This is a genomic window from Actinomycetospora termitidis (assembly GCF_030286555.1).
Taxonomy (GTDB): domain Bacteria; phylum Actinomycetota; class Actinomycetes; order Mycobacteriales; family Pseudonocardiaceae; genus Actinomycetospora; species Actinomycetospora termitidis.
On record NZ_JASVWF010000001.1, the window covers coordinates 1,186,082 to 1,242,637 of the forward strand.

The window sequence follows — 56,556 nt, forward strand, 5'->3', positions numbered from 1 at the left end:
GACGCCATCCGCTCGGTGCGGGAGGCGGTGTGAGCGCGCCCGCCCGCGCGGAGGTGCGGATCGACCTGGGCGCGATCCGGCACAACGTGCGCCACCTGGTCCTGCTCGGCGACGACGCCGCGGTGATGGTGGTGGTCAAGGCCGACGGCTACGGCCACGGCGCCGTCGACGTCGCCCGCACCGCCCTGGACGCCGGCGCGCGGTGGCTCGGGGTGTGCACGCTCGAGGAGGCGGCGCAGCTGCGCGCCGCCGGGATCACCGCTCCCGTCCTGTCCTGGCTGCACGTGCCCGACGAGGACTTCACCGGCGCGGTCGCCACGGGCGTCAACCTCGGTGTCGCGTCCCGGCGCGACCTGGCCGCCGTCGCGGGCGGGGCGCGCGCGGCCGGGCGCCCCGCCCGGATCCACCTCAAGATCGACACCGGGCTCTCGCGCAACGGCTGCCCGCCGCACGCCTGGGGCGACCTCCTCGACGCCGTCGCCGCGCACACGGAGTCCGGGGAGGTGGAGCCGGTCGCGGTGTGGACCCACTTCGCGCACGCCGACGCCCCGGCCCACCCCACGATCGACTCCCAGACCGACCGGTTCGACGAGGCCCACGCTGCGGCGACCACCCGGCTGGGTCGTCCGCTGATGGCCCACCTCGCGAACTCGGCCGCCACGCTCACCCGGCCCGACCTGCACCGCGACCTCGTCCGGCCCGGCATCGCGGTGTACGGGCTCGACCCCGTGGGCGGCGGCGACCACCTGCGCCCGGCGATGTCGCTGCGGAGCCGGGTCGCCCTGGTCAAGACGGTGGCCGCGGGCGAGGGCGTCTCCTACGGACACATCTGGAGCACCCCGACCGACCGGGACCTCGCGCTCGTCCCGGTCGGCTACGCCGACGGCGTGCCGCGGGTGCTCGGGGCGACCGGGCGGTTCGAGGTCGCGGTCGGCGGCCGCTGCCGACCCGTCGTCGGGCGGGTGTGCATGGACCAGGTCGTCGTCGACCTCGGCCCGGCCGGCACCGACCACGGCGTCGTCGAGGGCGACGAGGTGCTCCTGTTCGGCGACGGCCGCGACGGCGGACCGACCGCGACGGAGTGGGCCGACCTGATCGGCACCATCCACTACGAGATCGTCACCGGTGTCGGCGGCCGTCCGCGACTGCACCGGACCGTGGTGGCCTGAGCGACTCCGGGGGTGAACCGGACGCCGACGTGGTAGAAGGCCTGCATGGACACCGCGCGCGTGGCCCGGGACGAGCGACCGTGACCGACGACCGACGGCACACCAGCGGGATCATCGGGGCGATCGCCGGGACGGTGCTGGGCGGGGCGGCCGCGGCGGGTGCGGTCGGCGCCGGCCGGGCCCGCTCGCGGGTGGTGCGCACGCGCGCCGAGCTCGAGTCCTCCGAGCACGAGCACCCGTCGGAGATCGGCCTGCTGCCTCGGGGGCGCGAGTCCTCGGTGGCGGCCGACGACGGGACGCGGCTCGCCGTCGAGGAGGTCGAGCCGGTCACGCCGGGGGCACGGCCGGAGCTCACCGTCGTGCTCGTGCACGGCTTCGCGCTGGACCGGCGCTGCTGGCACTTCCAGCGCCGGATGCTCGCCGAGCTGACCGACCCGGCCGTGCGCGTGGTGCTCTACGACCAACGGCGGCACGGCCGGTCCGGGCAGTGCTCCGCCCGCGCGTGCACGATCGCCCAGCTCGGGGCCGACCTGGACTCCGTCATCCGGACCGTCGCCCCCGAGGGCGACCTCGTGCTCGTCGGCCACTCCATGGGCGGCATGTCGATCATGGCGCTGGCCGAGCGGCACCCAGCGCTGTTCCGGGACCGGGTGCTCGGCGTCGCGCTGGTCTCGACCTCGGCCGGCGACGTCGGCACCGTCGGGCTGCAGCGCGCCGTGCTCTCGCACCGCAACCCCACCGTGAACGTCCTCGGACGGCTCGCGCACTGGCGCCCGGAGACCGTGGACCGGATCCGGCGTCTCGGCGGCAACGCGATGTGGGCCGCGGTGCGGCGCATGTCGTTCGGCGACCCGGACGTCGAGCCGGCGCTGGTCGACCTCGTCGACCGCACGATCGCCGGCACCGCGCTCGACGTCCTGACCTCGTTCGCGAACACCCTCTCCACGCACGACCGCAAGGCGGCCCTGCGCGGGCTGTCGCAGTGCGAGGTGCTGGTGGCGGCCGGGACCGAGGACCGCATGATCCCGTACGCGCACTCCGAGGTGATCGCCGCCGAGCTGCCGCGGGCGGAGCTGCTGCCGCTGGAGGGCGCCGGGCACATGGCGATGCTGGAGCAGCCCGGCGAGCTGGACGCCGCGCTGCTGGAGCTCCTGCGCCGGTGCACCCACCGCAGCCAGGTCCTGCGCCGCCTGCGTCCGCAGGCCGACGAGGCCGGCTCCCGCCGCTCGCGGCTGCGCCGACCCCGACGCCGGGCGTGACCGACGCGCCGGCGTGGGTGCTCGACGCCCTGACACCGGACGACGCTCCGGAGTGCGCGCGGCTCGAGGCGGTCCTGTTCCCGGGCGACGACCCGTGGAGCGCGTCCGCATTCACCTCGGAACTGCACGCGGGGCACCCCTACTACGCGGCACGCGTCGCGGACCGGCTCGTCGGGTACGCGGGCGTCGCGCTGCTGCCGGCGCCGGCCTTCTCCCGGGAGCCGGCCGAGGCCGAGGTGCACACGATCGGGGTGGATCCGGACGTCCAGGGGCACGGGATCGGGCGGGCCCTGCTGCGGGCGCTCCTCGGCCGCGCCGACGCGATCGGGGCGGTCACCTTCCTCGAGGTGCGCACCGACAACGGGCCCGCGCTGGACCTCTACCGGTCCGAGGGCTTCGAGGTGGTGGGCACCCGGCGGCGGTACTACGCGAGCGGGGCGGACGCGTACACGATGCGCCGCGAGTCGACGACGCACCGGGCCGACCCTCGTTGATGGATTGGCACTCGCGGCGGTAGAGTGCCAACCGAACGGCACCGGAGCCGGCCCGGCACCCGCGACGGCGGGTCGGACCTCCTGGCGTCGTCACCCACCCATCCAGATACCCAGCTGGACCCCTGATCGTGGAGGTCATCCCGTGGCGAGCGTGAACATCAAGCCGCTCGAGGACAAGCTCGTGGTGCAGGCCTCTGAGGCCGAGACCACGACCGCGTCCGGCATCGTCATCCCGGACACCGCGAAGGAGAAGCCGCAGGAGGGCAAGGTCCTCGCGGTGGGACCGGGCCGCGTCGACGACAACGGCAACCGCATCCCGCTCGACGTCGCCGTCGGCGACGTCGTCATCTTCTCGAAGTACGGCGGCACCGAGGTCAAGTACAACGGGGAGGACTACCTCATCCTCTCCTCGCGTGACGTCCTGGCGGTCGTCAACTAAGCACCGCAGGCAGAGCCACCGCCCCGGTGATCCCGACAGTCCGGGGTCCCGGGGCGGTCGCATGTCCGGAGCACGAAAGGACCGGTAGTGCCCAAGCAGATCACGTTCGACGAGACCGCCCGTCGCGCCCTCGAGCGCGGCGTGGACCAGCTGGCGGCGGCGGTGAAGGTGACCCTCGGTCCGCGGGGGCGCCACGTCGTGCTGGACAAGAAGTTCGGTGGGCCGACGATCACCAACGACGGCGTCACCATCGCGCGCGAGATCGAGCTCGACGACCCGTTCGAGAACCTCGGCGTGCAGCTCGCCAAGACCGCGGCCACCAAGACCAACGACGTCGCCGGTGACGGCACGACGACGGCCACGGTGCTCGCCCAGGCGCTCGTCTCCGAGGGCCTGCGCAACCTCGCGGCGGGTGCGAACCCGACCGCGCTCGGCGCCGGCATGGCCGCCGCCGCCGAGAAGGTCACCGAGGTGCTGCGCGCGCAGGCCACCCCGGTGGACGGCAAGCGGGGCATCGCCTCGGTCGGCGCGGTCGCCTCGCGCGACCAGGAGATCGGCGACCTCATCGGCGAGGCCATGGAGAAGGTCGGTGAGGACGGGGTCATCACCATCGAGGAGGCCTCGACGCTCGCCACCGAGCTCGAGGTCACCGAGGGCCTGCAGTTCGACAAGGGCTACCTCTCGCCGTACTTCGTCACCGACGGCGAGTCGATGGAGGCCGTGCTCGAGGACGCCCACGTCCTGCTGCACCGCGAGAAGATCAGCTCGATCCAGGACCTCCTCCCGCTGCTGGAGAAGGTCGTGGAGTCCGGCAAGCCGCTGCTGGTCGTCGCGGAGGACCTCGAGGGCGAGGCGCTCTCGACGGTCGTCGTGAACGCCATCCGCAAGACGCTGCGGATCTGCGCGGTCAAGGCGCCGTTCTTCGGGGACCGCCGCAAGGCCTTCCTCGACGACCTCGCCGCCGCGACCGGCGCCACGGTGATCAACCCCGAGATCGGCCTCAAGCTCTCCGAGGCCGGCCTGGACGCGCTCGGCACCGTCCGGCGCGCCGTGGTCACCAAGGACGCCACGACGCTGGTCGAGGGCGGCGGGGACAAGGCCGCCGTCGAGGGCCGCGTCCAGCAGATCCGCCGCGAGATCGAGGACACCGACTCCGACTGGGACCGCGAGAAGCTGCAGGAGCGGCTGGCGAAGCTCGCCGGCGGCGTCGCGGTCATCAAGGTCGGGGCGGCCACCGAGACCGAGCTCAAGGAGCGCAAGCACCGCATCGAGGATGCGGTGGCGGCGACCCGGGCCGCGGTCGAGGAGGGCATCGTCCCCGGTGGGGGTGCGGCGCTCCTGCACGCCTCCGCGGAGCTCGAGGGCGGTCTGGGGCGCACCGGCGACGAGGCCACGGGCGTCGCCCTGGTCCGCCGGGCGCTGTCCGCGCCGCTCAAGGCCATCGCGTCGAACGCGGGCCTGGAGGGCTCCGTCGTCGCGGCCAAGGTGGCCGACGGCGGCTGGGGCGTCGGGTACGACGCCGCGGCCGGGAGCTACGGCGACCTGATGGCGACCGGGATCATCGACCCGGTCAAGGTCACCCGCTCCGCGCTGGAGAACGCGGTGTCGATCGCGCGCATGGTCCTCACGACCGAGTCCGCGATCGTCGACAAGCCCGAGGAGGAGGCCCCCGAGGCCGCCGGTGGCCACGGCCACGGGCACGGCCACGGGCACTGAGTCCCCGCGCGCGACGACGGGCCCGGCCGCCTCGGCGACCGGGCCCGTCGTCGTGTCGGTCGGCCCACCCCCGGAACGAACGAACGGCACCCTCGCAGCTTCTACGTGCGCGAGAGTGCCGTTCGTTCGTTCCGGGGCGGGCTGACCCGCCGATCTCAGCGGATCACGATGTCCTGGATCCGGCCGCGGGACCGTGAGCCGGTCCGCTCGGACTCCGACAGCCCGCCCCAGATGCCGTAGGGCTCGCCCGCCGCGAGCGCGTGCCGACGGCACGGCTCCATGACCGGACAGCCCTCGCACACGGCCTTCGCGCGACGCTCCCGGCTGGCCCGGGCCGGGCCGCGCTCGCCGTCGGGGTGGAAGAAGAACGCGCTGTCCATGCCACGGCACGCGGCGTGCAGCTGCCAGTCCCAGAGATCGGCGTTGGGGCCGGGGAGTCGACGGACGTCGGCCATCTCGACCACCTCCTCGTCCTGACGTGGGTGGTGGTCCGGCGCGGGGCGCGGTCTCGTCCACGCCCCGACGTCACCCCACCACGCGGGTGGGCCCGTCCGATAATCACCGTCCGTGCCTGCGGCCGCGCGCAGGGCGACCGTGTGGCGACCCTATGACCGGCGAGCAGGGCGGGACAAGGGATTCGATTGTGAGCCGTGCCCATCTCGCGCGACCGAGTGTCGGTCGTCCGGATGCGCGACACGGCGCGCCGATCACACCGGTCGTCGAATCCGGTGCGTGACAAGACTTGCCGAAACGACCACCATCCGTGATCATTCACTGAGCACTCCGTGTTCGGTGCTCCGTGTGGGTGGCGGGGCGGCCTGTCGGAGTGGAGGGTTCGCCGTGACCGGGCGGGCCCGGTTCCGTTGGACAGGAGGGGGAACGGACGGTGCACGCCACGTCGCAGGACGCGGACGCTCGTCCGGTCGCCGCAGCACCACCGTGTGAGGAGCAGGCATGGCACCGGTCGTCGATCCGGCGCGGGAAAACCGCGGATCCGACTCAAGCCGGGGCGGCGTCGCGCCGATGACCGGTAGTGCCCGCCAAGCGACTGCAGGAACGCTGCAGGGAGGAACTTCCGTGACCACGGTCCTGATCTGCGACGACCGCCGCAGCGTGCGTGAGGGACTGACCCGCGTCATGTCGGCCGTGCCGGGCGTCCACCGCATCGACTGCGTCGCCCACGGCGACGAGCTGCTCACCCGCTTCTCCCGGCAGAGCGTCGACGTCGTCCTCGTGGGGACCCAGCGCGCCGTGCCGACCGGGGTCGAGGCGACCCGACGGCTCGTGGCCGCGCACCCCCAGGCGAACGTCATCGTCTTCGGCGCGCCCGACGACTCGGGCAGCATCGCCGCCGCGATCGCCGGTGGAGCGCGCGGGTACCTCCGGTGGGACGCCTCCCGGCCCGAGCTCGTGGCCGCGCTCGCGCACACCCTCGCCAGCACCTCCGTGCCGGCACCGCGCACGCCCTCGGACACCGGCGTGCAGCTCACCGAGCGCGAGCTGCAGGTGCTGCGCGGGATGGCGCAGGGCAAGAGCAACGGCCAGATCGGCCGCGAGCTCTACCTGTCCGAGGACACCGTGAAGACCCACGCCCGCCGGCTGTTCCGCAAGCTGGGGGTCCGTGACCGGGCGCAGGCCGTGGCGCACGGTTTCCGCCGGGGCCTGGTCTCCTGACCGCCCGGCCCCGTCCCGTCCAGCCCGGCCGGCCAGGAGTCGGAACGGGCGCCGGGGCGTACCCCGCGTATCCCACCCACCCGCCGTCGGGGGAGCCGCCGCAGAGCCCGCCCGTCGGCTCGCCGCTGCCGCCCGGTGCGATGTCCGACGACACGCCGACTCCGGCGATCGGCACGCCGCGTGCCTCCCATCGCGCCGCCGATCGCTGGCGTGTGCCGGATCGGGGGAACCCGACCGCAGGACATGGCGCGGTCCGTCCGGGGGGACGGTACGGTGACCCCTCCGGGTCACCGGCTCCGTGGGACGGCACCGCACACACCGCCTCCGCGGAGGAGGTGGCTCGTCGGACCGAGGTGGACCTGCGGGTCACACCGCCGCGCGTAACGCCGGGGCCACGGGGAGCGATGACCGAGTCAGGGAACGACCTCGAGAGGCTGGTGGCCGCCGCGAACGACGGCGACCGTTCAGCTCTCAATCGTGTCCTCGCGATCATCCGACCGCTCGTCGTGCGCTACTGCCGCGCGAGGATCGGCCGGCAGGAACGGTCGTCGGTCTCGGCCGACGACGTGGCCCAGGAGGTGTGCCTCGCCGTGCTGACCGCACTGCCCGGCTACCGGGACCAGGGCCGCCCGTTCCTCGCCTTCGTCTACGGGATCGCGGCGCACAAGGTGGTCGACGCCCATCGCTCGGTGGCGCGGAACCGATCCGAACCCGTCTCCGAGCTGCCCGAGGAACTGGACCCGTACGACGGTCCGGAGCAGCGTGCGATGAACGGTGCTCTGTCCGTCCAGATGGGTCAACTGCTCGACACGCTGCCCCCCAAACAGAGGGAAATCCTCGTGCTGCGTGTCGTCGTTGGTCTCTCGGCGGAGGAAACCGCGGAAGCGGTTGAATCCACACCCGGAGCGGTCCGGGTGGCTCAGCACCGCGCACTGTCGAAGCTGCGGACCGCCGTGTCCGCGATCTCGGAAGAGGTGAGTTAGGTGGGTGGTCACCGCGCTTTCGGTGCGGGTGACGATCTGGTCGACGGGCCGGTGGACCTCGCCGCCGTCCGTGCCGACGACGCCCTGCTCGACGCGATCGCCGGCGGGACGGTCAGCGGCGGTGTGGGCCAGGGTGACGTCTTCGGTCGTCCCGGGCAGGACGACGACCATCTGGCCGCGATCCTCGCCGCGTGGAAGGCCGACATCGAGGCCGAGCCCATGCCCGAGCTGGTGTCGCTCGACGAGGCCGCCGACGCGGTCGAGGCCGGACACGCCGCCCGGGACCGTCGTGCCAGTCGCGCCCGGCGCCGTATGCCGTTCGCCGTGGCGGCCGCGGCCATCGCCGTGGCCCTGTCCGGCTTCACGGTCGCGGTGCACTCCGCGCAGCCGGGCGATGCCATGTTCGGGCTGACGAAGGTCTTCTTCTCCCAGCACGCCGACAACGTGGCCAAGGCCGAGCAGGCCCGCGCCACGATCATCGAGGCGAACAACGCGATCGCCCGCGGCGACAAGGCCACCGCGCAGTCGCTGCTGCAGAGCGCCGGGACCCAGATCCAGGCGGTGCAGCCCGAGGACCAGCCGGCCCTCGTGCAGCAGCGTCAGGACGCCCTCAAGTCGCTGGACCCGGCGGGCACCACCCCGCCGTCGTCCTCGACGGCGACCAGCGAGCCCGCGCAGCAGGCCCCTGCCGAGGAGGGCACGCGCACGAAGCCCCAGCAGAAGCCGGTCGAGCCCGCTCCGGAGAAGGACACGACTTCCGGGTCGGCCGATCCGAGCGGCACGACGGACGGAGCCCCGCCCACGGACCAGGACCGGAGCGCGTCCCAGCCGGCCCCGGTGGCGCCGACCACCACGACGCCCGTGTCGCCCGGTAACTGACGCACGCGACAGAAGGGCCCGGCTCCCCTCGGGGAGCCGGGCCCTTCGTCGTGCACGGGGCGAACCCGACGGCGGGAGGACCCGCCGTCGGGAACGGGGTTACTGCTCGGCGAGCGTCGCGTCCGCGAAGCCGCGGCAGTACTCCCACGTCACGTAGGCCGCCGGGTCCGGGTCGAACGGGGGCTCGTGGGGCCGCATGTGGCCCTCCTCGAGCAGCTGCTGGAGGCTCGCGCGCAGCAGGTCCCAGTCGTGGAAGTGCTGCTCCTCGCAGTCCTCGCAGTCGACCACGACGCCGCGGATGCCGCGGGGGGCGAGCAGGGCCTGGAACACCGCCAGGTCCCCGAGGTCGGCGACGACCTCCTCGCGCTCCTCCTCGTCGAGGGGGAGATCCTCCGGGGCGGTCACGTCGTGCAGTGCGTCGAGCATGCGTGACGGGTCCGACGACGGGTCGCCCGCGAAGGGGTCGGGCGGGAGGGCTTCGTACGGCACGGCGTCGAACCTACCGGTCCGGACTAGTCGATCGACGGGTCCCCACCTCCCACGGGAGCGTCGGGTGACCTGCGGAGACCTGGCTCACTCCGGCTCCGCTCCGCTCCGCGTCGCGGGGACCCGGGTCACTCCCCGTTCACGACTAGCATCGGGGGCATGGTGCTGACGGACCCCGACGTGCCGGAGAAGTTCGGGCTGCTCGGCCTGACGTTCGACGACGTCCTCCTGCTCCCGGCCGAGTCCGACGTGGTGCCCTCCGAGGCGGACACCTCGGCGCGGCTGTCGAAGAACATCACCCTGCGGATCCCGCTGGTCAGCTCGGCGATGGACACGGTGACCGAGGCGCGGATGGCGATCGCCATGGCCCGCCACGGCGGCATGGGCGTGCTGCACCGCAACCTCCCGGCCGAGCAGCAGGCCGCGCAGGTCGAGGTGGTGAAGCGCTCCGAGGCCGGCATGGTGACCGACCCGGTGACCTGCTCGCCGGACGACACCCTCGCCGACGTCGACGCGCTTTGCGCCCGCTTCCGCATCTCCGGCCTCCCCGTCACCGACGAGGGCGGGAAGCTGGTGGGCATCATCACGAACCGCGACATGCGCTTCGAGGTCGACCACACCCGCAAGGTCCGCGACGTCATGACGTCGTCGGACCTCGTCACCGCGCAGGTCGGCGTCACCGCGGAGGCGGCGCTCGGCCAGTTGCGCCGACGCAAGATCGAGAAGCTGCCGCTGGTCGACGGGGCCGGGTTCCTGCAGGGACTCATCACGGTCAAGGACTTCGTGAAGACCGAGCAGTACCCGATGGCGACGAAGGACCCGGACGGCCGACTGCTGTGCGGCGCGGCGGTCGGCGTGGGCGACGACGCCTGGACCCGCGCGATGGGCCTGGTCGACGCCGGGGTGGACGTGCTCGTCGTCGACACCGCGCACGGGCACTCCCGCGCCGTCACGGCGATGGTCGCGAAGCTCAAGCAGGAGCTGGGTGACCGGGTGGACGTCGTCGGCGGCAACGTCGCGACGCGGGCGGGCGCCCAGGCGCTCGTCGACGCGGGCGCCGACGGCATCAAGGTCGGCGTCGGGCCGGGCTCGATCTGCACCACGCGGATCATCGCCGGTGTCGGTGTGCCGCAGATCACGGCGATCGCCGAGGCCGACTCCGCGGCACGCCCGGCCGGGGTGCCGGTGATCGGGGACGGCGGCCTGCAGTCCTCCGGCGACATCGCGAAGGCGATCGCCGCGGGTGCGTCGTCGGTGATGCTGGGCTCGCTGCTGGCGGGCACGGCGGAGACCCCGGGCGAGCTGGTGCTGCTCGACGGCAAGCAGTACAAGGCCTACCGCGGCATGGGCTCGCTCGGCGCGATGCAGACCCGCGGCCAGCAGGGCTCGTACTCGAAGGACCGCTACTTCCAGGACGACGTGCTCTCCGACGACAAGCTGGTGCCCGAGGGCGTCGAGGGCCGCGTACCCTTCCGGGGCCCGCTCGCGCAGGTCACCCACCAGCTGGTCGGCGGCCTCCGGGCGGCGATGGGGTACACCGGTTCCCGGACGACGGTCGAGCTGCAGTCCGCGCACATGGTGCGGATCACCGCGGCCGGTCTCGCCGAGTCCCACCCCCACCACGTGACGATGACGGCGGTCGCCCCGAACTACGGGGGTCGCTGAGCCGGGCCGGAGCCGCAGAGAGGGCACCATGCGCGAACAGGTCGAGATCGGCCGGGGCCGCAGTGCCCACCGCAGCTACACCTTCGACGACCTGGACATCGTGCCGAGCCGGCGCACGCGGTCGTCGTCGGCGGTCTCGACGGCCTGGCAGCTCGACGCCTACCGCTTCGACCTGCCGCTGCTCACCCACCCGACCGACGCCGTGGTCTCCCCGGCCACGGCCATCCGGGTCGGTGAGCTCGGCGGGCTCGGCGTGCTGAACGCCGAGGGGCTCTGGGCGCGGCACGCGGAGGCGGACAAGGCCCTCGCGGAGATCGTGGCGCGCGCGGCCGACGACCCGGCGGCGGCGCTGGTGGAGCTGCAGCGCCTGCACGCCGCCCCGGTGCAGCCCGACCTCGTCACCGAGGCGCTGAACCAGGTGCGCGGCGCGGGCGTGACCCTGGCGGCGCGGGTGAGCCCGCAGCACGCCCGGGAGCTGACGCCGGCGCTGCTCTCGGCGGGCGTGGAGATCCTGGTGGTGCAGGGGACGATCATCTCGGCCGAGCACGTGGGCGGGGAGGACGAGTCGGACGGGCCGCTCGACCTCGAGGACTTCATCGAGTCCCTCGACATCCCCGTCGTCGCCGGTGGGGTCGGCGACTACCGCACCGCGATGCACCTGATGCGCACCGGCGCGGCGGGCGTGATCGTGGGCTACGGGCAGTCCGCCTCCACCTCGACCGACGACGTGCTCGGGATCGGGGTGCCGATGGCGACGGCGCTGGTCGACGCGGCCGCCGCGCGCCGGGACTACCTCGACGAGACCGGCGGGCGCTACGTCCACGTCATCGCCGACGGCGGGATGGCCACCTCCGGCGACATGGCCAAGGCGATCGCCTGCGGCGCGGACGCGATCATGCTCGGCGAGCAGCTCGCCGCGGCCGACGAGGCCCCCGGCGGCGGCTGGTACTGGACCTCCGCCGCGGCGCACCCGAACCTGCCCCGGTCCTCCGTCGTGGGGGTGGCCCAGCGGGGCTGCGACCTCGCGGCGGTGCTGCGTGGCCCGGCGCCGCAGGCCGACGGCACCGTCAACCTGTTCGGTGCGCTGCGCCGGGCGATGGCGAAGACGGGCTACTCGGACCTCAAGGAGTTCCAGCGGGTCGGGCTGTCGGTCCGCCGCTGAGCCCGGCTCCGATCGAGCGAAGGGCCCCCTCGCTCGAATAGATGGGCCATGGGCGCCCACGGCCAACCCGCTCCGGAGTGAGCGAAGGGCCCCTTCGGTCGAGTAGATCGACCGGAGGGGCCCTTCGCTCAGTGCCGGGGTCAGGCGTCCAGGTCGGTCGCCAGGAGCTCGGCGAGGGCGTCGACGGAGGCCTGGGCCCCGGTGACGTCCGGGTCCGCGGTCAGCGTGACCTCCTGGCCCCCGCGGACGCCGAGGCCGAGCACGGCCAGCATGCTGCGGGCGTCCGCGGTGTCGCCGTCCCCGGTGGCCAGGGTGACCCGGGCCGGCTGGGCCGCGGCGGCCTTGCAGAACACCGCGGCGGGGCGGGCGTGCAGGCCGATCTCGGTCGCGACGACGACGGTGCGCTCGATCATGGTGCCTTCCTGGCTGTTCGACGCGGCGGTCATGCGGTCACCGACTCGCGCTCGGTGACGGTCTCGGTGGTCGCGGCGGCCTCGGGGGCCGGACGACGGCGGGCGAAGGTCTTCAGGGCGACGACCAGGGCGGTGGCCACCAGGGTCCCGGCGACGACCGCGACCAGGAAGCCGAGCGGGTTGCCCATCAGCGGCACCACGAAGATGCCGCCGTGCGGGGCCCGCAGCGTGGCGCCGAGGGTCATCGACAGGGCGCCGGTGACCGCGCCGCCGACCATGATCGAGGGGATGACGCGGAACGGGTCGGCCGCGGCGAACGGGATCGCGCCCTCGGAGATGAACGATGCACCCAGCAGCCAGGCAGCCCGGCCGTTCTCCCGCTCGACCTCGCTGAACAGCGAGCGCCGGACGACGGTGGCCAGGGCCATCGCGAGCGGCGGGACCATGCCCGCGGCCATGACGGCGGCCATGATCGTCAGAGCGCCCGCCGAGCCGGTGGAGAGCCCGGCGACCGCGAACGTGTAGGAGGCCTTGTTCACCGGGCCGCCCATGTCGAAGCACATCATCAGGCCGAGCAGGACGCCGAGCAGGACGGCGTTGGTGCCGGACAGGCCGTTGAGCCAGTTCGTCAGGCCCTCGGTGATCAGGGCGATCGGGCGCCCGACGACGACGTACATCAGCAGGCCGACGACCGCCGTCGAGATCAGCGGGATGACCAACACCGGCATGATCCCGGCCAGGGCCCGGGGCACGCGCCACGTCTTGATCCACATGACCAGGCCACCGGCGGCGAAGCCGGCGACGAGGCCGCCGAGGAAGCCGGCCCCCGTCGTCACCGCGATCGCGCCGCCGACGAAACCGGGCACGAGCGCGGGACGGTCCGCCATCGCGTAGGCGATGTAGCCCGCCAGCACCGGGACGAGGAAGTTGAACGCCGCCGAGCCGATGCCGAAGGCGAGGGCGCCCCAGGCGGTGATCGAGCCGGCCGAGAACCCGCCGTCGAGAATCTGCTCGTAGAGCGGGGAGTCGTCGGGCAGGTTGATCTGGTAGCCGCCGAGGGCGAAGCCCAGGGCGATCAGCAGGCCGCCCGCGGCGACGAACGGGATGACGTGGCTGACGCCGGTCATCAGCCAGGCGCGGACCTTGGAGGCGGCGCCAGGTCCGGCCGGGGCCTTCGCGCCGGCCGGGGTGGCGGAGGCCGGCGCACCGGCCGGGGCGGGCACGTGGTTCTTCGCGGCCTCCTCGGCCTGCGCGACCAGCAGGTCGCCCCCGGAGATGGCCTTCTTGACGCCGACCGAGACCTGCGGCAGGTGCCCGAAGCGGTCCTTGTCGCGCACCTCGACGTCGGCCGCGAAGATCGCGACGTCGGCCTCGGCGAGCTGCTCGGCGGTCAGCGGGGTGGAGCCGGCCGAGCCCTGGGTCTCGACGACGATCTCGTGCCCGGCCTCCTCGGCCGCGGCCTCGAGGGCCTCGGCGGCCATGTAGGTGTGGGCGATGCCCGCGGGGCACGCGGTCACGGCGACGATCTTCACGCCGAGACCTCCTTCGCGATGAAGCCGGCGGCGGCCGCCGGGTCGGTGACGGAACGGAGCTCGCCGGTGAAGGACTTGCGGACCAGGCGGCGGGCGAGCGCGGCCAGCACGGTCATGTGGTCGGAGCCGCCGCCCTCGGGCGCGGCGATGAGGAACACCAGGTCGGCCGGCTTGCCGTCCTCGGCGCCGAAGTCGACGCCGGCGGAGCTGCGGCCGAAGCCCAGCGTCGGCTCGGTGACGGCGGTCGAGCGGCAGTGCGGGATGCCGATCCCACCGTCGAGCCCGGTCGGCATCTGGGCCTCGCGGGCCTCGATGTCGGCGAGGAACTGCTCGAGGTCGGTCACGCGACCGGCCTTGACGAGACGTTCGGCCAGCGAGCGGACGACCTCCCGCTTGTCGCCTGCGGGCAGGTCCAGGTCGACGAGGTCGGCCGTGATCAGGTCGCTCATGCTGCCTCTCCGGTGAGGTCCAGGGTCGAGTCCGGGGCGGTTGCCGGGCGGACGTGGGGGAGATCGAGGTCGGCCGGACCGGGCACCGCGGTGCCGGGCAGACCGACCGCGGCGGCCCCGCAGGCCACCGCGTGGTGCAGGGCGTCGGAGCTCGGGGCCCCGGACGCCAGGGCGATCAGGTAGCCCGCGAGGGTGGAGTCGCCGGCGCCGACGGTGCTGCGGACGGCGACCGCCGGGCTCGCGACGTGCCAGGCCCCGTCGTCGGTCACGGCGAGGGCGCCGCTCGCGCCCATGCTGACCAGGACGGTGCCGATGCCCCCGGCGACGAGCTCCCGGGCGGCGCCGAGCACGTCGGCGAGGGCGGGCAGCGGGTGGCCGACCAGCTCGGCGAGCTCGGCGACGTTGGGCTTGACCAGGTCCGGGGTCGCGGCCACGGCGTGGGCCAGGGCGGCCCCGGAGGTGTCGACGGCGACCCGGGCCCCGGCCGACCGTGCGGCGCGGGTGATGCGGGCGTGCAGGTCGTCGGTCGCGCCGGAAGGCACCGAACCCGCCGTCACGACCCAGTCGGCGGGAGCGGCGTGCACGCGGACGGTGTCGACGAGCGCGTCGACCTGGTCCGCGGTCAGCGGGACGCCGGGCTCGTTCACCTTGGTCGTCGTGCCGTCGGCCTCGACGAGCGCGGTGTTGACCCGGGTCGTGCCGGTCGCCGGGGTGCAGACCGGCTGGACGCCGGCCCGGCGCAGCAGGGCAGCCAGCTCGCCCTCCCCACCGGGCATGACGGCGAGGGTCGGGCGACCGAACCGGGCGAGGACACGGGAGACGTTGACGCCCTTGCCGCCGGGGTCGACCCGGTGGTCCGTGGCCCGCAGCACCGCACCCGGCGTCAGGACCGGGATCTCGACGGTGCGGTCGATGCTCGGGTTGGGCGTGACGGTGACGATCATCAGGCGACCACCAGGTCCGCGCCGGCGCCGCGGATCGCGTCGGCGGCCTCGGGGTGGGACTCGAGCAGGTCGGAGTCGGTGACCAGGGTGTCGACGTCGGCCAGGGTGGCGAAGCGGGAGAACGAGTCGGCCCCGTACTTGCTCGCGTCGGCGACGACGATGCTGCGCGCGGCGGCCTTGACCATCGCGCCCTTGACGGCGGACTCCCCGACGTCGGGCGTGGTGAGGCCGCGGTCGACCGAGAAGCCGTTGGTACCCAGCACCGCGACGTCGACGTTGACGCTCTCCAGCGTCTTCAGCGCCCACCGGTCGACGGCGGAGAGCGTGGTGCCGCGCACCCGACCGCCGATGAGGTGCACCGTGATGCGGGAGCGGCCCGCGAGCGTGGTCGCGATGGGCAGGGCGTTCGTGACGACGGTCAGCTCGACGTCGTCGGGCAGGAGCGCCGCGACCCGCGCGGTCGTCGTGCCGGCGTCGAGCAGGATCGTCGACGCCGCCCCGAGCTCGGCGATCGCCGCCTTGGCGATCCGGTCCTTCTCCTCGGAGTGGGTGACCTCGCGGACGCCGACCGCGGGCTCGATCTCGAACCGGTCGGTCGCGATCGCGCCGCCGTGCACGCGGTGCAGCAGGCCCTGGCGCTCGAGCGCGGTGAGGTCGCGCCTGATGGTCTCGGTGGTGACTCCGAGCTCGGCGGCGACCTGGGTCACCTCGAGCCGGCCCAGCTCGCGGGCCCGGCGGACCAGGAACTGGTGGCGCTCTGCGGCGTACAAGCCCGATCACCTCCGTTCTTCGGCGAACCCGTGTGGTTCTGGTTGGAAGTTTGTGGTTTTTCCTGTGGACTGTCAAGGGGTCGTCGTCGTACGTTCTCCTCACCGACACCAACGGGAGGGACCGCCATGACGAGCACCGAGACCGCGACGCTGCCCGGGACGCCGGCGAGCGCGGGGGCGGCCGTCGGCCCCGTCGTGCGCGTGCCCGAGCCGTTGGGGGAGCCGCCCGCGGGCCCCGCCGTGCCCGAGGACCGCCGCGAGGTCGAGGCCGCCCGCATCGCGCCCGCCGGGTCCGCCGTGTCGGCGCGGATGATGGACACGGCCGGGACGCCGGGCCTGGCCAAGGAGGTCTCGGACGTCCTCTACGCCACCGCGATGATGGCCGAGGACCCGTCCCTGCTCGAGGCGGCGCAGGAGCTGGTGCGCGACCACGGCACCCCGGCGCCGCGCGCGGTGTACGAGTCGGCCGCGCGTTTCGTCGCCGCCCTGCAGGCCGCCGGCGGGTACATGGCCGAGCGCGCGGGCGACGTGGCGGACGTCCGGGACCGCGTGGTCGCGGAGCTGCTCGGGGTACCCGCGCCCGGCGTGCCCGTGCTCGACGGGCCGTCGGTGCTGGTCGCGAAGGACCTCGCACCCGCCGACACCGCGACACTGGACCCGGCGACCGCGCTCGCGCTGGTCACCGTCGAGGGCGGCCCCACCAGCCACACCGCGATCCTCGCCCGGTCGCTCGGCATCCCCGCCGTCGTCGGCTGTCCCGGTGCGGCGGGCCTCGATGAGGGCACGCTGGTGCGGGTGGACGGCACGGTGGGCGAGGTCGTCGAGGTGCCCGCGGGTACGGCGGTCGGCGCCGACCTCGCCGCCGCGGGGCCGACGTCGGTCGCGGGCCCGGTCACCACGACCGACGGCCGGCGGATCGCGATCGTCGCCAACATCGCCGACGCGAAGGACGCCGCACGGGCGGCCGGGGTCGGCGCCGAGGGTGTCGGGCTGCTGCGGACCGAGCTGACGTTCCTCTCCGCCGCGACCGAGCCGACCGCCCAGGACCAGCGTGCCGGCTACGCCGCGACGATGGCCCCGCTCGCCGGGCGACCGATCACCCTGCGCACGCTCGACGCGGGCGCGGACAAGCCGGTGCCGTTCCTGAACATGGCGCCCGAGGTGAACCCGGCGCTGGGTGTGCGGGGTCAGCGGGTCTTCGACGAGGTCTCCGCGGCGCCGGACCGGGCGTCCGTCCTCGACCGGCAGCTCGCCGCGGCCGTCGGCGGTGCCGCCGACGCCGGCGTCGAGCTCAAGGTGATGGCCCCGATGATCTCCACCGCCGACGAGGCCCGGCGCTTCGTCGCGCGCGCCCGGGCGGCCGGGGTCGACCAGGTCGGCGTCATGATCGAGGTCCCGGCCGCGGTGCTCAACGCGCCCGAGCTGCTCGCCGAGGTCGACTTCGTCTCGGTCGGCACCAACGACCTCACGCAGTACGTCTTCGCCGCCGACCGGCAGTCCGGTCCGCTCGCGGCGTTCAACGACCCCTGGCAGCCCGCCGTCCTGCGGCTGCTCGACCAGCTCTGCCGGGCCGCGGAGATCACGGGCACCCCGGTCGGCGTGTGCGGCGAGGCGGCGGCCGACCCGGCGCTCGCGGTCGTGCTCGTAGGTCTCGGCGTGACGTCGTTGTCGGCGGCGGCCTCCGCACTGCCGGCGGTGGCCGCGCGGGTGGCGTCGGTGGACCTCGCGACCGCGCAGCGTGCGGCCCGGGTCGCCGTGGCCGCGCGCGACGTGGCCTCGGCGCGGGCGGCCGTGCGTGACGTCCTCGGGTAGTCAGGCGGCCTACCGCGTCCGGTGCGAGTGGGGGCCTGCCGGCGGGGCGCTGGTCGCGCGGGGTGCGGACGTCGCCGTGGTCGTCGACGTCTGCTCCTTCACGACGGCGACCTCGGTCGCCCTGGACCGCGGGATGGCCGTGATCCCGTCCGCCGTGCGTTCCGGTCCACCGGGCGTGGTGGTGGCGGGGCGCCGGTCGGAGGGCGGATTGTCGCTCTCGCCGGGCTCGATCCGCCGCGTGGATCCGGTGCCCGACCGGATCGTGCTGCCCTCGCCGAACGGCTCGTCGATCAGCGCCGCGCTCGCCGCCAGGGCATCGACGCTGGTTGCGGCATGTCTGCGGAACGCGTCGGCGGTGGGTGCGTGGTTGGCGGCGCGGCCGGGGTCGACCGTGGCCGTCGTGCCGGCGGGGGAGCGGTGGTCCGACGGCGGGCTGCGCCCTGCGGTCGAGGACCTGTGGGGAGCGGGAGCGATTCTGTCGACGCTGGTCGCGGCCGGTGTGGACGGGTTGTCGCCGGAGGCGCGGGTGGCCGTGGCGGCGTTCGAGGCGGTGCGCGCGGACCTGGGTGCGGAACTGCGCGCGTGCATCAGCGGGCGGGAGCTGATCGACGACGGTTTCGCGGACGACGTCGAGGTCGCGGCGGAGCTGGACGCGAGCGACGTGGTGCCGGTGCTCGTCGGGGGCGAGTTCCGCGCCGGTTGAGGTCGTGTGCGGGGCGCACACGGCGGGCGGGTCGCGGCTGAGTGCCGCTCGCGCATTGCGGGACGCACACGGCCGGTGGGCGGCGTGCGGCGGGACGCGTGCATTGCGGGACGCACACGGCGCGCGGGTCGAACTGAGCGCCGGACGCGCGTTGCGCGGCGCACACGGCCGTCGGACAGCTGCGGCGCGCCGTGTGCGGGGCGCAACAGTGGGATGGAGGTGGGCGACCTGGGTCCGCCGTGTGCGGGGCGCAACGCTGAGGTGGAGGTGGGTGACCTGGGGCCGCCATGTGCGGGACGCAACGGCAGGAGGCGTCCGCGGTCGGCGAGCGAGCACCTGCGGCGGTCTGCGCGGCTCGACCGGCGCCGGGAGTGCTCGGTGATCGTGGCCGTGCTGTCGAGAACCCGACCCTCGGCGTCGACACCTCCGGGAAGCCACTGCGACCCCGGGAGATGACCCATGGACCGTCCCGCCGTCTGGATCGACGTCACCGCCTCCGACGCCTCCGCGTCCCGCGCGTTCTACGGCGAGCTGTTCGGCTGGCGCATCGACGTCGACGAACAGCTCGACTACGGCCTCGTCGACGCCGGGGGCTCCCTGGCCGGCGGGATCGGGCAGGCGGGCGACGCGAGCCCGCACCCGGTCGGCGTCGTCACCTACGTCCCGGTCGAGGACGTGACCGCGGCCGTCGCCCGGGCCGAGGAGGCGGGCGGGTCCGTGCTCGTCGAGCCGTGGACCCTGCCCGGCCTGGGGACGATGGCCGTGGTCGGCGACCCGGACGGGAACCGGATCGGGCTGTGGGCGGCGCTATGAGCCGCACCGTTCCCGCAGGGTCGTGACGCCCGGGCCGGTCAGGTCCTCGCAGAACGCGCCGCGGCCGGCCATCGCCATGACCAGGGCGAGCGTGGGCCCGCTGACCAGGGGGCCGTCCCCGGTGGCGAACGGCCCGTCGGTCGCCTCCACCCGGAGTCCCGCGATGGCGGTCCGGCTGGGTACCGCGAAGTCACGCGAGGCGTAGAACTCGGCGACGACCGTGGCGACGTCGACCGGGGTGGAGGACCGGAGGTCGAGCGGACGACGGATGTCGGCGGCGTGCACGACGACCTCGCCGAGCCAGGCGGCGGTGAGCCGCATCGGCTGCACCGTCCAGTCGATCTTCGACCGGAAGATCGCCAAGGTCTCCGCGGGGGTCGCTCCGAGCTGCTCGTCCAGGCGCCGCCGGTTGTGCAGGGCGAAGTCGAAGCGCGCCCCGATCGCGGAGCGCAGCCAGCGGAACCGCCCGATGCTCGCGGCGGCGGAGAGGTGGGCGACGGTCTCCTCGATCGTCCACTCCGTGCACAGCGAGCGCGAGCGCCACTGGTCCTCGAAGAGGTGCTCGAGGTCGTCGGCGAGGGCGGCCCGCTCGGCGTGGATGAGCGGCCAGAGGTCCGTCGTCATGGTGGTCACGACGGTAGGACCGGACCCGCTGTCGGGAATCATCGCTCAGGCCAGCTCGGAGTCGCGGACCTTCTGCATCCCGAGGGCCATGCGGCGCTTGGCAGCCGGGACGCGGTCGACCAGGCGGAGACCGGTGCGCTGGGCGAGCACCGACAGCGGACCGATGACGGGACGGCGGGCGGTCCCGCGGTCGTTCATGAACTCCAGCGACTCGCGGACCGCCAGCGTGGAGTAGCGGCGCATGAGGTCCTCGTACTCGCCGACGGCCGCCGTCAGGGACAGGTCGCCGTCGCGGACCCGGACGAGGCGGTCGCGCAGCTCGCGCGCGTCGCGCAGCGCGGTGTTCGCGCCGGCGCCGCGACCCGGCGTCATGGTGTGGGCGGCGTCGCCGAGGAGGGTCACCGTGCTCGGCTCCCAGGTGGGCAGCGGGTCCGAGGTGCGGATCGACAGCGCGACGTTCGCGCCGTGGTCGGCCCCGGCGAGCAGGGCGCGCCAGCACGGCGACCAGTCGGCGGTGAGCTCGTCGGCGAGCGCGGTCAGGGCGGCGCCCTCGCGGTCCAGCAGGTCGGCGGGCGCGATCGAACGGGACGTCGTGATCGCCCAGGACACGTGGTCGGCGGTGTTGTCGAAGCGCAGGCCGGGCCAGCGCGACAGCAGCTCGCCCTCGCTGGACCCGATGCCCTCGCGGGGCGCGTGCCCGCCGTCCCACGGCATGCGCATGACGTGGGTGATGCCGAACTGCCCACGCCGGTCGAAGATCATGGAGAAGCCCTGCCGGGCGCGTTCGGGCAGCAGCGCCTCGGTCATCGGGGTGAGCGGGGTCTTCCCGCCGATCGCGACGAGGCCGGTCTCGGTCTGCGTCGCCTGCGGCAGGTACTGGCGACGCACCCGCGAGCTCGCGCCGTCGGCGCCGACCAGCAGGTCGCCCTCGTCGGTGGAGCCGTCGTCGAAGTGGGCGGTGACGCCGTCGTCGTGCTGCACGTAGTGGGTGAAGCGGCGGCCGAAGGTGATGACGTCCTCCATGCCCGTGAACAGGACCTGGCGCAGCGTCATGCGGCTGACGTTGTGCTCGCGGTCCTCCGGGCCGTCGCCGGTGTGGGGCAGCTCGTCGAGGCCGATCGAGACCAGCTCGCGGAACTGCTCGGTGTACATCCCGAGCCGGTCGTAGGGCGAAGCGGTGGTCGCGACGAAGGTGTCGAAGAGCTCCGGCGGCAGACACGCCCGCAGGGCCCGGGCACCGTTCGGCGAGATGCCGACGCGGTAGCCGTGCAGGCCGCTCGTGCGGGTGCGGTCGCGCTCGTGGACGGCGACGTCGAACCCGGCCCGGCGCAGGCCGTGCGCGAGGCACATCCCGCCGGTGCCGGCACCGACGATCAGGACGCGGAGGGGGCGGTCGGTCATGGTGGGTCTCCCGGCAGGTCCGTGGTCCAGGTCAGGGCGCCGGCGCGCAGGTCGTCGAGCAGCCCCTCGAGCCACGCGACGTCGGTCTCCAGGTGCGCGAGGGCGTACTCCTCCTCGACGAGCACCAGCCGCGGCAGCCGGCCGCGGACCCGGTCGAGCCCGTCGCGCACCGCGTCGCGCTCGGCGCGGCGGTCGGCCAGGCGCAGCTCGAGGGCGTCCCGGGCGATGTCCGCGGTGATCAACGGGAGGTAGGCCAGCGCCGCGGTGAACTCCCCGAACTCGTGACGGGGCGCGGTGAGCATGTCCAGCGTCCAGGTGATCGCGGTGTCGTGCCCGGACTCCGTGGCGGCGTAGACGGTGCGCTCGGGGTGGGCGGCGGGCCGCTCGGTGCCCTCCGCGACGAGCAGCCCGTCGCGGACGAGCCGGTCGATCGTCTTGTAGAGCTGCGAGCGCTGGCCGACGTTGACGACCTTGTCCTTGCCGCGCTCCCGGATCAGCTGCTGCATCCGGTACGGGTGCATGGGCTCCTCCACGGCGAGGGCGAGGACGGCGAGGGCGAGTCCGGATCGCTGGGTCATGGTGTCGACGACGTTAGTGTCGTCGACACTAAAGGACAAGAAGTCGCCGTGTCGACGCGGTCGGGCACGATGGACGGCGTGAGCAGCAGTGGTGAGCACCCCGTCCTCGTCGTCGACTACGGCGCCCAGTACGCGCAGCTCATCGCCCGGCGGGTGCGGGAGGCGCAGGCCTACTCCGAGGTCGTGCCGCACTCGATGTCGGTCGACGACATGCTCGCGAAGGACCCCGCCGCGATCGTGCTCTCCGGCGGGCCCGCGTCGGTGTACGCCGAGGGCGCCCCGAGCGTCGACCCGGCCCTGTTCGAGACGGGCGTGCCGGTCTTCGGCATCTGCTACGGCTTCCAGCTGATGGCCTCCGCGCTCGGCGGCACCGTGGCCCACACCGGCGACCGCGAGTACGGCCGGACCGAGCTGCACGTCACCGACCCGGGTCGGTTGCACGGCGACATCCCCGAGGCCCACCCGGTCTGGATGAGCCACGGCGACGGCGTGACGGTCGCCCCCGAGGGCTTCACGACGACGGCGTCGTCCCCCGGCGCGCCCGTCGCCGCGTTCGAGGACGTCGACCGACGCCTGGCGGGTGTGCAGTACCACCCCGAGGTCGGGCACTCGCCCCACGGCCAGCTGGTGCTCGAGCGGTTTCTGCGCGACGTCGCCGGGATCCGCACGGACTGGACGCCGGCGAACATCGTCGCCGAGACCGTGGAGGCGATCCGGGCGCAGGTCGGGCACGCGGGCCGGGCGATCTGCGGGCTGTCCGGCGGCGTGGACTCGGCGGTGGCCGCCGCGCTGGTCCAGCGCGCCATCGGTGATCGCCTGACCTGCGTTTTCGTCGATCACGGGCTGCTGCGCGAGGGTGAGCGCGGGCAGGTCGAGCGTGACTTCGTCGCGGCGACCGGGGTCGACCTCGTGACGGTGGACGCCGAGGAGGTGTTCCTGCGCGAGCTCGCCGACGTCGTCGACCCGGAGGAGAAGCGCAAGATCATCGGCCGGGAGTTCATCCGGTCGTTCGAGGGCGCGGCCCGCGACCTCGCCGAGGGCGAGGGGGTCGACTTCCTCGTCCAGGGCACGCTGTACCCGGACGTCGTCGAGTCCGGCGGCGGCTCCGGCGCCGCGAACATCAAGTCCCACCACAACGTCGGCGGGCTGCCCGACGACCTGCAGTTCTCGCTGGTCGAGCCGCTGCGGGCGCTGTTCAAGGACGAGGTCCGGGCGGTCGGCACCGAGCTCGGGCTGCCGGAGTCGATCGTGCAGCGCCAGCCGTTCCCCGGGCCCGGGCTGGCGATCCGGATCATCGGGGCGGTCTCGGCGGACCGCCTGGCGACCTTGCGCCGGGCCGACGCGATCGCCCGCGAGGAGCTCTCGGCGGCGGGGCTGGACCGCACGATCTGGCAGTGCCCGGTGGTGCTGCTGGCCGACGTCCGCTCGGTCGGGGTCCAGGGCGATGGCCGCACCTACGGGCACCCGGTGGTGCTGCGGCCGGTGTCCAGCGAGGACGCGATGACGGCGGACTGGACCCGGGTGCCCTACGAGACCCTGGAGCGCATCTCCACGCGCATCACCAACGAGTGCGCCGAGATCAACCGCGTCGTGCTGGACGTGACCAGCAAGCCGCCGGGCACGATCGAGTGGGAGTAGTCGTCCGGGCACGCACCGAGTCGATCGTGGACAAGGGTGCGCGAGCGGGTGTGCGCTGTCCGGGTGACGATCCGGACGAGTCGTCCGTTCGTCGGGCGGCGCACTGAACTGAGCGTGGTCGCGGCCGCCGTGGCGGCGGCGCGACGCGGCACGCCCGGCATCGTCCGGATCGCGGGGGCTGCGGGCCTGGGCAAGACGTCGTTGATCGCCGCGGCGCTCGAGCGGGCGGCGCCGGCGACCGTGCTGCGCGCGAGCGGCGAGGAGTCCGAGTCGACGCTGCCCCTGGGCGTCGTCGACCAGCTCACCGCGGGTCTCCCGCCCGCGGTGCTCGACCGGTACCCGCTGGTCGGGGACCGGCGCGCGGGCAGCGCCGATCCGACGGCCGTGGGCGGGGAACTGCTCGCGGCGCTCGGCGCGGTCGGCGGCGAGGACCCGGTGCTGCTCGTCGTGGACGACCTGCAGTGGGCCGACGACGCCTCGGTCCGGGCGCTGGTGTTCCTGCTGCGCCGCCTGCGCCACGACCGGCTCGTGGCCCTGCTGGGGTGGCGGTCGCCGGACCCCCTCGGCGGCCCACCCGGTCGTGGCGACCGCGACGACCGGTGGGAACGCCTCCTCGACTCCGCCCCCGGCGCGTACCGCCTGGACCTCGACGGCCTCGCGCCCGCCGAGCTGTCCGAGCTCGCCGCGGTGCTCGGGCGTCCGCTGGGATCCACCGGCACCGCGGAGCGGCTGCACGCGCGCACCCGCGGTCACCCGCTGCACGCCCGGACGCTCCTCGAGGACCTGCCGGGCAACGTGCTGGCCGCGACGACCACCGACGTCCTGCCCGCACCACGCTCCCTCGACGGGGCCGTCCTCGCCCGCCTCGCCCGGGTCGGCCCGGACGCGCGCGCCCTGGTCGTCGCGGCCGCGGTGCTCGGGGAGACCTGTGCCCTCGCGGTCGCCGCGACCGTTGCCCGGACCGTCGAGCCGGGCGTGCTCGAGGGACCCGACGCGGTCGCGGACGCGCTCGACGAGGCCGTCGTCGCCGGGCTGCTGGAGGAACGGGGCGTTCTCGGGCAGGTCGGGTTCGTGCACCCGCTGCTGCGGGCGGCCGTCCACGGTGACCACCCGCCGGCACGTCGCCGCCGGCTCCACCGCGTCGCCGCGGGTCACGTCGCGGGGCGCGCCGCTCTCGCCCACCGGATCGCGGCGGCCGCCGGGCCCGACGACGAGCTGGCCGCGGACCTGGAGCGGGCAGCCCCGGGGGCGTCCGCGCTCGACGCCGCGGACCTGCTGCGCGCCGCGGCGTCGCTCTCCTCCGACCCCGCCGCCCGGGCGCGACGGACGTGCGCGGCGGTCGGCGGGTTGCTCGCGGCCGGTGAGGTCGGGCGCGCGGGGGACGCGGAGCCCGACGTCGCGGCGGCCCCGCCGGGCCCGGTCCGGGACGGGCTGCTCGGGCGCCTCGCACTCCTGCGGGGACGGTTCGCGGCGGCCCGTCCGCTGCTCACGGCGGCCGCGGCGGACGACGACCACCGTGCCCGGCTGACCGCCGCGGCCGACCTCGCCCTGCTCGCGGCCCTGGAGGGACGTCCGGCGGAGGCGGTCGACCGGGCCGGCGCGTGCCTTGCCGACCCGGACGGCGGGTCGGGTGTCCGCCGCCCCGCGGGCTTCGCGCTGGTCCTCGGGCTGGCCGCGCAGGGTCGGCTCGCCGAGGCCCACGCGGTGCTCGACGTCGCGGCGGGCACCCCGGGGGCGAGGACCCGCGGCCACGCCGACGTCCTCGTCGCGCGGGGGCTCCTCGCCGCGGCGGCCGGTGACGACGCGGTCGCCGAGGCGCTGCTCGCGGAGGCGTCGGACCTCGCCCGCGGCGGAACCCGGGTGCGCATGGCGACGATCGCCGCCGGCACCCTCGCCGCCGTCCGTGACCGACTCGGCCACGCCGACGGGCTCGACGCTGCCGAGCTCGCCGTCGCCTCCGCCCGGGACGCCGGCCAGGGGTTCGCCGAGGCGCTCGTGCGTGGGCACGCGGCACAGATGCACGCCGTGCGGGGCGACGTCGCCGCGGCGCGGGCGCACCTCGCGGTCGCGGCGGAGGTCGGCGCCCCGTGGTGGGGGTCGGTCATCACCCACGCGACCGCCGGGGCGCTCGTCGGCGTGGTGGAGGACGACCCGACCGCGGTCCTGCGCGCCCTGGACCCCGTCCTGCGTCCGGACGTGCTCGCCCTCGCCGACGGTGTCGGCGCCCGGGCCCCGCGGGTGCTGCAGGCCGAGGCGCTGCTGCGGCAGGGACGTCTCGGGGACGCCGCGGCGGCCCTGGACCTGCCGCCCGGCTCCCCGCCCGGCGCGGTCGACGTGGACGTCGCCCGGCTCCGGGGCCTGCTCTGCGGGGCGCGCGGCGACCCCGCCGCGGCACGGCGGGCCCTCGAGGACGGGCTCGCCCTCGGCGTCGAGGCGCCCCTGGCGACGGCCCGGCTGGAGACCGAGCTCGGCCGGCACCTGGTCGAGGCCGGCGAGCGCCGCGCCGGCGTCGACCTGCTCCGCCGCGCCCGCGACCGGCTCACCGCCCTCGGCGCGGCCCCCTTCCTCGCGACCTGCGAGGCGCTCCTGCACGCCGCGGGACTCACCCCGTCCCGCGCGGAGGAGGCACTCGGGCTCACGCCGCACGAGGACGCGGTCGTCGCCCTCGTCGTGCGGGGCCTGACGAACCGCGAGGTGGCGCGGGAGCTGTTCGTCTCCCCGCGCACGGTCGCCTACCACCTGTCCAACGTCTACGCGAAGCTCGGCGTCACCTCCCGGGCCGGGCTGCGGGACCGGGCCGCCGCCCCGGCGCGCTGACGGTCCGGAGCGCGACGGTCACCACCGGTCGGCTGGAAGGCCGACTGGGGGGGGGCGGCCGGGTCGGCCCGGCCGGCCGCGGCCGCACGCTCGTCGGCATGCGGGTCACCCTCGACATCACCCGGTCCCGGGACGGCCGCCTCGAGGGCACGGCCGCCACCGACACCGGGGACGAGCAGCCGTTCTCGGGCACGCTCGACCTCCTGCGTGTCCTGGAGGACCTGGAGCCGTCCCCGCGACCCGAGCCCGGGGAGGCCCGGTGAGGGGCGAGGCGCGGCTCGCGGCGGGCTCGGGCCTGCTGTTCGTCGTCCTGTTCGTCACGGCGATGGTCCTGCTCGCGCGGGCGCCCCACCTCGACGACCCGGACTCCGCCTACACCGCCTTCTACGCCGCCGGCGGGGACACCCTGTTCGTCGCGCTCGGGCTCTACCTCGTGCCGCTCGCCGGGATCGCGTTCCTCTGGCACATGACCGCGATCCGCTCGATGCTCGACACGCTCACCCCCCGGCCGTCCGGGATGGCCCACGGGCTGAACCTGCTGGCGGGCACGATCTTCGTGACGATGCTGTTCGCCGGCACCGCCGCCGTGGGCGCGACGGCGTTCGCGGCCTCCCGCGGCGGGCCCCCGACCGTGGACCCGGGCACGGCCCGCGCCCTCACCGCCGTCGGGTACGGCCTCGTGTTCGTCTTCGCCGTCCGCGGCGCCGGCATGTTCGTCCTCACCACGACGACGCTGCTGCACGCCGGCGGCGTGCTCGGCCGCGCGTGGGCCGTCGTCGGGTGGCTGCTCGGCGCGTTCCTGCTGCTCAGCGTCACGAACCATCCCGCCGCCCTGCTCGTCCTCCCGGTCTGGGTGGTGCTGGTCGCCGTCGCCGTCCTGGTCCACCGCGCGCCCGCGCCGGACCCCGCCCCCGTTCCCACGCCCGTCGTCGAGTCCTGAAGGAGCCCGCCGTGGCCATCCCCGACCGTCCCGAGGGCGCCCGCCCGATCCCCGGTCCGAAGCCCCTCCCGCTGATCGGCAACCTGCGCGACCTGCCGTCCGGCCGGACGATGCAGCGCCTGCTCGAGCTGTCGACGCAGTACGGGCCGATGTTCGTGCTGCACGCCGCCGACGGACCCCGCTACATCGCGTCCGGCCTGGAGATGATCGACGACCTCTGCGACGACACCCGGTTCGTGAAGTACGTCGGGGCCGGGCAGCGCGAGCTGCGCAAGACCCAGAGCTCGGCGGGACTGTTCACCGCGGACTCCGACGACCCGATGTGGCGCAGCGCCCACGACATCCTGCTGCCGGCGTTCTCGCAGCGAGCCATCCGCGCCTACGTGCCGCTGATGGTCGACATCGCCGACCAGCTGCTGCTCAAGTGGGAGCGCCTCAACCCGGGCGAGTCGATCGACGTCACCGGCGACATGACCCGGCTGACCCTCGACACGATCGCGCTGTGCGGCTTCGGGTACCGGTTCAACTCGTTCTACCGCGACACCCAGCACCCGTTCGTCGGCGCGATGATGGGCGCCCTGAACGAGAGTCAGGCCCGCCAGCGCATCCCTCCGGCCGTCGTGCGGATGCGCCGGGGCGCGCAGCGGGCGCTCGAGGCGGACATGCAGTTCATGCAGGACACGGTGCAGCAGATCCTGTCCGAGCGCCGCGCCTCCGGCGAGCCCGGGGACGACCTGCTGGGCCACATGCTCGTCGGGACGGACAAGGAGGGGCGGCCGCTGCCCGACGACAACATCGTCTCGCAGTGCATCACCTTCCTGGTCGCCGGCCACGAGACCACCAGCGGGCTGCTCTCGTTCGCGATCTCCTACCTGTTGAAGGCGCCCGATGTGGTGGCGCGGGCGCAGGCCGAGGTCGACGAGGTCCTGGGTACGGACCTGTCCGCCGCGCCCACCGCGGCGCAGATCGGGAAGCTGACCTACGTCACGCAGATCCTTGAGGAGACCCTGCGGCTGTGGCCGACCGCGCCGGCGTTCACGCGTCAGCCCCTCGAGGACACCACGGTCGGCGGCTTCGAGTTCCGCGCCGGCACCCCGATCGTCGCGGCCTCGATCGCGCTGCACCGGAACACCGACGTCTGGGGCGACGACGCCTGGGAGTTCGACCCCGACCACTTCGCGCCCGAGCGGCGCGAGGGCCGCCCGCCGAACGCCTACAAGCCCTTCGGCTCCGGGGTGCGGGCCTGCATCGGGCGCCAGTTCGCGCTGCAGGAGGCGATCCTGGTGCTGGCGATGGTGCTGCAGCGCTTCGAGTTGGTCGACCACGCGGACTACCGGCTCCGGATCCAGGAGAGCCTGACCCTCAAGCCGGACGGGCTGACGATCCAGGTGCGGCCGCGGGCGGGGCGCACGCGCGGTGGACCGGTGACGAGCCGCCCGGAACCCGCACCCGTCGTCGAGGAGTCCGCTCCGGTGGCCGACCGGCACGGCACCCCGCTGCTGGTGCTGTTCGGGTCGAACCTCGGGGCGGCCGAGGACATCGCCACCCGCATCGCGCGGGACGGCACCGACCGCGGCTGGGCGACGATGCTCGCCCCGCTCGACGACCGCGTCGGGTCGGTGCGGATGGGCGAGGCCTCGCCGTCCCGGGCCGACCTCCCGGCCGAGGGCGCCGTCGTCGTCGTGACCGCGTCGTACAACGGGCTGCCGCCGGACAACGCCACCGCGTTCTGCGACTGGGTCCGTGGTGACCGGGCCGACGCCGCCGGGGTGCGCTACACCGTGTTCGGCTGCGGCAACCGCGACTGGGCCTCGACCTACCAGGCGGTGCCGACCCTGATCGACGACCGGCTCGCCGCCGCCGGGGCGGAACGCGTGTACCGACGCGGCGAGGGCGACGCCCGCGGCGACTTCGACGGCCAGTTCCACGACTGGTACGCCGGGCTGTGGGACGCGCTGGGCACGGCGTGCGGCGTCGCGGCCGTCGATGCCGAGGCGGCGGGCGGCCCGCGGCTGCGGGTGTCGCTGGAGAACCGCCGCGGAGGGAGCCCGGTCGTCCGGTCGTTCGCGGCGGTGCCCGCGACGGTCGTCGTGAACCGGGAGCTGACGGCGCGGGCGGGCACCCCGGGCGGTCGGTCGGTGCGCCACGTGGAGATCGCGCTGCCCGCCGGGACGACCTACCGGGCGGGGGACCACCTCGGGGTGCTGCCGCGCAACGACGTCGGGCTGCTGAACCGGGTCATGGCGCGCTTCGGGCTCGACGCGGGCCAGTACGCGACGCTCTCGGCGCCCGGCGGGGCCCCGACGCACCTGCCCACCGGGGAGCCCTACCCGTTGCTCGCGATCCTCGCCGGGTGCGTGGAGCTGCAGGACGTCGCCACCCGGCCGCAGATCACCGCCCTCGCGGCGTCGATGCCGCCGGGCCCGGTGCGCGAGGACCTCGCGGCCCTGGCGGGGACCGACGACGGGGCCCGCGCCCGCTACCGCGAGCAGGTCGGGCGGCCGCGGGTGACGTTCCTGGAGCTGGTCGAGCGGCACCCGGAGGCGTCGATCGGGTTCGCGGAGTTCCTCGACCTGCTGCCGGCCCTGCGGCCGCGCTACTACTCGATCTCCTCCGCGCCGTCGGTGTCCGACGAGGCGTCGCTGACGGTCGGGGTGCTCGACGAGCCCGCCCGCTCCGGGGAGGGCCGCTACCGCGGCACCTGCTCGACGCACCTGGCCGCGGCACCCGAGGGCGGGACGGTGTTCTGCCTGGTGCGGGAGCCCTCGATCGCCTTCCGGCCGCCCGAGAACCCGCACCGCCCGATGCTGATGGTGGGCGCGGGGACCGGGATGGCGCCGTTCCGCGGCTTCCTGCAGGACCGGGGCGCGCTCGCGGCCCGCGGGGTGCCGATCGCGGAGTCCCTGCTCGTGCTCGGCTGTCGCGACCCCGAGGACGACCTGCTCTACGCCGACGAGCTCGCCCGGTACGACAAGGACGGCGTGGCCCGGCTCGTGACGGCGTGCTCGCGGGTCCCGGGCCACCACCGCTACGTCCAGGACGCGCTGGCAGCGGAGGCCGACGCGGTGTGGGCGCTGCTGCAGTCCGACGCGGTGGTCTACGTGTGCGGCAACGCGGCCACGATGGCGCCGGGCGTCCGGGCGGCGCTGGCTGACGTCTTCCGGACGCGGACGGGCGCCGGGGACGCCGACGCCGAGGCCTGGTTCGCGGGGCTGCGCGCGCAGGGCCGCTACCTCGAGGACATCTGGGGGGAGACCGCGGTGGTGTAGCGCCGGGCCGGGCGCCCGGCGAGGATGGAGCACCATGGCGACGACGATCTTCTCCGAGATGTCCGCGTTGGCCGTGCAGTACGACGCGATCAACCTCGGCCAGGGCTTCCCCGACACCCCCGGGCCCCGGGAGGTCGTCGACGCCGCCGTCGCCGCCATGCACCGCGGGCAGAACCAGTACCCGCCCGCCGTCGGGGTCCCGGCGTTGCGCGAGGCGATCTGCCACCACCAGCAGCGCTTCTACGGGATCGACCTGGACCCGGCGTCGCAGGTCGTGGTGTGTGCCGGGGCGTCGGAGGCGCTGTCTTCGGCGCTGGTGGCGCTCGTCGGCGCCGGCGACGAGGTGATCGCCCTCGAGCCGTTCTACGACCTGTACCAGGCGGCGTCCGTGCTGGTCGGGGCAGCCCTGGTGCCGGTGCGGATCAGCGCCCCGGACTTCCGGCTGGACCCGGAGCTGCTCCGGGCGGCGGTCACCGAGCGGACGAAGGTCATCCTGCTCAACTCCCCGCACAACCCGACCGGCGCGGTGCTCTCGCGCGACGAGCTGCAGGCCGTCGCGGACGTGGCGATCGAGCACGACCTGATCGTCCTCACCGACGAGGTCTACGAGCACCTGCTGTTCGACGACGAGGTGCACGTCCCGATCTCGACGCTGCCGGGCATGGCGGAGCGGACGGTCACGGTCTCGTCGGCGGGCAAGACGTTCTCGGTGACCGGCTGGAAGATCGGCTGGGCGACGGGGCCGGCGGAGCTGATCGAGAAGGTGCTCGGGGTCAAGCAGTGGTTCTCGTTCGCCTCCGGGACGCCGCTCCAGTACGCCGTCGCCGTCGGGCTGGAGCTGCCCGACGACCGGTTCGCGACGATGGGTCGGGAACTCCAGGCCAAGCGCGACCTGCTGACCGACGGCCTGCGTGAGCTGGGCATGGAGGTCTACCACTCGAAGGCGACGTACTTCGTGACGGCGGACATCGCGCCGCTGGGCGAGACCGACTCGCTGGAGTTCTGCCGCTCGCTGCCCGCGCGCGTGGGGGTGGCCGCCGTGCCGAACCAGGTGTTCCACGCGTCGCCGGAGGGGGTCGAGACCCAGGTGCGGTTCGCCTGCTGCAAGCGCGACGAGGTGCTCGCCGACGCGCTGCTGCGGCTGCGGAAGTTGTGAGGACCGGGGTCGTCGACCTCCTGTGGCGACACCCGACGGTGGTGGTCGTGCTGGTCCCGCTGCTGGCCTTCGGCATCCCCGGGACGATCGGCTACCTCATGGGGCGCCAACCCGACCGTCCGGCGGCCGAGCGGCTGGTCGCCGAGCAGATGTCGGCGCGCTATCGCGCCGCGATCACGGCCTCCTGCGACGACCCGGACCGGAGCGGGTGGCGGTGCACGTTGCGCGACTCGGCCGGCAACCGGGGGTGGTGGTACCGCGCGCGCTTCGTCGACGACTGCGGTGCCCGCTTCTGCGAGCCGACGCGGGAGTACGACGACCATCGCTTTCCGGTGCTCGACGCACGGGGCGTGCAGGTCGAGACCCTGCCCTACCCCGACCCCGGGTCCACCCGCGCCGACACCGTCGACGACGCGGTGTTCCGCGGCAACCAGGCGCGCGAGCCGGACTACCGCCCGTACTCCGTCCAGTGCCCCGACCCCGTCGGGACGAGCCCGGTGCCCTGCCGGACGTCGGGCGTCGCCCTCGAGGCCAGCGCCCGCACGAACGACACGGGCGGCTACGAGCTGACGGTCCGGTGGGCGCTCGCACCCTGACAATATCTTGGTCGCCGAGATAATATGGTGGCATGGGGACGAGCGTGGTGGTGGTCGGCGGCGGACCGGGCGGGGTGCTGCTGACGTACCTGTTGGCGCGGGGCGGGGTCGAGGTGACGCTGCTCGAGGCGCGGCACGACTTCGCCCGGCGCTTCCGGGGTGACACGCTCGCGCCCGGGGTCCTGGAGTACCTCGACGACCTCGGGCTGGCCGACGACCTGCTCGCCGAGGTCCCGCACACCCGCTCGGACGCGTTCCGCTGGCACACCCCGGAGCGCACGTACCGGCTGCTGGACTACCGCGGCGCCTCGTCGCGGTTCCCGTTCTACGCGCTGATCCCGCAGGCCCGGTTCCTGCCGTGGCTGGCCGCGAAGGCGGAGGGGTTCGGCGCCGTCGTGCGGATGGGTGCCCGGTTCTCGGACCTCGTCCGCGACGGCGACCGCGTGACCGGCGTGCGCTACACCGTCGACGGCGAGGCCCACGAGCTCGCGGCAGACCTCGTCGTCGGCGCGGACGGCCGGTCGTCGAAGGTCCGTACCGCGGCCGGGATCGAGGCCACGGAGCTGGGTGCGAGCCTCGACCTGCTGTGGGCCGCGGTCGACCAGCACGACGACGACCCGCCGTCCTCCGGGCTCGACCTCTTCGCGCGTCCCGGCGGCACGGTGGCGCTGCTCGACCAGGGCACCGGGCAGTGGCAGGTCGGCTGGTCGATCCCCGCCGGGACGTTCGCGCAGGTGCGGGAGGCGGGCGTGGACCCACTGATCGACGCGCTCGGCGCGGTCCTGCCGTGGCTGGCCGACCGGGTCCGGGCGGGCGTCGGCAGCGTGAACGACCTGACGTTGCTGCCGGTCCGCATCACGACGGTGGACACCTGGTCGAGGCCCGGCGTCGTGCTCCTCGGCGACGCGGCGCACGTGATGAGCCCGGTCGGCGGCAACGGGATCAACCTGGCACTCGCCGACGCGGCGGAGCTGGCCAACCTCGTCGTCACCGGGGGCGACCCGGCCGAGCTGGAGCGGCGCCGCCGACCCACCGTGGAGGCCGAGCAGCAGCGCCAGGTCCGCACCGAGCGGGCGGCCGCGGGGCGCAACGCCGCGGGGGACACCGCGCCGCCGACGGTGCTGCGCGTGCTGTCCGCGATCCCCGGGTTCTCCCGCCTCGCCGCGCGGCGGTCCCGGGTCCCGATGGCGGCGCCGGTGCCGGCGATCGCGAACGCCTGACACGTCGTGTCAGCAATGGCCCGTTCCTGACGTCAGGTGTGCGAACGGCGCCATCCTGACGTCACGTGTCAGCAATGGCTCAGTGCTGACGAACGGCGGCCGCCCAGCACCACCGTCCCCACGACGAGCACCGGCACCAGTGCGACGGGACCGGCGAAGGCGAGCACGACCGTGACCACCACACACGCGGCCGCCGCCGCGACGCGGACGCCTCCGGTCAGGAGGCGGACACCGGCCGCCGTGGCGGCGACGTACACCGCGAGGAAGAGGACGGTCGGGATCGCGACGAGCGTGGTGGTGCTCCACCATCCGGTGCCGGTGCCGACCAGCAGCACCACCCCGACCGCCGCGACCCCGACCGGGAGGCGGCGGGCGAGCGCCGGGCCGGACACCTCCGTCGTCATCGCGGCGGCGCCGGTCAGGTAGGCGTTCGTGGCCGCGAGGGTGAGGGCGACGGCGGCGACCGCGGCCACCAGGGCGCCGGCGGGCCCGACGCCGGTCGCGAGCAGGTCCGCGACCGGGGTCGGGCTCCCCGCCCGCGGGCCCAGGACGCCGACCGTCGCGCCGGCCAGCGCGAGGTAGAGCACCGACGTCACGACGAAGGCGGCCGCGATCACCCGGGGCAGCTGACCACGCGGCGAGCGCAGGCGCGCCGTCAGCGGGGACACCGCCTCCCAGCCGACGAACGACAGCATCAGCACCGAGCTCGCCGTGCCGACCGCGACCCAGCCGTGCGGGGCGAACGGCGTCCAGTGCCCGGCCCGTGCGTGCGGGGCCGCGGCGAGCACGGCCACGGCCACGAGCGCAATCAGCACGCCGACGAGCCCCAGCTGGACGCGCGCGGACGAGCGCCCGCCGGAGGCGGTCAGCGTCACGACGAGCAGGAGCAGGACGGCGGCGAGGGCCGTGGTCATCCCGGGTCCGCCGCCGAGCGGCCGCGCCGCGTAGGACGCGCCGATCAGGCACACGACCGGCGCCCCCAGGACGGCTCCCCCGAGGAAGCAGACCGCGACCGCCCGCTCCGCGCGCGGGCCGAACGCCGCCCCGGCGAATCCCGCGGCGCCAGACCGCCCCGGGTACGCGCGCCCGAGCGCCCCGAACACCGTCGCGAGCAGCCCGGACAGCAGGAGCAGGCCGCCCCAGGCGACGGTCGACGCCGGGCCGGCGACCTCGGCGGCGAGGCCGGGCAGGAGGAGCACGCCGGGCCCGAGCAGGGCGCCGACGTAGAGGGTGACCGCTCGCGGTGTCGTGAGTTCGTCCATGTCCACGACGATCGCGCGCGGCGCGGCGCATCCGCTGCCGAATCCATCGGCATCCGGGCTGATCGGCGCAATGATCCGTCAGTATCCGGCCACTAGGCTGCACGACGTGCCGGAGGAGGAGTTCGACAAGATCGACCGCACCATCCTGACGATCCTGCAGCGCGAGGGCCGGATCGCGAACGTGGAGCTGGCCGAGCGGGTGTCCCTGTCGCCGTCGTCGTGCCTGCGCCGCACCAGGGCGCTCGAGGCGGCCGGACTGATCAGCGGGTACCGGGCCGAGCTGGACCGGACGCGGGCCGGTCTCGGGATGACGGTGTTCATCTCGCTGCGGGTCGACCAGCACTCCCGCCGGACGTCGCGCGCGATCGAGGACGCCCTGACCGCGATCCCGGCGGTGATCGCGTGCCACGTCGTGAGCGGGGACGCCGACTTCCTCGTCGAGGCGGTCGTGCCCGACTTCGCGGCGTACGAGTCGATGCTGCTCGACCAGGTCCTCGCGGTCGACGCGGTCACCGACGCCCGGTCGACCTTCGCGATCCGCACCGTGCTGTCGCGCGGACCGCTGCCGGTCGACCGGGTCCGGTGACGCCGGACCCGCCGTCAGGAACGGACGTACAGGCGCGGGGCCGCCAGCGCGGTGAGCGTCGTGATCAGCGCGATCACCACCAACAGCAGGCCCGGCCCCCAGGACGAGCCGCCGGCGAGCGCGAGCGTGCCGGTCGCGGCGAGCGGGACGAAGCCGGAGGCGACGCCGGCGACGTTCGCGGCGAGCGCGATGCCCGAGTACCGCAGGCGCGCGGGGAAGAGGTGGGCGAGCAGGTCGCCGGAGACGGCGTAGGGGATCGACAGCAGCGCGACGCCGACCGTCACCGCGAGGATCACCAGGACCGCGTTCGTCGTGTCGATCAGCCAGAACATCGGCAGGGCGCCGAGCGCGGAGGCGATCCCGCCGACCACCGTCACCCGCGCCGCGCCGAAGCGTTCGCCCAGCCGGCCGCCGACGAGCAGGACGACGATCTCTACCGCGGCCGCCACGAGCGTCGCGGTGAGGATCAGCGAGCGCGGGACGCCGAGCTCGGCGGTGGCGTAGCTGATGACGAAGGTCGTCACGAGGTAGAAGCCACCGACCCCGAGGAAGGCGGTGCCGGCGCCGACCAGCAGGGCGGGCCACGCCCGGCGGACCACCTCGAGCACCGGCGACGACGCCCGCGCGTCCTCGGCCAGCAGCTGCGCGAACAGCGGCGACTCCTCGACCCGCCGGCGCAGGTAGAGCGCGACGAGCAGCAGCGGGAACGCGGCCAGGAACGGCAGCCGCCAGCCCCAGGCGTCGAAGTCCTCCGGCGGCAGCAGGGCGACCACCAGGAACGCGCCCGACGAGAGCAGGGTGCCGATGGGCGAGCCGACCTGCGGCATCGCGGCGTAGCGCCCGCGCTTCTCGGGCGGCGCGTGTTCGACGGCGAGCGTCACCGCGCCGCCCCACTCCCCGCCGACCGCGATGCCCTGCAGCAGCCGCAGCGCGGTCAGCAGCACCGGTGCGGCGACGCCGATGTCGACGTAGGTGGGCAGCAGGCCGATCAGCCCGGTGACGACGCCGATCATGACCACGGTGACGATCAGGCAGGTGCGCCGCCCGATCCGGTCGCCGAGGTGGCCGAACAGGATGCCGCCGACCGGGCGGGCGAGGAAACCGACGGCGAACGTCGCGAACGCGCCCGCCGTGGCCGCGGCCGGGTTGCCGGAGACGAAGAACAGCCGGTTGAACACCAGCGACGCGGCGGTGCCGAAGAGGAAGAAGTCGTACCACTCCAGCGCGGTGCCGACGAACGCGCCGAACGCCACGCGGCGGGCGTCGCGTTCGGTGACCGTCGGGCGGGACGTCAGGTCGTGCTCGGTCACGGGGACCTCCTGGTGATCAGTCCAGCCCGAGGGCGGCGGCGCCGTGGGTGGGCTCGCCCTCGAGCAGGGTCGCGACGACCTCGGTGTCGCCGATGCGGTCCGGGTCGATCGCGGTGACGTCGTCGCCGAGCACGACCAGGTCGGCGTACTTCCCGGCGGCGAGCGACCCGCGGAGGGCCTCGTCGCCCGCGATCCAGGCGGTGTCCACGGTGAGCGAGCGCAGCGCCGTCACCGGGTCGACGCGCTCGTCGGGGCCGATCAACCGTCCCGACGACGAGCGGCGGGTCACCATCGCGGCCATCGTGCGGAGCGGGTGGCCGTCGGCGACGCACGGCCGGTCCGACGACGACGGAACCCGGACGCCGGCCCGCAGGAACGACGCGTGCCGGTAGAGCAGGTCGGTGCGGTCGCCGACGGCGGCGGCCATCGAGTCGCCGATCTCGACGAGGAACCGCGCCTGCGGTACCGGCGTGATCCCCAGGGCGGCGAAGCGCTGGACCTCCTCATCGGACACGACGCCCGCGTGCTCGATCCGGTGCCGGACGGTCGGGCGGGGCAGGCGGGCCTGCGCGTCCGCGAACGCGTCGAGTCCCATCGCCACCGCGCGGTCGCCGATCGCGTGCGCGGCCACCGTCCACCCCGCGAGGTGTGCGCCGACGATCATGTCGTGCATGTGGCCGGGGTCGTCCTGGTAGTAGCCGGCGTGGTCGCGGTCGACGAACGGCTCGCCCATCGCGGCGGTCCGCGAGCTCAGGGCCCCGTCCAGGAAGATCTTCATTGGCCCGAGACGCAGGCGGTCGTCGCCGAATCCGGTCCGCATCCCGAGGTCGATCCCGACACCCTCACCCCCGGCGACCTCGTGCAGCGCCGCGTCCACCGGCATGACGACGACCCGCTGGGTGAGCAGCCCCTGCTCGCGGGCCAGCTGGTAGGCGCCCAGCTCGCGCGGGGTGCGGCCCATGAACCCGGCCGCGATGCCGCACTCCGTGACCTGCGTGAGGCCCTGCGCGGCGTACACCGCGGACGCGCGGCCCAGGGCCTCGGCGACGTCCGGCACGGCGTAGGGCCGCATCAGGTCCGCGATCAGCGGCTGCGCGGCCTCCTCGACGACACCGGTGGGCGCGCCCTCGTCGTCCAGCACGATCTTCCCGCCCTCGGGCGCGGTGACCGTGCCGGACAGGATCCCGGCCCGGCGCAGCGCCTCGGTCGACGCCGCGCACACGTGCCCGGAGCGGTGCTGCAGGCGCACCGGGCGGCCCCCGGCGGCGCGGTCGAGCGCGGCGTGGTGCGGGGAGCCGCCGAGCAGCACGTCGTCGTAGCCGGAGCCGACGACGAACGCGTCCGGCGGCAGCTCCGCGGCCCGCTGCGCGACCGCGTCGTAGACCTCGTCGAGCGTGCGCATCCCCGCGAGGTCGATCTCGGCGAGGGTCTGGCCGTACCAGGCCATGTGGTTGTGGGCGTCGCCGAACCCGGGCACCACCGTGGCTCCCGCGGCGCCCACGGTCCGCCGCGCGGTGATCCCCGCCGGCAACGACCCGTCGTCCAGGACGGCCAGCACCCGGCCACCGTGGACCGCCAGTCCCCGCGCGGTCCGGCCGAGGCCGTCCCCGTCGAGGGTCAGCACGGCGGCGTCGTGCAGGTGCAGGTCGATCTCCACGGAACTCCTCAGGCGAGATGGTGCAGACGCGTCAGCGGCAGGTCGCGGGCCGCGTCGATGCGGGGTTCCAGCGGGACCTCCTCGCCGTCGACGCGGACCGGGCTCGGCTCCCCCGGCAGCTCGACGACGGGGGTGGCCGTGTTGTGCAGCATGTCCGCGCTGCCCAGTCCGCGTGAACCCCCGACGCGCAGGTAGGACGGTCCCGACGGCAGGTCGGTCGCGCCGACCCCGACGAACAGGTGCGCGAGCCGGGTCGGGGCCCCGCCGCGCCCGCCGTGGAAGGCCCGCATCCGCCGCGGCTGCCCGAGCCGGGTCGAGCCGGAGCCGGAGCCGGCCGCGCCGAAGGCGACGAAGCCCGACGTCAGGACCAGCTCGGGGGAGGTGCCGAACCACGCCGGGGACCACAGCACGACGTCCGCGAGCCGCCCCGGCGCGAGCGACCCGACATGCGCCGCGAGCCCGTGCGCCCGGGCCGGGTTCTCGGTCAGCTTGGCGAGGTACCGCAGCACGCGGGCGTTGTTCGCGACGTCGGGTCCGGTCTCCCCGGCGAGCACGGCGTTCACGTGCGCGAGCTGCCAGCACCGCCGCACGGTCTCCCCGATCCGGCCCATGCCGAGGGCGTCGGAGTTGACGATCGAGATCGCGCCGAGGTCGTGCAGGGCGTTCTCGGCGGCGATCGCGTGCTCGCGGATGCGGGAGGCGGCGATCGCGAGGTCGGAGTCGACGTCGGCGTGCGCGCGGTGCACCGTGCGGGTCATCGGGCCGAGCTCGGCGACGGTGGCCGCGGTCAGCGGCAGCGTCGGGGTCGTGGAGGAGCACAGGACGTGCGGTTCGCGGACGACCTGGAGCAGGTCGGGATGCCCACCGCCGCCCTCCACGTGGTAGGCGTGTACGGTCCTCCCGCCGACGGCGGACAGGGTGTCGGCGAGGAACCCGGACTCGTTCAGCGTGTCCGTGTGCAGGGCGACCGGCAGGTCGGCCGCCTCGGCGACGGACAGGCAGGTGTCGACGGCGTCCGGGCCCGCGCCCCAGTCCTCGTGGACCTTGAACCCGCCCGCGCCGGCCTCGACGGCCGCCTCGATGAGCGCCGGGGAGGACGTCGAGCCGCGCGCGAGGAAGGCGGCGTTGACCGGAGCCGCCGACCACGACGCCATCAGCGTGTGCAGGTTGGTCGCCGGGTTCGCCCCGACGTCCCACACCCCGCCGATGCCCATCCCGACCAGCGTCGTCACGCCGGTCGCGAGGGCGGCCGGAGCGAGGTCGGCGTTGGAGAGGTGCACGTGCGAGTCGACCGCGCCCGGCGTCGCGATCAGGCCCTCGCCGGGGACCATCGCGGTGTGGGCGTCGACGACGAGGTCCACGCCCGCGACGACGTCCGGGTTGCCGGCCCGCCCGATCCCGACGACCCGGCCGTCCTTCACGCCGATCGAGGTCTTGCGGACGCCGAGCAGCGGGTCGATCAGGAGGACCCCGAGGATCACGAGGTCGAGGGCCGAGTCCCGCCCGGCGCGGCCGGTGACGAGGGCGCCGTACCGGGCGGTCTTGCCGCAGCCGCCGAGCATCTCCTCGCCGTGCTCGACGTCGTCGGCCTCCACCTCGACCCACAGTCCGGTGTCGCCGAGCCGGACCCGGTCGCCCGTGGTGGGGCCGTAGCGGCGGGCGTAGTCGCGGCGATCCATGGCAGTCACGGGCTCAGCTCCACGATCTCCACCCTGCGGTGCTCGTCCGGTGCGACCCGCAGCGCGGTGCCGGCGGGGACGTCGAGGCGCCACCGGCCCGGTGGGGTGGTGACGACGAGCGCGGGGTTGAGGGCGTCGAGGGGGACGTGGGAGGAGACCCAGACGTCCAGCCGGCCGGTGTTGTGCAGCGTCGCCTCCGCCCGCTCCCGCCCGGGCGCGAGGACGACCTCGCCGTCGCCGACCCGCACCGCCCCGGCGTCGTCGTCGCCGGGGGAGCCGAACGGGGCGTCGACGTGCACGAGCGCGGTGCCGTGCGGGAAGAGGGCCTCGACCTGCACCGACGGCACGGCGGCGGCGGCCCCGTCGAGGATCGAGGACGGGTCGACGAGGTGGCGGGCCCGGGCCACCACCTCGTCGTGGGCCATCCCGTCCCACGCCATCTCGCACACCTCGTCGCACACCAGCGCGACCGCCTCGGTGACCCCGAGCCGCGCCCCGCGGGCGAGGCGGCGGCGGGCGAGGTCGGCCGCGGCGGCCAGCAGGAGCCGTTCGTGCTCGCGCGGGGTGAGGTGCACGTCGGAGGTTCTACCCCCGGACGCGCCGCCCGCCGACCCGGCGTGCGCCGGCGAGCAGGGCCCCGCCGCCGATGACGACGGCGGCCGCGGCCAGGACCCAGCGCGGGTCGACGGCCACGAGGACGGCGGGGGCGGCCATCGCGAGCGCCGCCACCGCGACGCTGACCAGCCCGACGAGCAGGGCGATCAGGCTCGGTCCCCGTCGGGCCGGCGCCGCGGGGGCCTCCCCGGCGGCCTCCGGGCGGTCGGCGTCGGCGTGCACCGTGTACGGCTGCTCGGGGGTCCGCCAGGCCTTCGGGTCGAATCCGGACTCAGCCACGACGCACCGCCACGTCCCCGACGCCGTTGCGGACCTGCAGGTCGATCACCGGTCCGCCCGGACCGTCCGGCCCGAGGTCGACCAGGCCCGTCACCGCGTTGCCGGTCCGGCCGAGGCAGTCCATGTCGCCCAGCCCGTGCGCGCAGGTCACGGTGACGTCGGCGGTGGCGGGCACGGTGACCGTCAGGTCGCCCGCCCCGGACTCGACGCTCGTGCGGATCGGCGGCCCGCCGGGGGCGAGGCGGGACAGGTCGAGGTCCACGTCGCCGAGGCCGGTGCGGTACCCGGGGAGGACCTGGGCGGCCGCGACCGGGGTGGCGACGACGTCCCCGACGCCCTGCTGCTCGCCCGAGAAGCCGCCGTCGTCGCCGGGCCCCCGGGAGACGGCGACCGATCCGATGACGGTGGCGATCAGCAGCGGGATCGCGACGAACACCAGGCCGCGGCGCGAACAGCCGGCGGGCCGGGAGCGCAGCGAGCCGACGACCAGGCCGAGCCCGACGACGCCCAGCGCGGCCGCCGGCACCCACACCCCGGTGACGCCGGGGACGCCGAGCAGCAGCGCGACACCGGCGAGGCCGGCGGCGAGCAGCGCGAGGGCCAGGGTCACGGGGGTGAGGACCGAGCGCGGCCCCCGTTCCACGGGCGGCGCGGGCGCGGGCGGTGCCGCGGTCGGCAGGCGCCACGACCGGGGGTCGGCACCGAGCGCGTCCCACGCCACCGGCACGGACGACTCGTCGGGACGGGAGAACGCGACCGGCGCGACACCGGGCGTGCCCGGGACACCGAGGTCGGAGCGCCCGGTGTGCAGCAGGTACACCGCGACCGCGGCGACGCCGAGCGCGACCAGCGTCATGACCCGGCCGGAGAACGCCGGGGCGAGCGTGGCGATCGCGGCGATCACCGTCGCGATCACGACGAGCGTCGGGGCCTTCCCGCGATGCCCGGCGCCGAACGCGCGGTCCCGGCGGACCGGGTCCGCGGGATCGGACGGGAGCACCAGCCACCCCAGCAGGTAGAGCAGCACGCCGCCCCCGACGATCGCCCAGACGACGAACGCGACGCGCACCAGCGTCGGGTCGAGGGCGTAGCGGCGGGCGATCGCCCCCGCGACCCCGGCGACCTTCGTGTCCTCCTGACGGCGGGCGGGCCGGGTCTCCCACACCCCCCGTGCGACGGACGCGACGTCCGTCCCGTCCTTGACTCCTGCCCCGCTCATGAGGCCCATCCTCTCGGTTCTGCGCCGGTGACGGCACCGAGACTGCCGAGCGGGGCGGCGCGGATCGTCCGGGACGACCCCGGTAGTGACCCCGGGCGACCCTGGGATTTCCCGGGGTCGCCCGCACGGTGAACCCGAGGTCCACCGCCGCGGGTCCGTGTGACGATGGCTCCATGACCCAGACCGACCCCGGGCCCGCGGAGGCCGTGACGCCCGCCGCGGGGGAGCGTCGCGTGCAGCGGTACCGCCGCGGTGCGGTCGTCGCGGGTGTCGCGGGCGGGGTCGCCGAGCACCTGGACGTCCCGGTGCTGCGGGTGCGGATCGCCTTCACCGTCCTCTGCGCGCTCGGCGGGGCCGGGGTGCTGGCCTACGGCGGGCTGTGGGTGTTCTGTCCGCTCGAGCCCGCGGGCACCGAGCGCGAGGTCGACGACCGGGACCGGCTGCGTGGCTACGGGCTGGTCGCCCTGGGGCTCGCGCTGGCGCTCGTGCTCTCCGCGGTCGGCGACCAGATCTCCGGCTGGATCCTCGGACCGCTCGGGGTGGCGCTGGTCGGTGCGGCCGTCGTCTGGCGGGAGGCCGACGGCGGGTCCGGCACGGGCCGGGGGCGCACGCGGGTCGTCTCCGGGCGGGCCGGGGTGCTCCGGGCCGTGCTCGGCGCGGTCCTCGTCGCGGGCGGGATCGCCGCGTTCCTGCTCGGCTCGCTGGACGTCGGGGCGGTGCAGTTCGGGCTGCTCGCGGCGACCGCGACGCTGGTCGGGGTCGTCGTCCTGACGGTGCCGTGGTGGATGCGGCTGGTCCGGGAGCTGTCGGCCGAACGCCGGGAGCGCATCCGCAGCGAGGAGCGCGCCGAGATCGCCGCGCACCTGCACGACTCCGTGCTCCAGACCCTCGCGCTGATCCAGCGCCACACCGAGGTCGCCGGGGACGAGACCGCCCGCGAGGTCCGGCGCCTGGCCCGTCGTCAGGAACGGGAGCTGCGGGACTGGCTCTACCAGGAGGCCGGCGACGAGACGCCGACCCCGGAGACCACCTGCTTCGGCGCGGCGCTGCGGACCGCGGCCGGCGACGTGGAGGACACCTTCGCGGTGTCGGTCGCGCCCGTGATCGTCGGGGACGCGGTGTTCGACGTGCGTACCGCGGCCCTGGTCGCCGCCGCCCGCGAGGCGATGACCAACGCGGCCAAGCACGCCGGGGTCGAGGAGGTCAGCGTGTACGCGGAGGTCGAGGACGGCACCGTCTCGGTGTTCGTGCGGGACCGCGGGAAGGGCTTCGAGCCGGACGCGGTGCCCACCGACCGGCACGGCCTCGCCGACTCCATCCACGCCCGCGTCGAGCGGCACGGCGGCACCGTGCGGCTGCGGACCGCGCCGGGCGAGGGCACCGAGGTGGGGCTGACGATGCCCCGCACCGAGCAACCGAGCGAGGTGGCATGAGCACGACCGTGGACACCGACCCCGCGCGGGTCTTCATCGTGGACGACCACGCCCTGTTCCGACGCGGCGTGCGCGCGGAGCTGGAGGGCCCCGGCGTCAGCGGGGTGAGCGTCGTCGGCGAGGCCGGGTCCGTGGGCGAGGCGGTCGCCGGGATCGGGCACTACCGGCCGGACGTGGTGCTCCTCGACGTGCACATGCCCGACGGCGGCGGTGCCGCGGTGCTCGCCCGGACGCGGACGGAGTACCCGGACGTCGTGTTCCTGGCGCTGTCGGTGTCGGACGCGGCCGAGGACGTCATCTCCGTGATCCGCGCGGGCGCTCGCGGCTACGTCACGAAGACGATCTCGGGCCGCGACCTCGCCGACGCCGTCGTGCGGGTGAAGGCAGGGGACCCGGTGTTCTCGCCGCGCCTGGCCGGATTCGTGCTGGACGCGTTCGCCGACCGGCCGGGTGCCGCGCCCCCGGTGGACCCGGAGGTCGACCAGCTCACCCGCCGCGAGCGCGACGTCCTGCGCCTGCTCGCCCGGGGCTACGCCTACAAGGAGATCGCGGCCGAACTGGTCATCTCGATCAAGACCGTCGAGACCCACGTGTCCAGCGTGCTGCGCAAGACCCAGTCGTCGAACCGGCACGAGCTCTCGCGGTGGGCGACGGACCGTCGGCTGGTCTAGTGGTTGCGCCTCACCGGCGCTGCTTCGCAGGTGTTCAACGCGGGGAGACCGTCGGACCCCTCAGCCATGCTCGCCCGGTTCGGTCCCGTTCGGGGGTCGGCGGAGGAGGGCGTAGCGATGTCCTGGCTCTCGGTGGTCGTGCTGCTGGCCGTGGTGGCGTCACTGGTCCAGGCGCTCTGGGGTCGCGGCCGCCTCGCGGAGAACTGGGCGTTGGTGCGCATGCTGCGCGTGCGTCCCTTCCTGACCAACCTCGTGCCGATCGCCGCGGTCATGCTGGCGTTCGCCGGGCTGTACCAGCTGCCCTGTCTGCGGTGGGGATGGTGGACCCTGCTCTCCGGCGCACCGGGCAACGCCATGATCTCTGCGGCCACCGACAGCCTGTGGGTATTCGCGCCGTTCCTGGTGCTCCTCGCCGTCGCGATGCCCCAGCTCGTGCTGGCCGAGGAGGAGGTCTTTCGGGACGGGACCCGCGGCTGGGTCCATGCCGTCCCGCGCAGCCTCGTGTTCGGGCTGATACACCTGGTGCCAGGGGTGCCGATCGCCGCGGCGTCAGCGGGGCTTGCGGTCGAACGGAGTGGGTGGCGCCTCGACTTCGCGGAGCTGACCGTGGGAGAGCAGAGGGCCGGTGCGGATGGCCTCGAGTAGCTGTCAGTGCCCGGTCGGAGTGTCGGAGCTGTAGGTCATCATCCGTGAGTGACCAGCACGGCATACGGCGACGAGTCCGAACCGGACGAGCGGCTTGCGCCGGGCACCTACGTTCTCGCTCTAGCGCTGATCGACGACGCGGTGGCCGAAGACTGCCGCGAGTCGATGCGGGCGGCGAAGCTGCCTGCGCAGCGCAAGCTTCACTTCCACAGCGAGGGTCGGCGTCGACGCCACGAGCTGGTCGCGCGAGTTGCTGAGCTCGAGGCGGTGCACCTCGTGGCGGTGCGGACTGCGGCGCAGGAGCACAGCGAGCGTCGGCGACGTATGTGTCTCAAGGCGGTGCTGCCGGAACTCGAGTACAAGTTCGGCATCGACCAGGTCGCTCTGGAGGCTCGGGAGCGCCGACAGAACGAGCGTGATCTGGCCTTGCTGGTGCAGCTCCGATCGAGCCGCAGCATGGGAAGCTCGCTGCGCATGAACCATCCACGAGGGCCGGTCGAGCCTCTGCTGTGAATCGCCGACGTCGTCGCGGGCGCAGTCACTGCGCACCTGCAGGGTGAGAGCGAGTACTTCAAGGTCCTCGCGGAGCGCATTACGCTCTATGACGTCCCCCGCTGACCCCCGGAAATAGCGCGAGCCTGGGACCCCGTCGTCCGGCGGGACCTTCCCAGGCTCACTTCCGACCGCTCCACAGAGGGCCAGCAACGACACTGAGAGTACCACTGGTCAGCTTGGGACAACCTCTCGAGCACCGACAGGGGCTCGGGCCGGCAGGCGGTCGGTGTTCACGGCCCTCACGCTTCGGCCGGGCCCGACAGGGTGGCCGGCCCGCTTACAGCCGACGGTCCGAGTTGATCAGCCACGCGCCGCCGGTGCCGCGGGACATGCCCAGCTCGTGGACCTCCCGGATCGCCGAGCCGCTGCGCGGGCTGAACACCAGGGTCGCGCGGACGGTGTCGTCGTCGACCGCCGTGGCGTCGGCGACCTGCACCGACGCGATCGTCGACCAGAAGTTCTGGTAGTTGGCGAAGCCGTCGGTGGTGTCCTGCATCGTCGGGCCGAGGCGGGCCCAGCCGGCGCCGGGGTTCGCGGTGACGATCGAGTAGTAGTCCCGGACGGCGGCCACCATCTGGGTGCGCTGGTCGGTGGGGCCGGCCTGCCCGGTGCTGGACGACGCACCGCCGAGCGAGGCGCCCTCGGTCCCGCCCGAGTTGCTGGTCAGGGCGATCGCGAGCAGCACCCCGGCGACCACGGCCACGACGAGCACCACGACCACGACCACGGTGGTGGGCCGGCGGCGGCGAGCGGGAGCCTTCGGGGCGGCGACGGCGGGCCGCGGTGCGGACCCGTTCGACCGGGCCGCCGGGGGCGGCGGTGGGACGTGGTCGGCGTCGCCGAGGGTCGGGCCGGGCTCCGGGGTGCCCTCGTCGAAGGTCGGGGTGCCGCGCCAGGTGGGCGGCGGGGTGCTGCCGCGTCCCCGGCCGGAGGCGACCGGGTCGGACTCGGTGGAGCGCCGCGAGTCCGGGATCCGGGCCTCCTCGACGTCCGAGCGGGACCAGGTCGCGGTGGAGGCGGACCCGGCGGAGTGCGCGATGCGCCCCAGCTCCCGCCGGGCCTCGGCCGGGGTGGGCCGCTCGCTCGGGTCCGAGCGCAGCAGGCGCATGAGCAGCGCGGTCAGCGGGCCGGCCTGCACCGGGGGATGCACCGCGCCCGCGGCGACCGCGTGCAGCAGGGCCAGCGCGTTGTCGTCGGACCCGAAGGGCGGGATGCCCTCGACCGAGGCGTAGAGCGTCGCGCCCAGTGAGAACACGTCGGAGGCGAACGTGGAGTCCTCCCCGCGCGCGACCTCCGGAGCCAGGTAGGCGGGCGTGCCGGCGAGCATGCCCGTGCGGGTGAGCGTGAGGTCGCCCGTGGCGCGGGAGATCCCGAAGTCGGTGATCTTGACGGTGCCGTCGCTGCCGATGAGGACGTTGCCGGGCTTCACGTCGCGGTGCACGATCCCGGCCTGGTGCGCGGCGTCCAGCGCGTCCGCGACCTGGCGGCCGATGCGGGCGACCAGCCGCGGGTCCAGGGGGCCCTGCTCCGCGAGCATCGCGGCGAGGCTGCGCGAGGGCAGGTACTCCATGACCAGCCACGGCTCGTCGCCCTCGATCGAGGCGTCGAACACCGAGATCGCGTGCGGGTGCTGCAGACGAGCGGCGATCCGGCCCTCGCGCAGGGTCCGCTGGCGGACCTCGTCGGCCTCGGCCTCGTCGAGACCCTGGTTGAGGAAGACCTGCTTGACGGCGACGACCCGGCCGAGACGTTCGTCGGTCCCGCGCCAGACGACGCCCATCGCGCCCGAGCCGATGCGCTCCTCGAGGCGATACCGCCCGGCGACGACACGACGAGGTGTCACCGGCCTCCCTCCGCCCGAGCCTGACGGGCCCGCGGGCCCTCGTGCGGCATCAGGGTAGAGGGCGGGACGTGTCGGGTCCCACGGTCGGGTGACGTGTCACGGCGCCGATGTGCGCCTCAGTCCTGGCCGCCGAGCAGCGAGGTCACCGTGGAGGTGGTCGTGGAGACCAGGTCGCCGGCGTCGTCGCCCGACGACGAGTCGTCCTGGCCGGACTCCTGGTCCTGCTGCCCGGAGTCCTTCCCGGACGACGAGCCCTCGTCCCCGTCGGAGCCCTCGTCGGACGAGCCCTGGTCGGACGAGCCCTGGTCGGACGAGCTCTCGTCGGACGAGCTCTCGTCGTCGGACGATGACGCCTCGGACGTCGTCGACTCCTCGGAGGAGGTGGACGCCTTCGAGGAGCTGGACGCCTTCGAGGAACTCGACCCGCTCTGCGTGCCCGACGTGCCCGCGGCGTCGGCTCCGTTGAGCAGGGTGTCGACGGTGGCGCCGACGGTCGTGGTCGTCCGCTGCAGCGTGGGCCCGACGGCGGGCACGTCCTTCGTCGCGGTGCCGACCGCGCCGACGGTCTCGGTCACGGGCTCCGTGACGGCGCCGGTCGTCCGCGCGACGAACTCGGCGGCGGTGCTCGTCGTGGTCTGCACCGTGCCCGCCAGCGGCGGGGCGACGGCGCCGACGGTCGCCCCGGTGTCCTTCAGCAGTGTCCCGGTCGCCCCGGCCACGCCGGGACCGGAGGGCGTCTTCCCGCCGCCGGTGAGGAGCTTCGTGACGTCGGTGGTGGTGTCGGTCAGGCCGACCAGGGTGTTCCCGACGACGGGTAGCGGGGCGGCGACCGCGCCCACGGAGTCGACGGTGGTCCCGACCGTCGCGCCCACCGGCGCGACCACCTGGGTCTGCACGGTGTCGGTCACGCCGCTGACTGCGTCCGTGACAGGGGTGACGACGGGCGCGAGCGGGGGGAGGACCTCGCCCACGGCCGTGCCGGTGTCCCCGATGGCGCCGGAGACGATCGGGACGACGGGGCTCGTGCCGCCGGGACCGCTGCCGATGCCCGGGGTCGGGGTGTTCGGCGTACCGCCCCCACCGGTCGAGCCGCCGGGGACGACCGGGGTGAGGGGGACGAGCGGGCTCGACAGGCCCCCTCCTCCGCCCGGCGCCGTACCCCCCGCTCCCGGTGCGATCGCGCCGGGAGCGGGGGCGGCGGCCGCGCCGGGGAGCGCCGTCGTGCCGGCGAGCGCTCCGCCGCGGAGCGGGCCGCCGGTGGTGAGGCCGAGGCTCTCGGCCGAGGTGCTGAACGCGGCGAAGGTGACCGACCCGGGGGTCACGCCCTCCACGCCGCCCGGCGCGCCCGGGACCGGGACGGCCCCGCCGGGGCCGAAGGGCGAGTGGGAGGGGGAGTCGTCGACCGGCGGGATGAACGACGGGCCGGCGACCGCGCCGATCACGCCGACCGCGGTGCCGCCGACCAGGACGGCGGCCGTGGTCACCCGGGTCGCGGCGGTGCCGCGCGTCAGGGAGAGGGGAGCGGCGTGGCGGCGCATCCGCCCGCCCGCGGTGACGATCGCACCCGTCGTCGGGAGGGCCCCGGTGTCGTCCCGGACGACCAGCTCGGAGACGGGGACGCCGTGGGCGTGCCGGCCCCGGTCGCGACGGCGCGGGGCGTCGGGCAGGGGCGGGAGTGCCGGGTCCTGAGGGCCGGCCGTTCCCGAGAGCCCGTACCAGCCGCGCCGGTCACCCCGGCCCCGTGCAGACCCCGCCGCGGACACGCTCACTGCGCCACTCCGATCGGTCAGCCCCCGCCACCGTTGTCAGTTCGTGAGGTGACTGTGTACTCGACCGGGTGACGCCGGCCCAGCACTTCGGAACCGTCCGACGCCGATCGACCGCTCTCCGTCGCCGGGTGGGCGTGTCGCGGGCACGGGCGACCGCGATGGGTCTCCACTCCTCCGAACGACGACGTCACCCGGAAGTGACGGTCGTTCGCCGCGGAATCCGGACCGCTCGGCGACGACGAGTGGCAACCCGTGACCGACCGTCACCGTCGAGCGGCTCCGCTCGGGCGGCGCCCCGCGCCGCGCACGACGCCGAAGGAGTGGTGTCAGAAGGAGGACGGCGGGTTCGCGAGCCGCTTGCGGGCGCCCTGGAGCTGCGAGACCGACGCGAGCCCGATCCCGCCACCCACGAGCAGTCCGATGACGTCGACGGGCACGCTGTCGGCTCCCGTGAGCGCCCAGGCGATGAGCGCACCGACGACGAGCCCGCCCGCGGCCGGCAGCCGCTTGCGGGCGTCGGTGGCGAGGTGCGAGGCGCCGGGGCGCTTCGTGGCCACCGAGCGCAGCATCAGCAGGTAGCCGCCGTAGCCGACGGCGGCGAGCAGACCCAGGATCGCGACGATCGTCGCGATCAGGTCGATGACCGTTCCCATGGCACCAGGATGCCAGCGCGGCCGTGAGGTGGGCGCCTCGTCGGGCCCGGCGGGTCAGCGACCGCCGCCGAGCCGGCCCCGTCCGAGACGCAGGAGCAGCATGCCGAGCTCCCGGCCCTCGGCTCCGAGGTCGCGGAAGCGGGCGAGGACCTGCATCTCGCGGTTGTAGACGATCCGCGGGCCGCCGGCGGCCATCCGGGCGAGCCCGATGCGCTGCGAGATCTCCGAGCGGCGCTTGACCAGGCGCAGCAGCTCGGCGTCGATGGCGTCGATCTCGACGCGCAGGTCGGGGATCTCCTCGGCGGTGGCGGGGGCGAGCTCGCCGGGAGCGTCGGTGCCGGTCGGCGTGTCGGTCACGGTGGTGGTCCTCCGGGGGTGTCGGAGCCGCGGGGACCCCGGCACGAGAAACGCCCCGGGGTCCGTGGACTCCGGGGCGGGGTGGTGGGCAGCGACTAGCGCCGGGCGACCACGGGGACCGGGAGCCGGTACCCGTGGGCAAATCGCCGTGTCGCGTGCACGGCGAGCACAGTAGACCCCCGCCCGGGCCGCGCGCCACGGTCCGCGCTGCGCCGGGTGGCGGAGGCGTCGGCGAACCGGCCCCGGGTTGTCGGAGGGGCCGGGTAGCGTGGCGAGGCGATGAGTAGCACTGACACCGGCCCGGCCCGGGCCTCCCGGCCGAGCGCGGCGGCCGGACTCGCGGCGCGTCTGGCGGGCGCGGCGGGCACCACCGCCCTGCGCCGCACGGGCGAGCCCTCGGGTGGAGCGGGCGGCGGGGACGACCGGGCGACGGAGGCGGGCCGGCCGCAGCAGCCGTCGTCGGGCCGGGACCGTCGGGACGAGCGGGCTCAGCAGCTGCTCGAGGGGATGAACCCGCAGCAGCGCGAGGCCGTGACGCACTCCGGGTCGCCGCTGCTCATCGTCGCGGGCGCAGGGTCGGGCAAGACGCGCGTGCTCACCCACCGCATCGCCTGGCACCTCGCCCAGGGTGCGCATCCGGGGCAGATCCTCGCCATCACCTTCACGAACAAGGCCGCGGCGGAGATGCGGGAGCGGGTCGCGGCGCTGGTCGGCCGCCGGGCCAACGCGATGTGGGTGTCCACCTTCCACTCGATGTGCGTGCGGATCCTGCGCCGCGAGTACAAGCACCTGGACCTGTCGAGCACGTTCTCGATCTACGACGCGGACGACTCGCGGCGCCTCGTCGCGACGATCACCAAGCAGCTCGACCTCGATCCGAAGCGCTACCCGCCGCGCGGGCTGCTGGGTCAGATCAGCGCCTGGAAGAACGAGCTGACCGACCCGGTCACGGCCACCGAGGCCGCGGCGAACGACTACGAGCGTCGCTGCGCCGAGGTGTACACGACCTACCAGCAGCGGCTGCAGCAGTCGAACTCGCTCGACTTCGACGACCTCATCTCCCGCACCGTCGACCTGCTGACCCGCTTCCCGGACGTCGCGGAGCACTACCGCCGTCGCTTCCGGCACGTGCTCGTCGACGAGTACCAGGACACGAACCACGCGCAGTACGAGCTGGTGCGCGCGCTCGCGAGCGGGTCGCCCGACGGGTCGGTGCCGCCCGCGGAGCTGTGCGTGGTCGGCGACGCCGATCAGTCGATCTACGCCTTCCGCGGCGCCACGATCCGCAACATCATCGAGTTCGAGCGCGACTACCCCGAGGCCCGGACGATCCTCCTGGAGCAGAACTACCGCTCCACGCAGATGATCCTCTCGGCGGCGAACGGGGTCATCGCGCGGAACCCGGACCGCCGGGACAAGCGGCTGTGGACCGACCAGGGCGACGGCGAGAAGGTCGTCGGCTACGTGGCGGACAACGAGCACGACGAGGCCGCCTTCGTCGCCGCGGAGATCGACCGGCTCGTCGACGGCGGCGAGGTGCGCTTCGGCGAGGTCGCGGTCTTCTACCGCACCAACGCGCAGTCCCGGGTGTTCGAGGACGTGTTCGTCCGGCTCGGCATGCCGTACAAGATCGTCGGCGGCGTGCGTTTCTACGAGCGGCGCGAGGTCCGCGACGCGCTGGCCTACCTGAAGGTGCTCTCCAATCCCGAGGACACCGTCTCGCTGCGGCGCATCCTCAACGTGCCCAAGCGCGGGATCGGGGACCGCGCGGAGGCGGTCGTCGCCGACCACGCCGAGCGCGAGCACGTCACGTTCGCGGCGGCCCTGCGCCGCGCGGCGGCGGGCGAGGTGCACGGACTGGCCACGCGTTCGCAGCGCAACATCGCCGACTTCGTCGAGATGATGGACGCGCTCGCCGCCGGGGTCGCGGGCGGCCAGGAGGTCGCCGACACCCTGGACGCGGTGCTCGACATGTCGCACTACCGCGCCGAGCTGGAGAACTCCGAGGACCCGCAGGAGCAGTCCCGGCTGGAGAACCTCACCGAGCTCGTCAGCGTCGCGCGCGAGTTCGTCGGCGACGCGCGGGCGAACGCCGCGGTCGCGGAGGCGGCCCAGGCCGACGGCGCCGCGGAGGTGCCGGCCGGGGTCGTCGCGGCCGCCGACGGGCCCGACCCGGGCTCGCTGGAGGCCTTCCTGGAGCGGGTCTCGCTCGTCGCCGACGCCGACTCGATCCCGGACGGCGGCGACGGCGTGGTCACGCTGATGACGCTGCACACCGCGAAGGGCCTCGAGTTCCCGGTGGTGTTCTGCACCGGCTGGGAGGACGGCGTCTTCCCGCACCAGCGCGCGCTCGCCGACCCGGCCGAGCTCTCCGAGGAACGGCGGCTGGCCTACGTCGGCATCACCCGCGCCCAGCAACGGCTCTACCTGTCCCGGGCGCTCATGCGCTCCGCGTTCGGCCAGCCGCAGGCCAACCCGCCGTCCCGGTTCCTCGACGAGGTCCCGGTCGAGGTCGTCGACTGGCGGCGTTCGGCCCCCGAGCGGTCGGCGCCCTCGGCGTCGACCGGGTTCGGCTCCGGGCGGTCCTGGGGCCGCGACCTCACCGGATCGCGCTCGCGTCCGTCGCCGATGCGCTCGGCGTCCAGCGGGCCCGCGCTGCACCTCGAGGTGGGCGACCGGGTCAGCCACGACAAGTACGGCCTGGGCCTGGTCACCGTCGTCGACGGGGTCGGCAGCAAGCAGACCGCCACGATCGACTTCGGGTCGTCGGGCACGGTGCGGCTGATGCTCATCGGCGGTGTGCCGATGCAGAAGCTGTAGCGCGACCTCAGACGATCCAGCCCCGGTCGACCGCGATGCGGTGCGCGTCGGCCCGGGACGTCGCGCCGAGCTTCGTGACGACGGCCGCGAGGTGGTTGCGGACGGTCCCGGCCGACAGGTGCAGCCGCCGGGCCACGACCGCCACCGGCACGTCGTCCGCGGCCGCCCGTAGGACGTCGAGCTCGCGCCCGGTCAGCGGGCACGGCGGCGCGGTGAGGGCGTCGGCCGCGAGCGCGGGGTCGACGTAGCGGCCGCCGCCGTGCACCCGGCGCACGACGTCGGCGAGCGCCCGAGCCGGCGAGCCCTTCGGGACGAAGGCGCGTGCGCCGGCGTCGAGGGCCTGCCGGAGGTGGGCGGGCCGGCCGTGGCCGGTGAGCAGGACGACCGCGCAGTCGGGGACCGTCGCCGCGACCTCCCGGGCGACGGTCATCCCGTCGGCCCCGGGCATCTGCAGGTCGACGACGGCGACGTCGGGACGGTGGGCGAGCACGGCGTCGACCGCCGTCCGTCCGTCGGCGGCCTGCGCCACCACGGTGATGTCGGGCTCGAGGTCGAGCAGGGCGGCCATCCCGGCCCGCACCAGCTCCTCGTCGTCGGCGAGCAGCACCCGGATCGGGTCGCCGGCCGGGGTCACGGGAGCGGGAGCGACGCACACACGGTGAACACCCCGCCCCCGGTCCGGGAGGTCAGCGAGCCGCCCTGACCGTCGACCCGGACGGCGAGCCCGCGCAGGCCGGAGCCGTGCGCATCGGCCGGTCCGGTGGGGGCACCGTCGTTCGCGACGGTGAGCTCGAGGCGATCCGGGGTCGGCACGAGCGTGATCGTGCACCACCGGGCCTCGCTGTGGCGCAGGACGTTGGTGCCGGCCTCCCGCACCACCGCGGCCAGCGCCGTCCGCGCCGCCGGGGACAGCTCCGGGACCGCGTCGTCGACGTGCACTGTGCACCGCACGCCCGAGGCGCGCAGGACCTCGGCGACGGCGTCGAGCTGGTGGCCGAGGTCGACGTCGCGGTGGCCGTGGGCGAGACGGCGGGTCTCCTGCAGGGCCGTGGCCGCGAGCGCCCGCGCCCGCTCGGCGTGCTCGGTGGCGGCGTCGGGGTCGTCGTGGGCGGTGCGGGCGGCGAGCTCGGCCGCCACGGCGATCACGGTGAGGTGGTGCCCGAGGACGTCGTGCACCTCGGAGGCGAACCGGAGCCGTTCGTCGGCGGCCGCCAGCGCACCCGCCGCGGCTCGTCCGGCCCGCGCCTGGACCACGAGCGTCCAGAGCCACCACGGCAGGAGGTGGACCAGCAGCAGGCCGGCCGCCGAGCCCGCCGTCAGGACCGCGTAGAGCGCACCGTCGTCGGCGAGCCGCCATCCGACGGCCGCCGACCCGGCGACGAGGACGACCGCCACCGCCGCACCGGCCCGCCACCCGAGCACGACCGGGGAGGAGCCGGCGATCCCGGCCGCCACCCAGGCCCAGGTCTCCCAGCCCTGCGCCACTCCGGACGGGGCGAGCAGCGGGACCGACGCCGCCGTCGCGACCGCCGTGGCGACGACCGGCCACCGTCGGGACCGGTCGTGCAGGCTCGCGAGCAGCGCCCACCCCTGTGCCGCGAGCACCCCCAGGAGCACCGTCCCGGCGACCGTCGCCCGTGTCGTGTCGGCGTCCCGCAGGGGGCCGACGCCGGCGGCGGCCGTGGTCAGCAGGGCCGCCGCGAGCACGGCGAGGACCAGCACGCCGGGCGCGGGCTCGCGCGTGGAGGTCATCGGTGGGTGTACTCCCGCGGTCGGAGCAGCATCGGCACGGCCATGGCGGGCAGCATCAGCACGTGGCTCCACATCATGAGGGACCCGGCGTCGATCGCGCCGGTCCACAGCAGCGGGAACAGCGCCACGAACGGCACGTACATGGCCGCGGACATCTCCGCCACGGCCCGGGGCGCGTGCCCCCGGTGGCGCATCCACAGCGCCATGGCCCCGGCCATCGCGGTCGTCATGACCAGCGTCTCGACCTCCGGTCCCACGGCGGGCACCGCGCCGCCCAGCGCGGTCACCGTCGCCCCGACCGCGGCCAGGACTCCCATCCCGACCGCCATGGCCAGGACCATCTCGCCGTAGTGCCGCAGCGCGCACCGCGTCCCGTGCCGCGTGCCGTGCGGTGTCGTCGTCATGTCGTCCGCCTCCGAGGGGTCGTCGTCGGTGTCCGCCCCAGCGTCGGTCCACGCGGCGCACGGCCGACCCCCGCGGATCGCACGGTCGGCCCGTGCACCGCGACCGGGTCCGGCGGGCCCGGCGGACCGGCACGGTCGGAGCCGGACGCCCCACGACCCGGAGGCCGCGATGACCACGACCGACCCGTCCCCCCGCACCTCGACCGGGCCTCGGCTGCGGTGGTGGCCGGCCCTGCTGGGGCTCGCCGTGGCGGCGCTGTCGGGTGCGGACCTGCTGTCGGGCGGGGTCGTCGCGGGGAGTGGGCCGGCCGTCGTCCTGGCGGTCCCGGTGCTGGTCTATCTCGTCGCCGCGACGTCGGGCCGACGCCGCTGGTCCTGGCCGACGGTCGGGCTCGCGACGGTGGTCGTCGTCGGCTCCGCGCTCCTCGGCGCGGACCCGGTGGTCGGGATCCTCACGGTGGCCGGCGCCGTCCTCGTTGCGGCTCTGGTCACCGGCCGCCTCGCGCCGACCGCGCTGCCGGCGGCGGGCGCGGTCGGCTTCGGTGCCGTGGCCGCGTCCGGCGTCGTGCTCGTTCCGACGGCGGGTGCCCTCGTCGTCGGGGTCGGGCTGCTCGGCCATGCCGCGTGGGACGTCGTGCACCACCGACGGGGCACGGTGGTCACCCACTCCCTCGCGGAGTTCTGCGCCGTGCTCGACACCCCTGCTCGGGATCGCCCTGCTCCTCGCGACGGCCGGAACCCTGGTGGGGTGAAGTCCTTCCGCGCTATCGTCCGGTCCTCAAAGGCAACCGAAGTGGGGGCGGTATGGACGACGAGACCGAGATCCGGGAGCTGATCCACCGGTGGGCCACCGCGGTGCACGCGGGCGACCTGGCCGGCGTCACGGCGGACCACACCGAGGACGTCGTGATGTTCGACGTCCCGCCGCCCCACCGCGGGGTGCGAGGCGCCGCCGAGTACCGGGAGGTCTGGCCGGGGTTCTTCGAGTGGCAGGCCTCGGGTGCCTGCTTCGAGATCGACGAGCTCGACGTCACCGCGAGCGGCGACGTGGCCTGGGCGCAGGCGCTGCTCCGGTGCGGCACCCCGGACGAGCTGGCCGCGGCCCCGGACGTCCGGCTCCGGCTGTCGCTCGGACTGCGTCGCGAGGGCGGGCGGTGGGCGATCGCGCACGAGCACCACTCGTTCGCCGACCTCACCGAGCCGGCGGCGACGGCGGACGCGGTCCGCGACGTGCACCGGGCCTGGACCCGCGCGACGCAGGCGAAGGACCTCGACGCGATCATGGAGCACATCGCGCCCGACGTCGTCTCCTACGAGCAGGAGGGGGCGCTCGAGGTCCGCGGGGCGCCCGCCGTGCGCGAGGTGTGCGCGCAGGGGCTGGACGCGGTCGAGCACGTCACGATGGAGACGCCCGACCTCGAGGTGCGGGTCGACGGCCGGACCGCG

At 74.9% G+C, this 56,556-nt stretch carries 54 protein-coding genes (2 of these 54 only partly in view); 30 read left to right on the plus strand and 24 right to left on the minus strand.

What is annotated here, in order from left to right; translation table 11 throughout:
- From QRT03_RS05920 to groL, 6 genes are all read left to right on the plus strand, one after another.
- Positions 1 to 33, plus strand: the final stretch of a protein-coding gene (locus QRT03_RS05920) for an NAD(P)H-hydrate dehydratase (protein ID WP_286051568.1). The gene continues 1,440 nt to the left of window position 1, outside the view; 33 of the gene's 1,473 nt are visible here — the last part of the coding sequence; its start codon lies beyond the left edge, outside the window; it ends in the stop codon at positions 31 to 33.
- Entirely contained in the window at positions 30 to 1,169 is a 1,140-nt protein-coding gene (alr, locus tag QRT03_RS05925) for an alanine racemase (protein WP_286051569.1), read from the plus strand. Before QRT03_RS05920 ends, alr begins: the two co-directional genes overlap by 4 nt.
- An 80-nt stretch (positions 1,170 to 1,249) precedes the next feature.
- The gene (locus QRT03_RS05930; RefSeq protein ID WP_286051570.1) at positions 1,250 to 2,428 is read left to right on the plus strand and encodes an alpha/beta fold hydrolase; all 1,179 of its coding nucleotides are present in this window, start codon (positions 1,250 to 1,252) and stop codon (positions 2,426 to 2,428) included.
- Positions 2,425 to 2,922 carry a ribosomal protein S18-alanine N-acetyltransferase gene (rimI, locus tag QRT03_RS05935; RefSeq protein WP_425604780.1) on the plus strand — a complete coding sequence of 166 codons (498 nt, stop codon included), beginning with the start codon at positions 2,425 to 2,427 and terminating at the stop codon, positions 2,920 to 2,922. Before QRT03_RS05930 ends, rimI begins: the two co-directional genes overlap by 4 nt.
- A gap of 142 nt (positions 2,923 to 3,064) precedes the next feature.
- Entirely contained in the window at positions 3,065 to 3,361 is a 297-nt protein-coding gene (gene groES / locus QRT03_RS05940; RefSeq protein ID WP_018330959.1) for a co-chaperone GroES, read from the plus strand.
- 87 nt (positions 3,362 to 3,448) lie between these two features.
- Positions 3,449 to 5,077 carry a chaperonin GroEL gene (gene groL / locus QRT03_RS05945; protein ID WP_286051571.1) on the plus strand — a complete coding sequence of 543 codons (1,629 nt, stop codon included), beginning with the start codon at positions 3,449 to 3,451 and terminating at the stop codon, positions 5,075 to 5,077.
- A 155-nt stretch (positions 5,078 to 5,232) separates the two neighbouring features.
- Here the strand turns inward: groL and QRT03_RS05950 are convergent, their stop codons facing one another.
- Positions 5,233 to 5,532, minus strand: coding sequence for a WhiB family transcriptional regulator (locus QRT03_RS05950; RefSeq protein ID WP_286051572.1), 300 nt, complete (start codon positions 5,530 to 5,532; stop codon positions 5,233 to 5,235).
- A 622-nt stretch (positions 5,533 to 6,154) separates the two neighbouring features.
- Between QRT03_RS05950 and QRT03_RS05955 the strand changes: the two genes are divergently transcribed.
- The 3 genes from QRT03_RS05955 to QRT03_RS05965 all read left to right on the plus strand — a co-directional run bounded on the left by QRT03_RS05955 (position 6,155) and on the right by QRT03_RS05965 (position 8,613).
- Positions 6,155 to 6,751, plus strand: a complete 597-nt coding sequence (locus QRT03_RS05955; protein WP_018330962.1) for a response regulator transcription factor — start codon at positions 6,155 to 6,157, stop codon at positions 6,749 to 6,751.
- Between the two features lie 404 nt (positions 6,752 to 7,155).
- Positions 7,156 to 7,734 carry a sigma-70 family RNA polymerase sigma factor gene (locus QRT03_RS05960; protein ID WP_018330963.1) on the plus strand — a complete coding sequence of 193 codons (579 nt, stop codon included), beginning with the start codon at positions 7,156 to 7,158 and terminating at the stop codon, positions 7,732 to 7,734.
- Positions 7,735 to 8,613: an anti-sigma-D factor RsdA gene (locus QRT03_RS05965; RefSeq protein ID WP_286051573.1), complete on the plus strand. Its 879-nt coding sequence runs from the start codon at positions 7,735 to 7,737 to the stop codon at positions 8,611 to 8,613. It abuts the gene before it with no gap.
- A gap of 99 nt (positions 8,614 to 8,712) precedes the next feature.
- Here QRT03_RS05965 and QRT03_RS05970 read toward each other — a convergent pair whose 3' ends face one another.
- Positions 8,713 to 9,102, minus strand: a complete 390-nt coding sequence (locus QRT03_RS05970) for a DUF5319 domain-containing protein (protein WP_230755877.1) — start codon at positions 9,100 to 9,102, stop codon at positions 8,713 to 8,715.
- 156 nt (positions 9,103 to 9,258) lie between these two features.
- Between QRT03_RS05970 and guaB the strand changes: the two genes are divergently transcribed.
- Together guaB and QRT03_RS05980 are read left to right on the plus strand one after the other, a co-directional pair.
- A complete protein-coding gene (gene guaB, locus QRT03_RS05975; RefSeq protein ID WP_286051574.1) occupies positions 9,259 to 10,764 on the plus strand; it encodes an IMP dehydrogenase in 1,506 nt (501 codons plus the stop codon).
- 28 nt (positions 10,765 to 10,792) lie between these two features.
- Positions 10,793 to 11,926, plus strand: a complete 1,134-nt coding sequence (locus tag QRT03_RS05980) for a GuaB3 family IMP dehydrogenase-related protein (protein ID WP_286051575.1) — start codon at positions 10,793 to 10,795, stop codon at positions 11,924 to 11,926.
- 140 nt (positions 11,927 to 12,066) lie between these two features.
- Here QRT03_RS05980 and QRT03_RS05985 read toward each other — a convergent pair whose 3' ends face one another.
- From QRT03_RS05985 to QRT03_RS06005, 5 genes are read right to left on the minus strand one after another with little or no spacing between them, the layout of a single operon-like run.
- The gene (locus QRT03_RS05985) at positions 12,067 to 12,372 is read right to left on the minus strand and encodes an HPr family phosphocarrier protein (protein ID WP_425604781.1); all 306 of its coding nucleotides are present in this window, start codon (positions 12,370 to 12,372) and stop codon (positions 12,067 to 12,069) included.
- A complete protein-coding gene (locus QRT03_RS05990) occupies positions 12,369 to 13,871 on the minus strand; it encodes a PTS fructose transporter subunit IIC (protein WP_286051576.1) in 1,503 nt (500 codons plus the stop codon). Before QRT03_RS05990 ends, QRT03_RS05985 begins: the two co-directional genes overlap by 4 nt.
- On the minus strand, positions 13,868 to 14,320 hold the full coding sequence (locus QRT03_RS05995) for a PTS sugar transporter subunit IIA (RefSeq protein WP_286051577.1): 453 nt from the start codon (positions 14,318 to 14,320) through the stop codon (positions 13,868 to 13,870). Before QRT03_RS05995 ends, QRT03_RS05990 begins: the two co-directional genes overlap by 4 nt.
- The gene (pfkB, locus tag QRT03_RS06000; protein ID WP_286051578.1) at positions 14,317 to 15,264 is read right to left on the minus strand and encodes a 1-phosphofructokinase; all 948 of its coding nucleotides are present in this window, start codon (positions 15,262 to 15,264) and stop codon (positions 14,317 to 14,319) included. The genes QRT03_RS05995 and pfkB overlap by 4 nt, the downstream gene beginning before the upstream one ends.
- Entirely contained in the window at positions 15,264 to 16,034 is a 771-nt protein-coding gene (locus QRT03_RS06005) for a DeoR/GlpR family DNA-binding transcription regulator (protein ID WP_286051579.1), read from the minus strand. The genes pfkB and QRT03_RS06005 overlap by 1 nt, the downstream gene beginning before the upstream one ends.
- Positions 16,035 to 16,160: 126 nt before the next feature.
- Here QRT03_RS06005 and QRT03_RS06010 point away from each other — a divergent pair, with 126 nt between their 5' ends.
- The 3 genes from QRT03_RS06010 to QRT03_RS06020 all read left to right on the plus strand — a co-directional run bounded on the left by QRT03_RS06010 (position 16,161) and on the right by QRT03_RS06020 (position 19,362).
- On the plus strand, positions 16,161 to 17,846 hold the full coding sequence (locus QRT03_RS06010) for a putative PEP-binding protein (protein WP_286051580.1): 1,686 nt from the start codon (positions 16,161 to 16,163) through the stop codon (positions 17,844 to 17,846).
- Positions 17,830 to 18,549, plus strand: coding sequence for a 2-phosphosulfolactate phosphatase (locus QRT03_RS06015; RefSeq protein WP_286051581.1), 720 nt, complete (start codon positions 17,830 to 17,832; stop codon positions 18,547 to 18,549). The genes QRT03_RS06010 and QRT03_RS06015 overlap by 17 nt, the downstream gene beginning before the upstream one ends.
- A 459-nt stretch (positions 18,550 to 19,008) precedes the next feature.
- On the plus strand, positions 19,009 to 19,362 hold the full coding sequence (locus QRT03_RS06020) for a VOC family protein (protein WP_286051582.1): 354 nt from the start codon (positions 19,009 to 19,011) through the stop codon (positions 19,360 to 19,362).
- Here QRT03_RS06020 and QRT03_RS06025 read toward each other — a convergent pair.
- From QRT03_RS06025 to QRT03_RS06035, 3 genes are read right to left on the minus strand one after another with little or no spacing between them, the layout of a single operon-like run.
- Positions 19,357 to 19,986 (minus strand): maleylpyruvate isomerase family mycothiol-dependent enzyme, encoded by a 630-nt coding sequence (locus QRT03_RS06025; RefSeq protein WP_286051584.1) that lies wholly within the window; start codon positions 19,984 to 19,986, stop codon positions 19,357 to 19,359. The two genes, QRT03_RS06020 and QRT03_RS06025, sit on opposite strands and share 6 nt — an antisense overlap.
- Positions 19,987 to 20,031: 45 nt before the next feature.
- On the minus strand, positions 20,032 to 21,387 hold the full coding sequence (locus QRT03_RS06030; protein WP_286051585.1) for an FAD-dependent oxidoreductase: 1,356 nt from the start codon (positions 21,385 to 21,387) through the stop codon (positions 20,032 to 20,034).
- Positions 21,384 to 21,965 (minus strand): PadR family transcriptional regulator, encoded by a 582-nt coding sequence (locus QRT03_RS06035; RefSeq protein WP_286051586.1) that lies wholly within the window; start codon positions 21,963 to 21,965, stop codon positions 21,384 to 21,386. Before QRT03_RS06035 ends, QRT03_RS06030 begins: the two co-directional genes overlap by 4 nt.
- Before the next feature lie 69 nt (positions 21,966 to 22,034).
- Here QRT03_RS06035 and guaA point away from each other — a divergent pair, with 69 nt between their 5' ends.
- The 8 genes from guaA (at position 22,035) to QRT03_RS06075 (ending at position 33,601) form a co-directional block, all read left to right on the plus strand.
- Positions 22,035 to 23,603 (plus strand): glutamine-hydrolyzing GMP synthase, encoded by a 1,569-nt coding sequence (gene guaA / locus QRT03_RS06040; RefSeq protein ID WP_286052077.1) that lies wholly within the window; start codon positions 22,035 to 22,037, stop codon positions 23,601 to 23,603.
- A gap of 63 nt (positions 23,604 to 23,666) precedes the next feature.
- Entirely contained in the window at positions 23,667 to 26,420 is a 2,754-nt protein-coding gene (locus QRT03_RS06045; RefSeq protein WP_286051587.1) for an AAA family ATPase, read from the plus strand.
- A 98-nt stretch (positions 26,421 to 26,518) separates the two neighbouring features.
- Positions 26,519 to 26,683, plus strand: coding sequence for a hypothetical protein (locus tag QRT03_RS06050; protein ID WP_286051588.1), 165 nt, complete (start codon positions 26,519 to 26,521; stop codon positions 26,681 to 26,683).
- Entirely contained in the window at positions 26,680 to 27,360 is a 681-nt protein-coding gene (locus tag QRT03_RS06055; protein ID WP_286051589.1) for a hypothetical protein, read from the plus strand. Before QRT03_RS06050 ends, QRT03_RS06055 begins: the two co-directional genes overlap by 4 nt.
- 11 nt (positions 27,361 to 27,371) lie before the next feature.
- On the plus strand, positions 27,372 to 30,629 hold the full coding sequence (locus QRT03_RS06060) for a bifunctional cytochrome P450/NADPH--P450 reductase (protein ID WP_286051590.1): 3,258 nt from the start codon (positions 27,372 to 27,374) through the stop codon (positions 30,627 to 30,629).
- Positions 30,630 to 30,663: 34 nt separating this feature from the next.
- Complete coding sequence (locus QRT03_RS06065) at positions 30,664 to 31,785, plus strand: aminotransferase class I/II-fold pyridoxal phosphate-dependent enzyme (protein WP_286051591.1); 1,122 nt, start codon at positions 30,664 to 30,666, stop codon at positions 31,783 to 31,785.
- A gap of 47 nt (positions 31,786 to 31,832) precedes the next feature.
- Positions 31,833 to 32,381, plus strand: coding sequence for a hypothetical protein (locus QRT03_RS06070; protein ID WP_286051592.1), 549 nt, complete (start codon positions 31,833 to 31,835; stop codon positions 32,379 to 32,381).
- Positions 32,382 to 32,413: 32 nt separating this feature from the next.
- On the plus strand, positions 32,414 to 33,601 hold the full coding sequence (locus QRT03_RS06075) for an FAD-dependent monooxygenase (protein ID WP_286051593.1): 1,188 nt from the start codon (positions 32,414 to 32,416) through the stop codon (positions 33,599 to 33,601).
- Between the two features lie 68 nt (positions 33,602 to 33,669).
- On the opposite strand, the gene QRT03_RS06080 is transcribed toward QRT03_RS06075, so the two are convergent.
- Positions 33,670 to 34,863: an amino acid permease gene (locus QRT03_RS06080; protein ID WP_286051594.1), complete on the minus strand. Its 1,194-nt coding sequence runs from the start codon at positions 34,861 to 34,863 to the stop codon at positions 33,670 to 33,672.
- 106 nt (positions 34,864 to 34,969) lie between these two features.
- Here QRT03_RS06080 and QRT03_RS06085 point away from each other — a divergent pair, with 106 nt between their 5' ends.
- On the plus strand, positions 34,970 to 35,449 hold the full coding sequence (locus tag QRT03_RS06085; RefSeq protein ID WP_286051595.1) for an Lrp/AsnC family transcriptional regulator: 480 nt from the start codon (positions 34,970 to 34,972) through the stop codon (positions 35,447 to 35,449).
- A 14-nt stretch (positions 35,450 to 35,463) separates the two neighbouring features.
- Here QRT03_RS06085 and QRT03_RS06090 read toward each other — a convergent pair whose 3' ends face one another.
- The 6 genes from QRT03_RS06090 to QRT03_RS06115 are packed head-to-tail and all read right to left on the minus strand — an operon-like array spanning position 35,464 to position 42,208.
- A complete protein-coding gene (locus tag QRT03_RS06090; protein WP_286051596.1) occupies positions 35,464 to 36,759 on the minus strand; it encodes an MFS transporter in 1,296 nt (431 codons plus the stop codon).
- Positions 36,760 to 36,775: 16 nt separating this feature from the next.
- Positions 36,776 to 38,416 (minus strand): amidohydrolase, encoded by a 1,641-nt coding sequence (locus QRT03_RS06095; protein WP_286051597.1) that lies wholly within the window; start codon positions 38,414 to 38,416, stop codon positions 36,776 to 36,778.
- A gap of 8 nt (positions 38,417 to 38,424) precedes the next feature.
- Complete coding sequence (locus QRT03_RS06100; RefSeq protein ID WP_286052078.1) at positions 38,425 to 40,095, minus strand: urease subunit alpha; 1,671 nt, start codon at positions 40,093 to 40,095, stop codon at positions 38,425 to 38,427.
- Between the two features lie 5 nt (positions 40,096 to 40,100).
- Entirely contained in the window at positions 40,101 to 40,670 is a 570-nt protein-coding gene (ureA, locus tag QRT03_RS06105) for an urease subunit gamma (RefSeq protein WP_286051598.1), read from the minus strand.
- A gap of 10 nt (positions 40,671 to 40,680) precedes the next feature.
- On the minus strand, positions 40,681 to 40,989 hold the full coding sequence (locus tag QRT03_RS06110; RefSeq protein WP_286051599.1) for a hypothetical protein: 309 nt from the start codon (positions 40,987 to 40,989) through the stop codon (positions 40,681 to 40,683).
- Positions 40,982 to 42,208 (minus strand): PspC domain-containing protein, encoded by a 1,227-nt coding sequence (locus QRT03_RS06115; protein ID WP_286051600.1) that lies wholly within the window; start codon positions 42,206 to 42,208, stop codon positions 40,982 to 40,984. The genes QRT03_RS06110 and QRT03_RS06115 overlap by 8 nt, the downstream gene beginning before the upstream one ends.
- Positions 42,209 to 42,381: 173 nt before the next feature.
- On the opposite strand from QRT03_RS06115, the gene QRT03_RS06120 reads away from it, so the two are divergent.
- The 4 genes from QRT03_RS06120 (at position 42,382) to QRT03_RS06135 (ending at position 45,470) form a co-directional block, all read left to right on the plus strand.
- Positions 42,382 to 43,641: an ATP-binding protein gene (locus tag QRT03_RS06120; RefSeq protein WP_286051601.1), complete on the plus strand. Its 1,260-nt coding sequence runs from the start codon at positions 42,382 to 42,384 to the stop codon at positions 43,639 to 43,641.
- Positions 43,638 to 44,312, plus strand: a complete 675-nt coding sequence (locus tag QRT03_RS06125) for a response regulator (RefSeq protein ID WP_286051602.1) — start codon at positions 43,638 to 43,640, stop codon at positions 44,310 to 44,312. Before QRT03_RS06120 ends, QRT03_RS06125 begins: the two co-directional genes overlap by 4 nt.
- 117 nt (positions 44,313 to 44,429) lie before the next feature.
- Complete coding sequence (locus tag QRT03_RS06130) at positions 44,430 to 44,957, plus strand: hypothetical protein (protein ID WP_286051603.1); 528 nt, start codon at positions 44,430 to 44,432, stop codon at positions 44,955 to 44,957.
- A gap of 48 nt (positions 44,958 to 45,005) precedes the next feature.
- Complete coding sequence (locus QRT03_RS06135) at positions 45,006 to 45,470, plus strand: hypothetical protein (protein ID WP_286051604.1); 465 nt, start codon at positions 45,006 to 45,008, stop codon at positions 45,468 to 45,470.
- A gap of 319 nt (positions 45,471 to 45,789) precedes the next feature.
- Here the strand turns inward: QRT03_RS06135 and QRT03_RS06140 are convergent, their stop codons facing one another.
- From QRT03_RS06140 to QRT03_RS06155, 4 genes are all read right to left on the minus strand, one after another.
- A complete protein-coding gene (locus QRT03_RS06140) occupies positions 45,790 to 47,355 on the minus strand; it encodes a serine/threonine-protein kinase (protein WP_286051605.1) in 1,566 nt (521 codons plus the stop codon).
- A gap of 116 nt (positions 47,356 to 47,471) precedes the next feature.
- Positions 47,472 to 49,124, minus strand: a complete 1,653-nt coding sequence (locus tag QRT03_RS06145; protein ID WP_286051606.1) for a hypothetical protein — start codon at positions 49,122 to 49,124, stop codon at positions 47,472 to 47,474.
- A 326-nt stretch (positions 49,125 to 49,450) separates the two neighbouring features.
- The gene (locus QRT03_RS06150; protein WP_286051607.1) at positions 49,451 to 49,777 is read right to left on the minus strand and encodes a hypothetical protein; all 327 of its coding nucleotides are present in this window, start codon (positions 49,775 to 49,777) and stop codon (positions 49,451 to 49,453) included.
- 54 nt (positions 49,778 to 49,831) lie between these two features.
- Positions 49,832 to 50,134 (minus strand): chorismate mutase, encoded by a 303-nt coding sequence (locus QRT03_RS06155; RefSeq protein WP_286051608.1) that lies wholly within the window; start codon positions 50,132 to 50,134, stop codon positions 49,832 to 49,834.
- 279 nt (positions 50,135 to 50,413) lie between these two features.
- Here QRT03_RS06155 and pcrA point away from each other — a divergent pair, with 279 nt between their 5' ends.
- Positions 50,414 to 52,954 (plus strand): DNA helicase PcrA, encoded by a 2,541-nt coding sequence (pcrA, locus tag QRT03_RS06160; RefSeq protein WP_425604782.1) that lies wholly within the window; start codon positions 50,414 to 50,416, stop codon positions 52,952 to 52,954.
- A 7-nt stretch (positions 52,955 to 52,961) separates the two neighbouring features.
- Here pcrA and QRT03_RS06165 read toward each other — a convergent pair whose 3' ends face one another.
- The 3 genes from QRT03_RS06165 to QRT03_RS06175 are packed head-to-tail and all read right to left on the minus strand — an operon-like array spanning position 52,962 to position 55,110.
- A complete protein-coding gene (locus tag QRT03_RS06165; protein ID WP_286051609.1) occupies positions 52,962 to 53,588 on the minus strand; it encodes a response regulator transcription factor in 627 nt (208 codons plus the stop codon).
- The gene (locus QRT03_RS06170; protein WP_286051610.1) at positions 53,585 to 54,706 is read right to left on the minus strand and encodes a sensor histidine kinase; all 1,122 of its coding nucleotides are present in this window, start codon (positions 54,704 to 54,706) and stop codon (positions 53,585 to 53,587) included. Before QRT03_RS06170 ends, QRT03_RS06165 begins: the two co-directional genes overlap by 4 nt.
- Entirely contained in the window at positions 54,703 to 55,110 is a 408-nt protein-coding gene (locus QRT03_RS06175) for a hypothetical protein (protein WP_286051611.1), read from the minus strand. Before QRT03_RS06175 ends, QRT03_RS06170 begins: the two co-directional genes overlap by 4 nt.
- Before the next feature lie 169 nt (positions 55,111 to 55,279).
- Here QRT03_RS06175 and QRT03_RS06180 point away from each other — a divergent pair, with 169 nt between their 5' ends.
- On the plus strand, positions 55,280 to 55,945 hold the full coding sequence (locus QRT03_RS06180; protein WP_286051612.1) for a hypothetical protein: 666 nt from the start codon (positions 55,280 to 55,282) through the stop codon (positions 55,943 to 55,945).
- Positions 55,915 to 56,556, plus strand: the 5' portion of a protein-coding gene (locus QRT03_RS06185; protein ID WP_286051613.1) for a YybH family protein. Its footprint extends 141 nt past the window's final position; 642 of the gene's 783 nt are visible here — the first part of the coding sequence; it begins with the start codon at positions 55,915 to 55,917; the stop codon falls past the right edge of the window. Before QRT03_RS06180 ends, QRT03_RS06185 begins: the two co-directional genes overlap by 31 nt.

Bases quoted from the DNA above. Each gene is read 5' to 3' on its own strand.
- QRT03_RS06065 (WP_286051591.1), top strand. From the start codon at position 30,664: ATGGCGACGACGATCTTCTCCGAGATGTCCGCGTTGGCCGTGCAGTAC.
- QRT03_RS06170 (WP_286051610.1), bottom strand. From the start codon at position 54,706: ATGACCTCCACGCGCGAGCCCGCGCCCGGCGTGCTGGTCCTCGCCGTG.
- QRT03_RS05960 (WP_018330963.1), top strand. From the start codon at position 7,156: ATGACCGAGTCAGGGAACGACCTCGAGAGGCTGGTGGCCGCCGCGAAC.
- QRT03_RS06100 (WP_286052078.1), bottom strand. From the start codon at position 40,095: ATGGATCGCCGCGACTACGCCCGCCGCTACGGCCCCACCACGGGCGAC.
- QRT03_RS06115 (WP_286051600.1), bottom strand. From the start codon at position 42,208: ATGAGCGGGGCAGGAGTCAAGGACGGGACGGACGTCGCGTCCGTCGCA.
- QRT03_RS06025 (WP_286051584.1), bottom strand. From the start codon at position 19,986: ATGACGACGGACCTCTGGCCGCTCATCCACGCCGAGCGGGCCGCCCTC.
- QRT03_RS06150 (WP_286051607.1), bottom strand. From the start codon at position 49,777: ATGGGAACGGTCATCGACCTGATCGCGACGATCGTCGCGATCCTGGGT.
- QRT03_RS06030 (WP_286051585.1), bottom strand. From the start codon at position 21,387: ATGACCGACCGCCCCCTCCGCGTCCTGATCGTCGGTGCCGGCACCGGC.
- QRT03_RS06125 (WP_286051602.1), top strand. From the start codon at position 43,638: ATGAGCACGACCGTGGACACCGACCCCGCGCGGGTCTTCATCGTGGAC.
- QRT03_RS06035 (WP_286051586.1), bottom strand. From the start codon at position 21,965: ATGACCCAGCGATCCGGACTCGCCCTCGCCGTCCTCGCCCTCGCCGTG.
- QRT03_RS06130 (WP_286051603.1), top strand. From the start codon at position 44,430: ATGTCCTGGCTCTCGGTGGTCGTGCTGCTGGCCGTGGTGGCGTCACTG.
- QRT03_RS05985 (WP_425604781.1), bottom strand. From the start codon at position 12,372: ATGACCGCCGCGTCGAACAGCCAGGAAGGCACCATGATCGAGCGCACC.
- QRT03_RS06120 (WP_286051601.1), top strand. From the start codon at position 42,382: ATGACCCAGACCGACCCCGGGCCCGCGGAGGCCGTGACGCCCGCCGCG.
- QRT03_RS05980 (WP_286051575.1), top strand. From the start codon at position 10,793: ATGCGCGAACAGGTCGAGATCGGCCGGGGCCGCAGTGCCCACCGCAGC.
- guaA (WP_286052077.1), top strand. From the start codon at position 22,035: ATGGACGGCGTGAGCAGCAGTGGTGAGCACCCCGTCCTCGTCGTCGAC.
- QRT03_RS06050 (WP_286051588.1), top strand. From the start codon at position 26,519: ATGCGGGTCACCCTCGACATCACCCGGTCCCGGGACGGCCGCCTCGAG.
- pfkB (WP_286051578.1), bottom strand. From the start codon at position 15,264: ATGATCGTCACCGTCACGCCCAACCCGAGCATCGACCGCACCGTCGAG.
- QRT03_RS06080 (WP_286051594.1), bottom strand. From the start codon at position 34,863: ATGGACGAACTCACGACACCGCGAGCGGTCACCCTCTACGTCGGCGCC.
- QRT03_RS05950 (WP_286051572.1), bottom strand. From the start codon at position 5,532: ATGGCCGACGTCCGTCGACTCCCCGGCCCCAACGCCGATCTCTGGGAC.
- QRT03_RS06020 (WP_286051582.1), top strand. From the start codon at position 19,009: ATGGACCGTCCCGCCGTCTGGATCGACGTCACCGCCTCCGACGCCTCC.
- QRT03_RS06010 (WP_286051580.1), top strand. From the start codon at position 16,161: ATGACGAGCACCGAGACCGCGACGCTGCCCGGGACGCCGGCGAGCGCG.
- QRT03_RS06075 (WP_286051593.1), top strand. From the start codon at position 32,414: ATGGGGACGAGCGTGGTGGTGGTCGGCGGCGGACCGGGCGGGGTGCTG.
- QRT03_RS06175 (WP_286051611.1), bottom strand. From the start codon at position 55,110: ATGACGACGACACCGCACGGCACGCGGCACGGGACGCGGTGCGCGCTG.
- QRT03_RS05995 (WP_286051577.1), bottom strand. From the start codon at position 14,320: ATGAGCGACCTGATCACGGCCGACCTCGTCGACCTGGACCTGCCCGCA.
- pcrA (WP_425604782.1), top strand. From the start codon at position 50,414: ATGAGTAGCACTGACACCGGCCCGGCCCGGGCCTCCCGGCCGAGCGCG.
- guaB (WP_286051574.1), top strand. From the start codon at position 9,259: ATGGTGCTGACGGACCCCGACGTGCCGGAGAAGTTCGGGCTGCTCGGC.
- QRT03_RS06180 (WP_286051612.1), top strand. From the start codon at position 55,280: ATGACCACGACCGACCCGTCCCCCCGCACCTCGACCGGGCCTCGGCTG.